General features: G+C 70.9%; 41 protein-coding genes and 2 pseudogenes. 21 read left to right on the plus strand and 22 right to left on the minus strand.

What is annotated here, in order from left to right; translation table 11 throughout:
• Positions 1-110: 110 nt before the first annotated feature.
• A complete protein-coding gene (locus tag ABZT06_RS43220) occupies positions 111-1,169 on the minus strand; it encodes an alpha/beta hydrolase (RefSeq protein ID WP_355753710.1) in 1,059 nt (352 codons plus the stop codon).
• A 627-nt stretch (positions 1,170-1,796) separates the two neighbouring features.
• Here ABZT06_RS43220 and ABZT06_RS43225 point away from each other — a divergent pair.
• A complete protein-coding gene (locus tag ABZT06_RS43225) occupies positions 1,797-6,656 on the plus strand; it encodes a ricin-type beta-trefoil lectin domain protein (RefSeq protein ID WP_355753712.1) in 4,860 nt (1,619 codons plus the stop codon).
• A gap of 188 nt (positions 6,657-6,844) precedes the next feature.
• Complete coding sequence (locus ABZT06_RS43230; protein WP_355753715.1) at positions 6,845-9,985, plus strand: DUF5010 domain-containing protein; 3,141 nt, start codon at positions 6,845-6,847, stop codon at positions 9,983-9,985.
• Between the two features lie 115 nt (positions 9,986-10,100).
• On the opposite strand, the gene ABZT06_RS43235 is transcribed toward ABZT06_RS43230, so the two are convergent.
• Positions 10,101-10,649 carry a helix-turn-helix domain-containing protein gene (locus ABZT06_RS43235; RefSeq protein ID WP_355753717.1) on the minus strand — a complete coding sequence of 183 codons (549 nt, stop codon included), beginning with the start codon at positions 10,647-10,649 and terminating at the stop codon, positions 10,101-10,103.
• Between the two features lie 89 nt (positions 10,650-10,738).
• Between ABZT06_RS43235 and ABZT06_RS43240 the strand changes: the two genes are divergently transcribed.
• The 9 genes from ABZT06_RS43240 (at position 10,739) to secY (ending at position 22,550) form a co-directional block, all read left to right on the plus strand.
• Entirely contained in the window at positions 10,739-12,181 is a 1,443-nt protein-coding gene (locus ABZT06_RS43240) for an aldehyde dehydrogenase (RefSeq protein ID WP_355753719.1), read from the plus strand.
• Positions 12,182-12,425: 244 nt separating this feature from the next.
• Positions 12,426-13,361 (plus strand): SDR family NAD(P)-dependent oxidoreductase, encoded by a 936-nt coding sequence (locus ABZT06_RS43245; protein WP_355753721.1) that lies wholly within the window; start codon positions 12,426-12,428, stop codon positions 13,359-13,361.
• Positions 13,362-13,405: 44 nt separating this feature from the next.
• On the plus strand, positions 13,406-14,110 hold the full coding sequence (locus tag ABZT06_RS43250; protein ID WP_355753724.1) for an alpha/beta hydrolase: 705 nt from the start codon (positions 13,406-13,408) through the stop codon (positions 14,108-14,110).
• Complete coding sequence (locus ABZT06_RS43255; RefSeq protein ID WP_355753726.1) at positions 14,107-14,739, plus strand: TetR/AcrR family transcriptional regulator; 633 nt, start codon at positions 14,107-14,109, stop codon at positions 14,737-14,739. The genes ABZT06_RS43250 and ABZT06_RS43255 overlap by 4 nt, the downstream gene beginning before the upstream one ends.
• 118 nt (positions 14,740-14,857) lie before the next feature.
• Positions 14,858-15,121, plus strand: coding sequence for a WhiB family transcriptional regulator (locus tag ABZT06_RS43260; RefSeq protein ID WP_355753727.1), 264 nt, complete (start codon positions 14,858-14,860; stop codon positions 15,119-15,121).
• A gap of 96 nt (positions 15,122-15,217) precedes the next feature.
• Positions 15,218-16,006, plus strand: coding sequence for a GNAT family N-acetyltransferase (locus tag ABZT06_RS43265; protein WP_355753729.1), 789 nt, complete (start codon positions 15,218-15,220; stop codon positions 16,004-16,006).
• Between the two features lie 44 nt (positions 16,007-16,050).
• The gene (locus ABZT06_RS43270) at positions 16,051-16,830 is read left to right on the plus strand and encodes an SDR family oxidoreductase (protein WP_355753731.1); all 780 of its coding nucleotides are present in this window, start codon (positions 16,051-16,053) and stop codon (positions 16,828-16,830) included.
• Positions 16,831-17,166: 336 nt separating this feature from the next.
• On the plus strand, positions 17,167-20,973 hold the full coding sequence (locus tag ABZT06_RS43275) for a S8 family serine peptidase (RefSeq protein ID WP_355753733.1): 3,807 nt from the start codon (positions 17,167-17,169) through the stop codon (positions 20,971-20,973).
• A 263-nt stretch (positions 20,974-21,236) separates the two neighbouring features.
• Positions 21,237-22,550 carry a preprotein translocase subunit SecY gene (gene secY / locus ABZT06_RS43280; protein ID WP_355753735.1) on the plus strand — a complete coding sequence of 438 codons (1,314 nt, stop codon included), beginning with the start codon at positions 21,237-21,239 and terminating at the stop codon, positions 22,548-22,550.
• Between the two features lie 22 nt (positions 22,551-22,572).
• Here the strand turns inward: secY and ABZT06_RS43285 are convergent, their stop codons facing one another.
• Positions 22,573-23,316: a hypothetical protein gene (locus ABZT06_RS43285; RefSeq protein WP_355753738.1), complete on the minus strand. Its 744-nt coding sequence runs from the start codon at positions 23,314-23,316 to the stop codon at positions 22,573-22,575.
• A gap of 211 nt (positions 23,317-23,527) precedes the next feature.
• Here ABZT06_RS43285 and ABZT06_RS43290 point away from each other — a divergent pair, with 211 nt between their 5' ends.
• Positions 23,528-24,064 carry a DUF4232 domain-containing protein gene (locus tag ABZT06_RS43290; protein ID WP_355753741.1) on the plus strand — a complete coding sequence of 179 codons (537 nt, stop codon included), beginning with the start codon at positions 23,528-23,530 and terminating at the stop codon, positions 24,062-24,064.
• 91 nt (positions 24,065-24,155) lie between these two features.
• Here the strand turns inward: ABZT06_RS43290 and ABZT06_RS43295 are convergent, their stop codons facing one another.
• Positions 24,156-24,515 (minus strand): hypothetical protein, encoded by a 360-nt coding sequence (locus tag ABZT06_RS43295; protein ID WP_355753743.1) that lies wholly within the window; start codon positions 24,513-24,515, stop codon positions 24,156-24,158.
• A 297-nt stretch (positions 24,516-24,812) separates the two neighbouring features.
• Between ABZT06_RS43295 and ABZT06_RS43300 the strand changes: the two genes are divergently transcribed.
• The 4 genes and pseudogenes from ABZT06_RS43300 to ABZT06_RS43315 all read left to right on the plus strand — a co-directional run.
• Entirely contained in the window at positions 24,813-26,480 is a 1,668-nt protein-coding gene (locus tag ABZT06_RS43300; protein WP_355753744.1) for a thiamine pyrophosphate-binding protein, read from the plus strand.
• Positions 26,481-26,547: 67 nt separating this feature from the next.
• The gene (locus ABZT06_RS43305) at positions 26,548-26,790 is read left to right on the plus strand and encodes a hypothetical protein (RefSeq protein ID WP_097275484.1); all 243 of its coding nucleotides are present in this window, start codon (positions 26,548-26,550) and stop codon (positions 26,788-26,790) included.
• Positions 26,790-27,167 (plus strand): fic family toxin-antitoxin system, toxin component, encoded by a 378-nt coding sequence (locus tag ABZT06_RS43310; protein WP_355753746.1) that lies wholly within the window; start codon positions 26,790-26,792, stop codon positions 27,165-27,167. Before ABZT06_RS43305 ends, ABZT06_RS43310 begins: the two co-directional genes overlap by 1 nt.
• 27 nt (positions 27,168-27,194) lie before the next feature.
• A pseudogene (locus tag ABZT06_RS43315) lies at positions 27,195-27,430 on the plus strand (TetR family transcriptional regulator); the annotation flags it as partial.
• Between the two features lie 107 nt (positions 27,431-27,537).
• On the opposite strand, the gene ABZT06_RS43320 reads toward ABZT06_RS43315, so the two are convergent.
• The 11 genes from ABZT06_RS43320 to ABZT06_RS43370 all read right to left on the minus strand — a co-directional run bounded on the left by ABZT06_RS43320 (position 27,538) and on the right by ABZT06_RS43370 (position 38,070).
• Complete coding sequence (locus ABZT06_RS43320; protein WP_355753748.1) at positions 27,538-28,200, minus strand: VTT domain-containing protein; 663 nt, start codon at positions 28,198-28,200, stop codon at positions 27,538-27,540.
• 64 nt (positions 28,201-28,264) lie between these two features.
• Complete coding sequence (locus ABZT06_RS43325; protein ID WP_355753751.1) at positions 28,265-28,684, minus strand: ankyrin repeat domain-containing protein; 420 nt, start codon at positions 28,682-28,684, stop codon at positions 28,265-28,267.
• A gap of 18 nt (positions 28,685-28,702) precedes the next feature.
• Entirely contained in the window at positions 28,703-30,175 is a 1,473-nt protein-coding gene (locus ABZT06_RS43330) for a catalase (protein ID WP_355753754.1), read from the minus strand.
• Between the two features lie 153 nt (positions 30,176-30,328).
• Positions 30,329-31,549, minus strand: coding sequence for an ABC transporter permease (locus ABZT06_RS43335; protein ID WP_355753811.1), 1,221 nt, complete (start codon positions 31,547-31,549; stop codon positions 30,329-30,331).
• A gap of 38 nt (positions 31,550-31,587) precedes the next feature.
• Positions 31,588-32,304, minus strand: a complete 717-nt coding sequence (locus tag ABZT06_RS43340; protein WP_355753756.1) for an ABC transporter ATP-binding protein — start codon at positions 32,302-32,304, stop codon at positions 31,588-31,590.
• Positions 32,301-33,386: a hypothetical protein gene (locus tag ABZT06_RS43345; protein WP_355753759.1), complete on the minus strand. Its 1,086-nt coding sequence runs from the start codon at positions 33,384-33,386 to the stop codon at positions 32,301-32,303. Before ABZT06_RS43345 ends, ABZT06_RS43340 begins: the two co-directional genes overlap by 4 nt.
• Positions 33,370-33,960, minus strand: a complete 591-nt coding sequence (locus ABZT06_RS43350; protein WP_355753761.1) for a hypothetical protein — start codon at positions 33,958-33,960, stop codon at positions 33,370-33,372. Before ABZT06_RS43350 ends, ABZT06_RS43345 begins: the two co-directional genes overlap by 17 nt.
• Before the next feature lie 281 nt (positions 33,961-34,241).
• Complete coding sequence (locus tag ABZT06_RS43355) at positions 34,242-36,086, minus strand: ATP-binding protein (protein WP_355753763.1); 1,845 nt, start codon at positions 36,084-36,086, stop codon at positions 34,242-34,244.
• A complete protein-coding gene (locus ABZT06_RS43360) occupies positions 36,031-36,789 on the minus strand; it encodes a response regulator transcription factor (RefSeq protein WP_355753765.1) in 759 nt (252 codons plus the stop codon). The genes ABZT06_RS43355 and ABZT06_RS43360 overlap by 56 nt, the downstream gene beginning before the upstream one ends.
• Before the next feature lie 200 nt (positions 36,790-36,989).
• Positions 36,990-37,469, minus strand: a complete 480-nt coding sequence (locus tag ABZT06_RS43365; RefSeq protein WP_355753766.1) for an HAD family hydrolase — start codon at positions 37,467-37,469, stop codon at positions 36,990-36,992.
• Between the two features lie 181 nt (positions 37,470-37,650).
• On the minus strand, positions 37,651-38,070 hold the full coding sequence (locus ABZT06_RS43370) for a hypothetical protein (RefSeq protein WP_355753768.1): 420 nt from the start codon (positions 38,068-38,070) through the stop codon (positions 37,651-37,653).
• Positions 38,071-38,287: 217 nt separating this feature from the next.
• Between ABZT06_RS43370 and ABZT06_RS43375 the strand changes: the two genes are divergently transcribed.
• Positions 38,288-41,242, plus strand: coding sequence for an AAA family ATPase (locus ABZT06_RS43375; RefSeq protein WP_355753770.1), 2,955 nt, complete (start codon positions 38,288-38,290; stop codon positions 41,240-41,242).
• 22 nt (positions 41,243-41,264) lie between these two features.
• Here the strand turns inward: ABZT06_RS43375 and ABZT06_RS43380 are convergent, their stop codons facing one another.
• Positions 41,265-44,114 carry an AAA family ATPase gene (locus tag ABZT06_RS43380; protein WP_355753772.1) on the minus strand — a complete coding sequence of 950 codons (2,850 nt, stop codon included), beginning with the start codon at positions 44,112-44,114 and terminating at the stop codon, positions 41,265-41,267.
• Between the two features lie 88 nt (positions 44,115-44,202).
• Positions 44,203-44,646, minus strand: coding sequence for a hypothetical protein (locus ABZT06_RS43385; RefSeq protein ID WP_355753774.1), 444 nt, complete (start codon positions 44,644-44,646; stop codon positions 44,203-44,205).
• Between the two features lie 423 nt (positions 44,647-45,069).
• Between ABZT06_RS43385 and ABZT06_RS43390 the strand changes: the two genes are divergently transcribed.
• Positions 45,070-45,324, plus strand: a complete 255-nt coding sequence (locus ABZT06_RS43390) for a hypothetical protein (RefSeq protein WP_355753776.1) — start codon at positions 45,070-45,072, stop codon at positions 45,322-45,324.
• Between the two features lie 455 nt (positions 45,325-45,779).
• Entirely contained in the window at positions 45,780-48,143 is a 2,364-nt protein-coding gene (locus ABZT06_RS43395) for a M4 family metallopeptidase (protein WP_355753778.1), read from the plus strand.
• 79 nt (positions 48,144-48,222) lie between these two features.
• Here ABZT06_RS43395 and ABZT06_RS43400 read toward each other — a convergent pair whose 3' ends face one another.
• The 3 genes from ABZT06_RS43400 to ABZT06_RS43410 all read right to left on the minus strand — a co-directional run bounded on the left by ABZT06_RS43400 (position 48,223) and on the right by ABZT06_RS43410 (position 53,100).
• Positions 48,223-51,930, minus strand: a complete 3,708-nt coding sequence (locus ABZT06_RS43400) for a S8 family serine peptidase (RefSeq protein ID WP_355753781.1) — start codon at positions 51,928-51,930, stop codon at positions 48,223-48,225.
• A 275-nt stretch (positions 51,931-52,205) separates the two neighbouring features.
• Positions 52,206-52,568, minus strand: coding sequence for a hypothetical protein (locus tag ABZT06_RS43405; protein ID WP_355753784.1), 363 nt, complete (start codon positions 52,566-52,568; stop codon positions 52,206-52,208).
• Positions 52,540-53,100, minus strand: a complete 561-nt coding sequence (locus tag ABZT06_RS43410; protein WP_355753786.1) for a phosphatase PAP2 family protein — start codon at positions 53,098-53,100, stop codon at positions 52,540-52,542. The genes ABZT06_RS43405 and ABZT06_RS43410 overlap by 29 nt, the downstream gene beginning before the upstream one ends.
• A gap of 135 nt (positions 53,101-53,235) precedes the next feature.
• Here ABZT06_RS43410 and ABZT06_RS43415 point away from each other — a divergent pair.
• Positions 53,236-53,808: pseudogene (locus tag ABZT06_RS43415) on the plus strand (ABC transporter substrate-binding protein); the annotation flags it as partial.
• 733 nt (positions 53,809-54,541) lie between these two features.
• The gene (locus ABZT06_RS43420) at positions 54,542-55,132 is read left to right on the plus strand and encodes a flavoprotein (RefSeq protein WP_355753788.1); all 591 of its coding nucleotides are present in this window, start codon (positions 54,542-54,544) and stop codon (positions 55,130-55,132) included.
• A gap of 3 nt (positions 55,133-55,135) precedes the next feature.
• On the opposite strand, the gene ABZT06_RS43425 is transcribed toward ABZT06_RS43420, so the two are convergent.
• Positions 55,136-56,143: a helix-turn-helix domain-containing protein gene (locus ABZT06_RS43425; protein ID WP_355753790.1), complete on the minus strand. Its 1,008-nt coding sequence runs from the start codon at positions 56,141-56,143 to the stop codon at positions 55,136-55,138.
• Between the two features lie 360 nt (positions 56,144-56,503).
• Complete coding sequence (locus tag ABZT06_RS43430; protein ID WP_355753793.1) at positions 56,504-57,283, minus strand: alpha/beta hydrolase; 780 nt, start codon at positions 57,281-57,283, stop codon at positions 56,504-56,506.
• Positions 57,284-57,671: the final 388 nt, after the last annotated feature.

Below are 57,671 nucleotides of genomic sequence, written 5' to 3' on the forward strand. Positions count from 1 at the left end.
CGGTGGCCCCAATGGGCAGCAGTACCACCGCGTCCCGTGCCGCCAGGGCACGCAGCTCGGCGGCGGTCAGCCGGTTCCACAGGACTTCACTCATCAGGGACTCCCCGCGATCAGAGGTGGTCGGCGTCGACCACGGCCTGCGCGAAGACCGTGGGTGCTTCCTGCGGCAGGTTGTGGCCGATGTTCGCGATCGTGCGGTGCTGGTAGGCGCCGGTGAAGTGGCTGCGGTAGCCGGTGCCGTCGCCGGGCGCGGTGAACGGGTCCAGGGCCGGGTCCAGGGTGATCGTGGGCACGCCGATGGACGGCTGCGCCGACAGCAGCTTCTCGTAGCGGTCGTAGTGGTGGTCGCCCTTGATGAGGCCGATGCGCCAGCGGTAGTTGTACAGGACGATGGCGGCGTAGTCGGGGTTGAGGAACGCCTGGGACGTGCGCGCGTACGTGGCGTCGTCGAAGTTCCAGTTCGGGGAGACGAGCGTCCACACATAGCGGCACAGCGCGAGGCGGTCGTCGACGTTCTCCATGGCCGCCTTGCCGCGGTCGGTGGCGAAGTACCACTGGTACCACCAGTTGTGCTCGACGGCCGGGATCGCGGGCGCCAACTGCGCCTTGCGGTCGGTGATGACGTAACCGCTGGTGGAGACAAGGGACTTGACGCGCTCGGGCCACAGGGCGGCGATGATGTCGGCGGTCCGCGACCCCCAGTCGAAGCCGGCCAGGACCGCCTTCTCGATCTTCAGGGCGTCCATGAACGCGATGATGTCCAGCGCGATCGCGGACTGCTCAGCGGTCCGGGGCGTGTGACGGGTCAGGAAACTGGTGCTGCCGTGCCCGCGCAGATAGGGGACGAGGACGCGGTAGCCCTGGTCGGCGAGGAGCGGGGCGACGTCGACGAAGCTGTGGATGTCGTACGGCCAGCCGTGCAGGCAGATGACGACCGGGCCGTGGGCGGGACCGAGCTCGGCGTAGCCGACGTTCAGCAGTCCGGCCTTGACCTGCTTGATCGCGGGGAACTGGGTGTGCGTACCGGGAGTGATGGTGGGCACCGTGGCGGCGCTCGACTGCCGCGCAGCGGTCGCGGCGGATGCGTTGGTCTGCAGGCCGGACAGCGAGACCGCGGCCGCGCCGGTGCCCAGGCCGACGGCCTTGCTGAAGGTACGCCTGTTGATCATGTGAAGCCTTCCGTCATACGTATCCGATGTCGCCCCGCAAACCCGTGAACGGGGGTGCCGGGACACACTCTCGTCCGCAACGAAACCGGACACATCAGTCATATGACGGTCATACCCCGACCGCAGTCAGGAGCACACGACGTCTTAAGCCATTCACGCATCCACTCCGGCAACAAAGCGCAGGTCAGGCAAGTATCGGTACGGATCGTGAGCGTCGATGGCGGCACCTCGCCCCACCTCTCCCCAGCCTTCATGTATATGACAAGCATGCGGTCGCTCGCTTCACACGTGCGGGTCGGCCGGAAGCGGCCAGGGAGGGATTCCCTCGCGCGGCGCCGCCGCTCTCACCCCGTTAACGCGGAAAGAAGCCCTCATGGTTCACACCCCGGGCCCGGCGCAATAGCGACAACGCCATCCGCACCCGGACGATCTCCCGTGCGCCGAGTGAACAGATGGACACATGTGAAGCAGAAGGGCACACCCGATGTGGATCACGTGTGACAAGGTGCACGATGGCGAACCGGCCGCCACCCCAAGGGTGCCGCGGCCGACGTCCTCGCCGGCCGGCTCGTCGGTGTCGACACGACCAGGGCCGGCCATCGCCCGCCTCACTCTGGAGAGAGCAGCATGCAAGGTCCGAGACGCCGACACGGCGGCGCACGAGCGACCACGCTCGCCATAGCCGTCACCGTCGGCCTCACCTTGGCGTCCCCGTACGCCACCGCATCACCCCTGGCCGCCGCGAGCGCGCAGGCGGCAGCGGAATCGACGGCCACCCCCGTCTACAAGGACACCCGGTACTCCTTCGAGGAGCGGGCGGCCGACCTCGTCTCCCGGATGACGCTGGAGCAGAAGGTCCGCCAGCTCATCACCAACGACGCCCCGGCCATCCCCGAGCTGGGCGTCCAGGGCTACACGTACTGGAGCGAGGCCCTGCACGGCATCCAGTCGCTGGGCAACTCCAAGAACGCCGGGGACGACACGGCGTGGCCGATGAAGGCCACCGGCTTCCCCACCAGCCTCGCCACCTCGATGGCCTGGGACCCGACCCTCCAGTACCAGGAGGGCTCGGCGATCTCCGACGAGGCCCGCGGCTTCCTCGACAAGTCGCTGTTCGGCGTCAGCCGCAACAACCTCGGCAACTCCGCGGACAACTACGGCGCGTTGACCTACTTCGCCCCGACCGTCAACAACGACCGCGACCCCCTGTGGGGCCGACACGACGAGTCCTTCGGCGAGGACCCGTACCTCCAGACCCAGATGGGTGTCCAGTTCGTCAACGGCTTCCAGGGACAAAAGCCCGACGGTACCTCGGTCAACGGCTACCTGAAGGCCGCGGCGACGGCGAAGCACTACGCCCTCAACAACGTCGAGGACGCCCGCACCGCCATCAGCTCCGACGTCAACGACTCCCAGATGCGCGACTACTACACCAAGCAGTTTGCCGGCCTCATCGGCCAGGCCCACGTCGCCGGCCTGATGACGTCGTACAACGCCATCAACGGCACCCCGGCGGTCGCCAACACGTACACCAACACCACGCTCGCCAAGCGCACCTACGGCTTCGCCGGCCTCACCACCTCGGACTGCGGCGGCGTCGGCACCACCTACAAGCTGCCCGACGACGGTCACAACTGGGCCCCGGCCCCCTGGTCCACCAACGGGTCCAAGTCCGCCCCGCAGTGGATCAACGGCGAGACCGGTGAGACCGTCGACGCCCGCGCCGCCGGCCAGGCCTTCGCCCTGCGTTCGGGCAACGACCTGAACTGCAGCGGCGAGGAGATGACCACCGCCAACGTGATGGAGGCAGTGCGCGCGGGCCTGCTCAGCGAGGACGTCCTCGACACCTCGCTGGTGCGGGTGTTCACCGTCCGGATGCAGACCGGCGAGTTCGACCCGGCCGGCAGCGTGCCGTACACCTCCATCGACAAGTCGGTCATCCAGAGCGCCGCCCACGTGGACCTGGCCACCAAGGCCGCCGACGCCTCCATGGTGCTGCTGAAGAACAGCAACCTCGCCGCGACCGGCAAGCCCCTGCTGCCGCTGAAGGCGTCCGCCGTGAACAAGGTCGTCGTCCTCGGCGACCTCGGCGACACCGTCAACCTCGGCAGCTACGGCAACGGCCCCGACCAGCAGATCTCGGTGCGGCGGGGCATCACCGACGCCCTCAAGGCCGCCAACCCCAGCGCGACCGTCACCTATGACGCGGTCGGCACCAGCACCACCAACACGGCCGCCGTCTCCCTCAGCTCCACCACCCAGGCCGCCGTGAAGGCCGCCGACGTGGTGGTCGTCGCGGTGGGCACCGACCAGAACACCGCGAGCGAGGGCAAGGACCGCACGAGCCTCGCGCTGCCCGGCAACTACAACTCGCTGATCGACCAGGTCGCCGCTCTCGGCAACCCGAACGTGGTGCTGGACATCCAGGCGATCGGCGCGGTGGACATCTCCGCCCGCCAGTCCAAGGCCGCCTCCATCGTGTTCAGCGCCTACAACGGCCAGAGCCAGGGCACCGCCCTCGCCGACGTGCTGTTCGGAAAGCAGAACCCGCAGGGGCACCTGACCTTCACCTGGTACAAGGACGACTCCCAGCTCGCCGGGAAGAACAACTACGGCCTGACCCCCGCCCAGAGCGACGGCAAGGGCCAGACGTACCAGTACTTCACCGGCACGCCCTCCTACCCCTTCGGGTACGGCCAGAGCTACACGACGTTCTCGTACTCGGCCGCGACGGCCGACAAGAGCAGCATCACCGCCGACGGCACGGTCAACGTCTCCTTCGACGTGACCAACACCGGCAGCGTGCCCGGGGCCACCGTCGCCCAGCTCTACGCGGCGAACTCCTTCACCGTCTCCGGCGTGACCATGCCCAAGCAGCGCCTCGTCGGCTTCAAGAACACCGGCGTCCTGGCGCCCGGTGAGAAGCTGCACGTCACGCTGCCGGTCAAGGCGTCCGACCTGAGCGTGTGGAACCCGTCGACCTCCCGGCAGACCGTCTTCCCCGGCGCCTGGGCGTTGAAGGTGGCCTCCGACTCCGCCACCGTGCAGAGCACCGCCACCGTCACCGTCACCGGCACCCTGACCCCGAAGGTCTCGACGGTCACCGTGCAGCCCGGCAAGCTGGTCTACCACGCCGGCGAGACGCTGGATCTGACCAGGAAGAACCCCTGGATCAAGGACGACACCGACCCGGCCAAGGAGCAGCGGGACACCTCGATCACGGCTGACAACATCGTCGAGGCGGTCAACAACGACCAGTCCTTCGTGGATCTGTCGAAGACGTCCGTGACGTACTCCAGCAGCGATCCGTCCGTGGCCACCGTCAACTCCGCCGGCATCGTCACCGCCGGCGCGGACGGCGTGGCGACCATCAAGGTCACCGTGGGCGGCGTCACCGGTTCCATGGTGATGGTGGTCAAGGACTCCCTCGCGCTGCACACCCCGCAGTTCGTGACGGCGGGCCAGACGGCGACCGTGACCACCACCGTGACCAACGGCACCGGTTCCGCGCTGTCCGACGTGAACGTTACCCTGCCCGCGCCGTCCGGCTGGACCGTCAAGGCCACCACCGCGACCTCCTTCGGGTCCGTCGCGGCCGGTGCCTCGGCCACCACCACCTGGCTGGTCACCTCGCCCACCGGGGTGAGCGCCGGCACGTACCCGCTGACCGCCACCGCCACCCACAGCGGCGGCTCCTACACGACCGACGCCACCCTCCTGGTGCCGTTCGCGTCGATGAAGGCGGCCTACACCAACGTCGGCATCACCGACGACGCCAACCCCGCGCCGGGCAAGTACGACGGCGGCGGGTTCAGCTTCTCCAAGCAGGCGCTCGCCGCCCAGGGCGTGTCGGCCGGAACCCTCAGCACCGGCGGCCTCACCTACCAGTGGCCCGACGCCACGGGTGCGCCCAACGCCATCGACACCAAGGGACAGGCGGTCCTGATCTCCGGGACCGGCGGCTGGCTGGGCTTCGTAGGAAGCGGCACCAGCGGCCCCCACCAGGGCATCGGCACCATCGTCTACACCGACGGCTCCACCCAGAGCTACGGCCTGGGCTTCTCCGACTGGTGGGACAACAACAACGTGTCCCAGGGCAGCAGCCGGCTGGGCACCTACGACTACATCAACAGCCACGACGGCAAGGTGAACCAGAAGGTCAGTCTTTTCACCACCAAGGTGCAACTCGCCGCGGGCAAGACGGTCCAGGCCGTCGTCCTGCCCACCTCGGGCCCGGCCGGCACCCCGCAGGGCCACGTCTTCGCCATGGCGATCGGCGGCACCCCGCAGACCCCGGCCCCCCAGCCGCAGGGCGTCACCGGTCACATCACCGGCCAGGGCGGCAAGTGCGTCGACCTCGCGGCCGGACCGGCGGCGGGCGTCCAGGCGGTCCTGGCCACCTGCGACGACGATGCCTCCCAGCAGTGGACCCTCGGCACCGACAAGACGCTGTGGAACCAGGGCAAGTGCCTGACCACCGCCCAGGGCGGCGCCGACAACGGCACCGACGTGGTCCTCGACTACTGCGACGGTTCCAAGGGTCAGCAGTGGACGGTGGACTCCGAGCACGGCTTCCTGATCAACGCCGGGTCCGGGATGTGTCTGGAGAACTCCAACGGTTCCACGGCTGACGGCAATCCGCTGATCATCTGGACCTGTGGTGTGGGTGACGCGGGCATGGTGTGGAAGGCTCCGTCGAGTGCGCCGTCGGGTCCTTCGGGCCGTGTCGCCGGTTACAACGGCAAGTGTGTCGAGGTGTCGGGCGGTGCGACCGCCGACGGTACGTCGATCCAGTTGAACGCGTGTGGTTCGGGTTCGCAGCAGGTGTGGACGGCTGCTTCGGACGGGACGTTCCGGGCGCTGGGCAAGTGTCTGACGGTGGCGGGTGGTGCGACGGCGGACGGTACCGCGGTGCAGCTCTCCACCTGCACGGGTGCGTCTTCGCAGAAGTGGGCGTCGGATGCGAAGGGCCAGTTGGTCGGTTCGCAGTCGAGCAAGTGCCTGGACGCGACGGGCCCGAGTTCGGCCAACGGCACCAAGCTGCAGATCTGGACCTGTGCCGCGTCGGACAACCAGTTGTGGAGTGTGCCGTCGTCGCGTCCGACGGGTGTGATCAGCGGTTACGGCGGTAAGTGTGCCGAGGTCGCGGGGTCGTTGTCGGCGAACGGTACGGCGATCCAGTTGATCACGTGCGGGACGGGCAGCGGCCAGTCCTGGACGGTCGCGGCCGACAGCACGCTGCGGGTGCTGGGCAAGTGCATGACGGTGGCCGGTGGTGCGACGGCGGACGGCACGGCCGTTCAGCTCTCCACCTGCACGGGAGCGTCTTCGCAGAAGTGGACGCCGGACGCCAAGGGCCAGTTGGTCGGCACGCAGTCCGGCAAGTGCCTGGACGCGACCGGTCCCAGCTCGGCCAACGGCACCAAGCTCCAGATCTGGACCTGCGCGGCCAGCGCCAACCAGCTCTGGAAGCTCCCCGCCGCCTGATCCCCCGGACCCGACCGGGTCCACCCCGACTCCCGTTCCCCCGGCCGTACCGGTCGGGGGGACGGGCGCCGTACGCCCTTCTGAGGGCGTACCTCCCCTTCTCGTACGAGGAAGCAAGGAAGAGCACACAGGTGTTTTCCAGACTCAGACGTGCCCCGCGCACCGGACCCGGCCGGTCCGTGGCCGGCATGTCCGCCCTCACACTGGCCCTCGCGACGCTGACCGCCGTGGCCACGGAGGCCCCCGCCGCCTCGGCCGCGACCGCCGCCGACACCCCGATCGTGGTCGACGGCGGCACCGTCCTGCCCGGTCGTGTCGCAGGCAAGGGCGGCGCGGTCGGCGTCACCTTCGGGTTCTCCACCGAGACCCTGGCCGGCGGCCCCTACGACCAGCCGGTCAACAAGAACTACAACCAGCCGATGTACCGGCCGAAGGCCGACGACCCGGCGTCCTTCTGGGACAACTACGTCGAGGAACTGGTCACCGCCGGCGTCGACTTCGTCGCCGTCGACCTGCGCGGCTTCGACCCGGCCAGGGCGGTGCCGGACGGCGCGGGCGACCCCCGCGCACTCACCCCGCTGCTCGACGCCATCAACCGCCGGGGCGTCGCCGGCCAGCTCAAGATCGCGGCACTGGACGACACCCCGGCCACCCTGACCGACAAGAAGAACCGCGCGGTCCACAACACCGGCGGCTACGAGCCCCCCTTCGACTTCGGCGACGCCGACGGCACCGGGGAGGGCGGCTACAAGTACTTCTGGGACCAGAACCAGCGCGAGTTCTTCCAGCGCATCCCCTCCGACATGCTCTACAAGGTCGACGGCCGCCCGCTGATCTACGAGTGGTCCGCCAACGCGCCCGCCTTCACCAACCAGGGCAACGGCAACCTCTTCAAGCTGCTCCAGTACGCCCGCTCCCACGCGAAGTCGGAGTTCGGCTTCGACCCGTACTACGTGGTCGACAGCAGTTGGCCCGACCGGGACCCGTCCGTCATCTCGCAGATCGACGGCGTCAACAACTGGTTCCAGTTGCCGACCGGCTGGTCCAACGCCACGTACCAGCCGATCATCGACAACGGGCAGCTCACCTTCGGCGACGGCTGGGCCTACCGGACCTCCGACGGCGCGGGCGACTACAAGAACACGTATCAGACCACCTCGCAGTCGGGCGCCTCGGTCACGTACTCGTTCATCGGCACCGGCGTGCAGTACCTCGCGCGCACCGCGAGCGGCCAGGGCAGCGTCGACGTGTCCATCGACGGCGGCACACCCGTCACGGTGCGGCTCGACACCAGCAGCGCCCTCAAGACCCAGCAGAACGTCTTCGAGAAGGCCGGCCTGACCGACGGCACGCACACCATCAAGGTGACCAGCAAGAGCGCCACCGAGGTCAGCGTCGACGGCTTCAAGGTGCTCACCGGCCGCGCGGCCTCGCTGAACGGCCGTACCTTCGGCGTCGCGACGCCGAGCTTCCGGGTCGTCAACGACGACGTCACCATGGTGATGGACGCCGATCACGGCAACCACCTCAACCGCACCCTGGACGCCACGGTCAACGGCGGCGCGGACATCACGCTGCTGGAGGGCTTCACCGACTGGGAAGAGAACGCGATGGTCGCGCGTACGGCCGAGGGCACGTACGCGGAGCGGCTGACCGACTACCCCAACCAGATGCTCGACATCACCCGGCGGTACTCCAGGGACCCGTTCCCGGCGAGCCTCAAGATCGAGGCGGAGACGGCCGACGCGCACACCGGTGCCACCCCGGGCAACAACGGTGTGTACCGCAGCGGTGACGTCGACGTCGAGCCCGCCGGCGACACCGGCGGCGGCTGGGACGTCGGTGACATCGCCGCCGGTCAGACCCTGACCTGGAAGAGCCAGCCGATGCAGGGCACGGTGAGGCTCTCCGCGCGCCTCGCCACGCCCAACGACGGCGCCCAGGTCCGCTTCGTCGTGGACGGCGTGGCCGGTCCGACGGTGGCCGTGCCGAACACCGGTGACTGGCAGAAGTACACGACCGTCGACGCGGGCACCTTCCAGTTCCGGGCGGGTACCCACCACGAGGTCCGGCTGGAGTTCCCGACCGGCTCGCTCAACGCCAATTACTGGACGGCGACCACCGTCAGCCCCCCGGCCACGCCGGCTCCGGCCGGACCCACCGGCCAGATCACCGGCCAGGGCGGCAAGTGCGTCGACCTCGCCGGGGGCAGCGCGGCGAACGGCACCCAGGTGGTGCTGAACACCTGTGCCACCGCGACGACCCAGCAGTGGACGGCTGCCTCCGACCAGTCGCTGCGCGTCCTCGGCAAGTGCCTGACCACCGAGAGCGCGGGCACGACCAACGGTACGAAGGTCCAGATCGGTGCCTGCGACGGTTCCAAGGGTCAGCAGTGGACGGTGGACTCCGAGCACGGCTTCCTGATCAACGCCGGGTCCGGGATGTGTCTGGAGAACTCCAACGGTTCCACGGCTGACGGCAATCCGCTGATCATCTGGACCTGTGGTGTGGGTGACGCGGGCATGGTGTGGAAGGCTCCGTCGAGTGCGCCGTCGGGTCCTTCGGGCCGTGTCGCCGGTTACAACGGCAAGTGTGTCGAGGTGTCGGGCGGTGCGACCGCCGACGGTACGTCGATCCAGTTGAACGCGTGTGGTTCGGGTTCGCAGCAGGTGTGGACGGCTGCTTCGGACGGGACGTTCCGGGCGCTGGGCAAGTGTCTGACGGTGGCGGGTGGTGCGACGGCGGACGGTACCGCGGTGCAGCTCTCCACCTGCACGGGTGCGTCTTCGCAGAAGTGGGCGTCGGATGCGAAGGGCCAGTTGGTCGGTTCGCAGTCGAGCAAGTGCCTGGACGCGACGGGCCCGAGTTCGGCCAACGGCACCAAGCTGCAGATCTGGACCTGTGCCGCGTCGGACAACCAGTTGTGGAGTGTGCCGTCGTCGCGTCCGACGGGTGTGATCAGCGGTTACGGCGGTAAGTGTGCCGAGGTCGCGGGGTCGTTGTCGGCGAACGGTACGGCGATCCAGTTGAACACGTGCGGGACGGGCAGCGGCCAGTCCTGGACGGTCGCGGCCGACAGCACGCTGCGGGTGCTGGGCAAGTGCATGACGGTGGCCGGTGGTGCGACGGCGGACGGCACGGCCGTTCAGCTCTCCACCTGCACGGGAGCGTCTTCGCAGAAGTGGACGCCGGACGCCAAGGGCCAGTTGGTCGGCACGCAGTCCGGCAAGTGCCTGGACGCGACCGGTCCCAGCTCGGCCAACGGCACCAAGCTCCAGATCTGGACCTGCGCGGCCAGCGCCAACCAGCTCTGGAAGCTCCCCGTCTGACCGGCGGACCTCATCGGCACCGGGCCGAGCGGGACACTCTCCCGCTCGGCCCGGTGTTTTTCTGTCGCCGATGACGACGCAAATACGGCGATATAGAGGACAAAACGGGCAAGCGTCAGGTAGCTTGAGGACCCATACCCCGCAGATACATGTCGACCACCACATCCGCGGCCCGTCCCGCACTCAGGTGTGGCAACTGCTGTGCGGCGAGGTTCACCAGTTCCACCAGCAGGGACTGGGCCCACCCCGGTGGAGGGTCCCGGCGCAGCATCCCCTCCTCGGCGGCGCGGCGGAGAAAGGTGTCGACCTCGGCGAGGCAGGCGTCCCTGCGTCGGCGTACCTCGCCGTCGGCGAGCATGCGGGCGAGGTCGACCGGCCAGGTGCGGTTGATGACGATGATGTTCTCGACGTAGCGGTGCAGGGCGACGGCGATGGGGGCCTCGCGCAGGCGCGCGTCCTCGAGGGCCTGCTCGATGGCCGAGAGCCGGGCTTCGTAGATGGCGGCGAGCAGCTCTTCACGGTTGGTGAAGCGGCGGTAGACGGTACGCCGGTCGACACCCGCCTCGGCGGCGATGCCCGCGACGCTCACCCCTGGATCGGCGGCGAGCATACGGGCCCCGGTCGTCAGGACGGCTGCCAGATTGCGCGCTGCGTCGGCTCTCATTCCTTAAGAGTATCTCTAGTGCGCTCTTATTGAAGAGAAGTGCTACATTGAAGTGACAGTTCAAGGGCACGCTGAAAGAGGGACCACAAGTGATCACCTACGACCGACTCTTCATCGGGGGCTCCTGGGTGGAGCCGAGCAACCCGGAGCTGCTGGACATCGCCTCACCGCACGACCAGTCCGTGGTCGGCCGTGCCGCGCAGGCCCAGCCGGCGGACATCGACCGCGCCGTCACCGCGGCCCGCGCGTCCTTCGACGCGGGACAGTGGCGGCTGACCCCGCCCGCGGAGCGCATCGCGGTCCTGCGGCGGTTCAACGCGCTGCGCGAGGAGAACGCGGAGAAGATCGCGTCCCTGATCTCGCTGGAGAACGGCTCGGCCGGCTGGTTCACGCGCGCCGGACAGCCCGGTCTGACCCGGCAGGCCAACGCCTACCTGAAGGCGGCCGAGGAGTTCGCCTGGGAGGAGACGCTCGTCCCCTCCGACCCGGCGGCCCCGGTGCGCAGCGTGGTGCGCCGTGAGGCGATCGGCGTCGTCGCGGCCGTCATCCCGTGGAACTCGCCCTTCTCCTCCGCCACTTCGAAGATCATCCCCTCGCTGCTCGCGGGCAACTCGGTGGTCCTGAAGGTCTCCCCGGAGAACTCGCTGAGCATGGGCTTCCTGGCCGAGCTGCTGGAGCAGGTGGGCCTGCCCGAGGGCGTGATCAGCGTCCTGCCGGCGGACCGGGAGACCAGTGAGTACCTGGTGTCGCACGGCGACGTCGACAAGATCGCCTTCACCGGCTCCACCCGGGCCGGCCGTCGCATCGCCGCGATCGCCGGCGAGCAGCTCAAGCGGGTCAGCCTGGAGCTCGGCGGCAAGTCCGCCGCGATCATCCTGCCCGACGCCGACATCGAGAAGGCCGTCGCGGGCGTGAAGTTCGGCTCCCTGCTCAACAACGGCGAGTCCTGCATCGCCCAGACCCGCATCCTCGCCCCGCGCAGCCGCTACGAGGAGGTCGTGAGCGGGCTCAAGACGCTGGTGGAGTCGCTGAAGGTCGGCGACCCGAACGACCCCGACACCTTCATCGGCCCGATGATCCGCCCCGACCAGCAGGAGCGGGTGCGCAACTACATCCAGCTCGGCATCGAGGAGGGTGCCCGTCTGGTCACCGGCGGCCCGCAGATCCCCGAGGGCCTGGAGAAGGGCAACTACGTCACGCCCACCCTCTTCGCCGACGTCGACAACTCCATGCGCATCGCCCAGGAGGAGATCTTCGGCCCGGTCCTGGTGGTCATCGCCTACGACGACGAGGACGAGGCCGTCCGCATCGCCAACGACTCCGAGTACGGCCTGTCCGGCGGCGTGTGGTCCGCCGACGAGGGCCACGCCCTGGAGGTGGCCCGTCGGGTCCGTACCGGCACCATCACCGTCAACGGTGCCTCCGTCGCCTTCGACGGCCCGTTCGGCGGCTTCAAGGCCAGCGGCATCGGCCGCGAGTACGGCGCGGTCGGGCTCGGCACCTACACCGAGTACAAGACGATCACTGTCTGACCTCTCCGGCAGGGGCTCCCGATGTCCGGGAGCCCCTCCGAGGCGCGGACCTCGCCGCCCTCCAGCACCGCTTCCGCCAGAGCACGCCCAAGTCATGGCACTGCTGATCGCCACACGCGCGGCCGACCTGGAGACACCCAGTCACATGTTTCTTTCACCCGGCAGCGGTGGCATTCGGCATGTATGAACACGTTGTATGGTTGGGCTGCCGAGAAACCCACCCCCTTCCGAAGGCGGCACAGGTATGACCTCGACCACCACCCCGTTCGGACCGCGCGCCACCGCGGCGGAAGTGCTCGACGGAGTCGATCTGAGCGGACGACGCGTGATCGTCACCGGCGGGGCCTCCGGCCTGGGCGTCGAAACGGTCCGCGCACTGGCGGAGGCGGGCGCCCAGGTGACGGTCGCCACCCGCGACCCCGCCGCCGCCGAACCGCTGGCCAAGGAACTGCCCGGCGTACGCACCGCTGCCCTGGACCTCTCCGACCTGGCCTCCGTCCGCGCCTTCTGCGCCGACTGGAGCGGGCCCCTCGACGCCCTCGTCGCCAACGCCGGCGTGATGATGCTCCCGACCCGGCAGGTCAACGCGCAGGGCTGGGAGCTGCAGCTCGCCACCAACTACCTCGGCCACTTCGCCCTCGCCGTCGGGCTGCACCCCGCTCTCCGGGCCGCCGACGCCCCCCGCGTCGCCGTCGTCAGCTCCGGCGCCCAGCTCCGGGCCGGCTTCGACTTCGACGACCCGCAGTTCGAGCACCGCCCCTACGACCCGTTCCTCGCCTACGCCCAGTCCAAGACCGCCGATGTGCTGCTCGCCGTGGGAATCAGCCGTCGCTGGGCCGAGGACGGCATCGCCGCCAACTCCTGCGCGCCCGGCTGGATCCACACCAACCTCACGCGCCACCTCGACCCGGCGACGATGCAGGCCCTCGGCGCCATGGACGCGGACGGCAACCTGATCACCCCGGACTACTACAAGAACCCGGCCCAGGGAGCCGCCACCACGGTGCTGCTGGCCGCGTCACCGCTCCTCGACGGCGTCAGCGGGCGCTACTTCGAGGACAACCAGGAGTCCGAGGTGGTCGACGGAGGCCCTGACGTGATGAGCGGCGTCGCGAAGTGGTCGGTCGACCCGGCCGCCGCCGACCGCCTCTGGGACCTCGCACAGCCCCTGCTCGGCTGACCCCGCACGGCGCCGAACCCGCTCAGGACCTACGAAGGAACAACATGAACGACGACACGCGGGCCCCTCACTTCCTCCTCGTGCACGGGGCATGGCACGGATCGTGGTGCTGGCGCGAGCTCCAGGACCTCCTCACCCAGCGCGGCTGGACCAGCCACACCGTCGACCTGCCGAGCGTCGTCCCCGAGGGAGCGGAGGGCAGGCTCCCCGGCCTGCTCGACGACGCCCGCGTGGTCCGCGAGGCGATCGACGCCCTGGAGGCACCTCTCGTGGTCGTCGGACACTCCTACGGCGGCGCCCCCGTCACCCAGGCGGCCGTCGGCGCGGCCAACGTGGCCCACCTGGTGTACGTGTCCGCCTTCGCCCTCGACGAGGGGGAGAGCCTGATGACGTGCTTCGGCGAACAGCCGGACCTCTCCACGGTGGAGGGCGTCATCCCCGTACGGGAGAACCCGGAGACGACGCTCTACAACGACGTGCCCGACGACAAGAGGGACGCCGCCCTCGCCCGGCTGCTGCCGCAGAGCGCGCTCTCCTTCGCCGAGCCGGTCAACCGCGCCGCGTGGAAGGCCCTCCCCTCCAGCTACGTGCTCTGCGACGACGACCAGAGCCTGCCTCCCTCCTACCAGGAGCCCTTCGCGCAGCGGACCGGCACCACGTACCACCTGCCCAGCGGCCACACCCCGCTGCTCTCCATGCCCGACAAGCTCGCCGATCTCCTCGACGAGATCGCCCAGAGCGTCCGATGAGGCCCGTCACCCGACGCCAGACGGACCACCACGCCGCACGGGCGGCGGCGACCCGGGCGCGGGTGATGCGCACCCTGGAGCGGCTGCTCGACTCCGGCGAGGCCTTCTCCGAGATCAGCGTCCAGCGGATCCTGGAGGAGGCCGGGGTGTCCCGGGCCACGTTCTACGCGCACTTCGAGAGCAAGCCGGACGTCCTGGTCCGGCTCACCGACGAACTGCGGGAATCCCTGCTGGTGTTGGCCCGGCGGTGGGACCCGGGCGCCGAGGAGGACGGGGCCGAGCGGTTCGCCCGGTTCTTCGAAGAGGTGATCACGATCCACCGCGCGCACCAGGGCGTGATCACCGCGGTCCGTGAGGCGGCGGCCTACGACCCGGCGGTGAGCGACTTCTACACCGCCGACCTCGAGGGCTTCGACGAGGCCGTGCGCCGGACCCTGCGCTCGGAACAGGCCGCCGGATCGGCCCCGGCCGACCTCGACGTCACCGCCGCGAGCCGCGTCATCGTGTGGGGCGGCGCCCAGGCGATCGCCCACCACATCGCCGTGGACGACGGCAGCGGCGACGCCGCCCTGGCCCGCGAACTCGCCCGGATCTGGTGGCACGGCGCCTACCGTCGCCCCTCGGACTGACCCTTCTTCAGATACATGTCTGCATAGCCGGAATAGCACGCTATGGACGCACATTGAACACTGGCAATAGCCACATGTGCGGATGCGGCACATCCCAGCAGACCTGGAGGGAGAGACCATGACCTACCGAGAGCTGCGGCCGGGCGCCAACTGGCAGGTACGGAGCGCCTGCAGAGGTGAGGACCCTGAGCTGTTCTTCCCGATCGGCGACACCGGCCCGTCACTGGTGCAGATCGAGGAGGCCAAGGAGGTGTGCCGGTACTGCGTCGTCGTCGAACCCTGCCTTCAGTGGGCCCTGGAATCCCATGAGACGCACGGCATATGGGGCGCGACAACCGAGGCGGAACGCCGCCGACTCCGCCGGCCGGCACCACCGGCGTAGGGGAGCCCCGGTCGCGGCCGCAGCCCGCGGTGAACACACCTACCAGCAAGTGGGTGTGTCGCCTGGCGGCAAGACGACGAGGTTACACTCACACATATGATCAACCGGCGTACTGTCCTGGAGGCGGCCGAGGCCTTTCAGACGGCCACGGAACAGTTGGCCGACAGCCTTCCGAACGGCTTCCACGAGCGCGGCCCCGCCGACGCCCTGCTGGCCGTCACCGGCTCCATGATCCCACTGCTGAACAGCATCATGAGCGTGGCCGACGTACCGGACGCGGCTGAGATCGAGCTGCTGTGCGAGAGAGCCGCGCCGCACGTCCAGCGGTTGCCCTGGACCATCCGCCTGCGCGGTGAGGCCGGCGAGGAGATCACCGGCCTGGCCGCTCGGCACGGCCTCTCCACGCGGGTGCGGCAGCCGTTCATGCTGCTCCTCCTCGCGGACGGGCGTGCGGAGGGCCAGGAGCGGGGAGCGTCCGGGCCGGCCCCCGTGACCGTACGGCTGCTGGCGGACGACGAACACGAGACCTTCGCCGAGATCCTCGGCACGGCCTTCGGCGCCCCGCCGGTGATCATCAGCAGCCTCTACACCCCGCAGGTCCTCGGTCAGCCGTTCGTCAAGGCCTACGTCGCCGAAGAGGAAGGGACACCTGTCGCGGCGGGGCTCGCGATCGTCACCGAACGACATGTCGGCCTCGCCAACATCGGCACCCTGCCCGCACACCGGCGGCGCGGTGCCGGCCGGGCGGTCGTCGAGGCGATTCTCCGGGACGCCCGGGCCGCCGGGGCGCACACGGCATACCTGCACACGAGCGACGAGGCCCTTCCCCTCTTCGAGCAGGCCGGTTTCCGCACCGAGGAATCATGGGTCGTTTTCACCACCTGAGCATGCGAACGTCCGGCACCCCCCCAGCAGATTGGAACGAGGGCATGGATCTTCAACTCAAGCAGCGACGAGCCGTGGTCACCGGCGGAACCCGCGGTATCGGCTTCGCCGTGGCCCGCGCTCTGGCCACGGAAGGCGCGTCCGTCGTCCTGGTCTCCAGGTCCGCCGCGCACGCCGAGGAGCGGGCGGCGGCGCTGCGCGAGGAGACCGGCGCCGACGTCATCGCCGTTGCGGCCGACACCGGGGACGACGCCGCTGTGACGGCCATGGCCAGGACGGTGGAGGAACGGTTCGGCGGCGCGGACATCCTGGTGAACAACGCCGCCGTCACCAACCCCGGCGTCATCTCCGAGGACGATCTCGAAGGCGAGATCAACGTCAAGGTCCGCGGATACCTCAGGTGCGTCCGCGCCTTCGCCCCGGGGATGACCGAGCGAGGCTGGGGCCGGATCATCAACATCAGCGGTCTGGCGGCACGCCAGACCGGATCGGTGACCGGCTCGATCCGCAACGCCGCCGTGGTCGCCATGTCCAAGAACCTCGCGGACGAACTCGGCCCGAGCGGGGTCAACGTCGTGTCGGTGCAGCCCGGCCCCACCCGGACCGACACCTTCCTCGGCAACCTCGACCGACGGGCCCAGGCCCAGGGGCTCAGCCTGGCGGAACTGGAAGGGCAGGTGGCCGAGTCCATCGCGATCGGCCGGATCGTGGAACCGCACGAGGTGGCGTCGGTCGTCGCCTTCCTGGCCAGCCCCCTGAGCGTGGCCCTCAACGGCGACACGATCATCCCCAGCGGCGGCTTCAAGGGCCCGATTCACTACTGACCGCCGGGTCCGCCGTCGGCGGGGGCGGCGTAGACCCGGTGGTGTCCGAGGTCCGGATCTGCGTGCCGAGCATGGTCCAGGCGACTCCGTCGCGCGCCCGGACAGGTCCGTTGCTGCCGGCCGATAGGCGCGTGCCGTTGACTCCCGTCACACGTGTACGGTCGGCCGAACAATCCCCGCGTCACATCGCCCCCCCCCGGGGCCAGTTCAACTTCCTCCTAATTAACAGCAGTTATCCAAGTGCTTTACATGTCCCCCTGATGATGGTCGGATTCGAGCCATCACGATCATGGAGGACATGTGCGCGTCCCATTCTCCCGAATATGCTCAACCTCGGTGGCTGCGCTTCTCGTTGCCGCCCTGGGAGCTCCGACAGCGGCTCACGGCGCCGATCCCCCGACGTCCCCTGGTGTCTCCCCGACCCAGCACAGTGGTCCGCCCACGGCGTCGGCTCTCACAGTCACGCTGATCACCGGTGACAAGGTGACGGTGGCGCGCGGGCCGGGGCGCGCCGTGTCGGTGGAGAACGTCGAACGTCCGCCGGGAGCCGCCGGTTCGGTACGAGTCGCCGTGGAGAGCGGCGACACGTATGTGTACCCGGACGAAGCCATGGCCTACATCGCGACCGGCCGGCTCGACCGGCAGCTCTTCAACGTCACCCGGCTGGTGGCGCAGGGCTACGACGACGCGCACACCAATGCCCTCCCTCTGATCCTGACCCGCTCGCAGGGCACCTCCACCGCCAAGGCCGGCGCCGCCCAGGACGCCGCGCCGACGGACCTCCGACTGCCGGGCGCCAGCACCACGTTGCAGCTCCCCTCGATCCGGGCGCAGGCCGTGCACGCCCGGCGTTCGAAGGCCGCCGCCTTCTGGTCGGCCCTCACCGGGACCAGCGGCCGGGACGCCGCCCGGTCGACGGCGCGGTCCGGTGACGCCGCCGACACCGCACCGGCGTTCACCGCCGGCGTCAGCAAGGTGTGGCTCGACGGCAAGGCACACGCGGACCTCGCCGACACCACGGCGCAGATCGGCGCGCCCCAGGCCTGGGCCGCCGGAGGCACCGGTGCGGGCGTGCGCGTCGCCGTACTGGACTCCGGCGTCGACACGACCCACCCCGACCTCGCCCCGCGCATCGTCGGCACCCGGAGTTTCATCCCGGGTGAGGACGTCATCGACCGCAACGGCCACGGCACCCACACCGCCTCCACCGTCGCCGGGACCGGCGCCGCGTCCGGCGGCAAGGAGCGAGGTGTCGCCCCCGGTGCCGACCTGCTGGTGGGCAAGGTCCTCGACAACACCGGCTCCGGCCCGATGTCGCAGATCATCGCGGGCATGGAGTGGGCGGCACGGACCGAGCACGCCAAGGTGATCAACATGAGCCTGGGCACACCGGTGTGGCACACCCAGGACGACCCCCTGAGCCAGGCGGTCAACCGGCTCAGCGCCGAGACCGGCGCCCTCTTCGTCATCGCCGCGGGCAACTCCGGCAACACCCCCTACAGTGTGAGCTCGCCGGGCACCGCCGACGCCGCCCTCACCGTCGGCGCGGTGGACGGCTCCGACCAGCTCGCCGGCTTCTCCAGCACCGGGCCACGGCTGAACGACGACGGCCTCAAGCCCGACATCACCGCGCCCGGCGTGGACGTACTGGCCGCGCGCTCGCAGTACGCGCAGGGCGGCGAGGGCTATTACCGCTCGGACAGCGGCACCTCCATGGCCGCTCCGCATGTCGCCGGCGCGGCGGTCCTGCTCGCCCAGAAACATCCGCAGTGGACCGGCCAGGACATCAAGAGCGCGCTGATGAGCACCAGCGCGCAGACCCCCGCCTACAGCCCCTACCAGGCTGGCGCCGGACGTCTGGACGTGGCCGCCGCCTATCTCGACGACCAGGTGATCGCGAGCGGCTCGGTGGACGCCGGACTCGTCCGCTGGTCGGCGGACCACCGGCGCGAGCCGGTCGAGCGGCGCCTCACCTACCGCAACACCACGGACCACGCCCTCACGCTCGACCTCTCGGTCGACCCCGGCACCTCGCCCGCCGGAGTGTTCACCCCGGCCGCCTCCCATGTCACCGTGCCGGCCCACGGCACCTCCACGGTCGGTCTCGTCGCGGACCCGAAGGGTCTGGCGCCGGGACAGTACGGGGCACAGATCGTCGCGCGTTCCGCGGCCGGTGCCGTCCACACGGCCGTGGGGATGTCCGTCGAGTCGGAGAAGTACGACCTGACGATCCATCTGAAGGACCGTTCCGGTCAGGGCATCGGCAACGATGTCGAGATCACCGGCGCGGACGGGCGGACCACCTTCATGTGGGTGCCGGACGGGACGCTCACCACCCGCCTGGCGCCCGGCTCGTACACGATCGTCTCCACTTTGGACGTGGCAGGAGACCACGGCCCCCACTCCCTCGGCTACGCGGTGCTGACCACCCCCGAACTGGACCTGACCGGCGACCGGGACGTCGTCCTCGACGCCTCCCGCGTCCGCCGGGTCAAGGTGGACACACCCAAGCCCACGTCCGTCACCACCAGCAGGATCGACCTGTTCCGCTCCTTCACCTCCAGCACGCCGTCCCCCGGCGACCCGCAGGCCCTGCACGAGATCCTCATGCCCTCGGCCGCTTACGACAGCCTGTGGGCGCTGCCCACCAAGAGCCGGGTGAAGAAGGGCAGTTTCGTCTTCACCACCCGCATCCGCGCCAAGCAGACCCCCCTGAAGATCACCTACCGCGGGCGCGGCATCGACGACACCCTGCTGGTGCAGCCGGGCAGCCACCCGTTCCCGGACGGCACCACCCACGTCGACACCGTTGACGCCGGCACCGGCACGGCCGCCGACTACGCGGGCCGGAACGCCCGCGGCAAGGCCGTCGTCGTCCGCCACAGCACAGAGGTGGCCGCCGCGGACCAGGTGGCCGCGGCACGTGCCGCGGGCGCGGCGATGCTCCTGGTCGTCAACGACGGCGACGGCCGCGGCCTCGACTGGTACGGCGAGCCGGACGGCCGGACCGCCGGACAGCTCCCCGTCACCTCGCTCACCCAGGACGACGGCGAAGACCTGATCAAGAGCATCAGGGACACGGGAGGGAGCCGGGTGAGGCTGACGGTCCAGGCGCACCCCTCCCCGCAGTACCTGTACGACCTGGCCGACTACCACCAGGGAGGGGTGCCGGACGACCCGTCCGCGAAGACCGACCCCGGCAGCCTCGCGCGCGTCGAGAACGACTTCGCCCCGCCCGCCGGCAAGCAGGTCATGGAGAGCCGGGAGGACAGCCCGTCGTACGAGTACTGGCCGGCCGCCTACCCCTACGCAGGGTTCGGGATGACGCGCGTGCCGCCGTTCCCGCGCGAGCCGATCGCGCCGGGACACCGCACCGACTGGGTCTCCGCCGGCCCCGGCGTCAAGTGGCAGCAGTACGCGTCCATCGACGGCTGGTCGACCTTCACCGACGTCGTCGGCTACGGCCCGGGCAGCGTGCGGCACGAGCGCTGGTTCGGTCCCGTCATCCGGCCGCGCATGATGAGCTTCGAGGTCCCGCATCGCGTCGGCAACGCGATGGGCGGCACGCTCGCGGGCTTCGGTGACGGAGGTTCCGCGCACAGCGGTGACAGCAACCTGATGACACGGAGCTTCGCGCTCTACCAGGGGGACACCCTCCTGGCACGGAACGGGGCACGACCCGACTTCGGCGTCGGCGACCTGGCACCGGAGAAACTGCCGTACCGGCTCGTCGCCGACACCCGGACGGCCACCGACCTCCTGCCCTACTCCCAGACCACGCACACCGAGTGGACCTTCCGCTCCGGCACCGCGGACGACCAGGCCCTCCCGCTCGTCCAGCTCGACTACGGAACGGACGTGGACCTCACGGGACGCGCCAAGCGAACCTCGGCATTCTCCGTCAAGCCCGTCGTCGTCGGCAGCTCCGCCGCCCAGGACGCCGTCTCCTCGGTCCGCCTCGAGGTGTCCTACGACGACGGGGCCACCTGGCGGCAGCAGGATGTGAAGCGGGGCAAGGACACCTGGCGGGCACTGCTGCACGCCCCGCCCCGGGCCGGCTACGTGTCCTTCCGCGTCACCGCCGAACAGCGCAACGGCGGCGGCGTCACCCAGACCGTCACCCGCGCCTTCGGCCTGCGCTGACCGACGGTACCGACCGGTGCCCCACGCCCCGCACGGCGTGGGGCACCGCCGTCCGCGAGCCGCCCGGTCCCCAGGCGCGGACATGTGCGCGCTGCTCCCGATGTGCGGCGCAAACGGCGTGCACACCTACAGCGCTCGCATCATTTGCTGTACTTTCTACGGAAAGGGCGTATCGGAGACACGTGTGATCTCATGGTGGTGTGTCCGTTGCCGGTCAAGAGCGGTGACCGTCGGTGTCGTGCCGCTTCAATGCAGGAGGCTCTGTGCTATCCGCGTTCATTCAGGCGTTCCGGACGCCTGACCTGCGCAAGAAGCTGCTGTTCACGCTGGGCATCATCGTGGTGTACCGGGTCGGTACGCATGTCCCGATCCCGGGCGTCGACTACCGGTCCGTGCAGGAATGCGTCTCGCAGGCGTCCGGCAACCAGGGACTGTTCGGGCTGGTCAACCTCTTCAGCGGCGGCGCGCTGCTGCAGATCACGATCTTCGCGCTCGGCATCCTGCCGTACATCACGGCGAGCATCATCCTGCAGTTGCTGACCGTGGTCATCCCGCGACTGGAGGCCCTGAAGAAGGAGGGTCAGGCCGGTACGGCGAAGATCACGCAGTACACCCGCTACCTGACCGTGGCGCTCGCCATCCTCCAGGGCACCGGCCTCGTCGCCACCGCCCGCAGCGGCGCCCTGTTCTCCGGCTGCACGGTGGCGTCGTCGATCGTCCCGGACCGGTCGATCTTCACCACGGTCGTCATGGTCGTCACCATGACCGCGGGTACGGCGCTCGTGATGTGGCTCGGTGAGCTCATCACCGACCGCGGCATCGGCAACGGCATGTCGATCCTGATGTTCATCTCGATCGCCGCCACCTTCCCGTCCGCGCTGTGGGCCATCAAGAAGCAGGGCACCCTGGGCGGCGGCTGGATCGAGTTCGGCACCGTCATCCTCGTCGGCCTGGTCATGGTCGGCCTGGTGGTCTTCGTGGAGCAGGCCCAGCGGCGCATCCCCGTGCAGTACGCCAAGCGCATGATCGGCCGCCGCGCCTACGGCGGCACGTCCACCTACATCCCGCTGAAGGTGAACCAGGCGGGCGTGATCCCGGTCATCTTCGCCTCCTCGCTGCTCTACATCCCGGCCCTCGTGGCGCAGTTCTCGAGCGGCAGCCCCGGCTGGAAGACCTGGATCGAGCAGAACCTGACCAAGGGCGACCACCCGATCTACATCGCGGCGTACTTCCTGCTGATCGTGTTCTTCGCGTTCTTCTACGTCTCGATCTCCTTCAACCCGGACGAGGTCGCGGACAACATGAAGCAGTACGGCGGCTTCGTCCCCGGCATCCGGGCGGGCCGGCCGACCGCGCAGTACCTGTCGTACGTGCTCACCCGGATCACCTGGCCGGGCTCCCTGTACCTGGGGTTGATCGCCCTCGTGCCCACCATCGCGCTGATCGGGTTCGGGGCGACGAACAACTTCCCGTTCGGCGGCACCAGCATCCTGATCGTCGTCGGTGTGGGTCTGGAGACCGTCCGACAGATCGAGAGCCAGCTCCAGCAGCGCCACTACGAGGGCTTCCTGCGCTGAACGGGCGGCTCACCGGGCGCGCCTACGCGTGCCGGAAGGTGCTCGTGAGCTTCCGCGCATCGTCGATCATGGCGGGCCAGTAGGTGGACACGTCGGGGAGATCGGGCGGCTCGCCGACGGTGTCCGCGTCGACGTCCCCTTCGTAGTAACTGGTGGTGGCCAGACTCAGGGTCACCACCGCGGCTCCGTCGAGCACCCTGAGCTCGGTGTGGCCGAGGTCCTCGACGAGGACGAACGCCTCGTCGCCGAGATCAGGCACGGCCCGCACCTGGTCGGCCGCCACGACGCCCGCATCCGTCACCCGCCGGTCGGCCTCGAACTCGTCGCGGGGATCGGCCTTCTTGTGCACCGCCACGGAGATGCCGATGGTCGTGGTCACCGCCCAGCGTCCGCCCGGTTCGGCCCGGGAACCGCCCTGGAAGGACAGGGAGCAGTGCACCTGGTCGAGAGCCGGGTGCCTCAGCAGCTCGTTCCGGGCCGTGTCGGGCGCGCTCTTCAGCGCGAGTTCCTCGCGCAGTGACGCCAACCGCGCCGCCCTGCACGATTCCCGGTCCACCCGATAGCCGCGCAGATCAGTGCCCTGGTTGCCCGGGCTCAGAAGATGGAGCCCCGCCGCCCAGAGCGCGGAGGCCGTCAACGCGCCACCAAGAGCCCACAGCCAGGGCCTTCGGTGCGCGGACTGCACGGGAGACCGCTGCACGAGGTCCTCCATGACCTCGCCTGACTCCGACGGATCGATCCCCTCTCCCATCTCCGGCTCGGACATCACTCAGCGCCTCCTCGGAACTGTTCACACATGTGAGTGGCGATGATCGCACGACGAGCAATCGCGGTCCGTGGGTCACGAGACACCCAAGACTGGTTCAACAGTGGCCACCGGGACGCAAAGACCCGGAAGGTGTGCGAACCGACTCTCCCGAGAGCGCCTCATACCTGTCGGAAGGTCTCAAATGAGGCATCTGGAAGGGACACACGCCATGTTCTTCAGCCGGCGCATTCACCGCATCGTCACACCTGCCGCTCTCTCGGCGGTCGCGGCAACGGCGCTGATCGGTATCACCGCGTCTCCCTCGCAGGCCGCGACCCGGCCGGGCTGGGCGGACACGTCCTCGCTGTCCGTCCGCGTGCACGCGCTGGACTCGGGCGCGGGACAGCGCTACGCGACGGTGATTCTCACCAACAAGACCCACAGGACCGTCCGGACCGAGGGATACGTGGGGCTGCAGCTCCTCAACTCCCACAACAAGGACGTCACCACGCACGTGGCCCGCGACCGCGGCCGGGTCGCACTGATCACCCTCAAGCCGGGGCAGAGCGCCTACACCCGGCTGCACTGGGGAGACGTACCGGCCTCGGGTGAGCCCACCAAGGCCGAAAAGAACCCCACCCGCCTGGAGGTCACTCCTCCCGACTCCTACCACCACCTCAACACGGCGTGGAGGCTCGGAGAGGTCCTTCAGAAGGGCCGGATCGACATCACCCCGCTGGTGAAGGGCACCGGTCCGACGTTCTGACGGCCCGTGTCGCCTGGGGGCCCGCCTCGCGGCAGGACCCCAGGCCGAGCGGTCGTCGCCGCCGCTCGGGAGCGGGGCGCGGGTGACACCGTCAGGCGGTGACCACCTGGTAGCTCAACATCGCCCAGGGAAGATTCGTCTGGGTCAGCGAGCTGCTGCGCCACGCGAGGGCTCCGGTGCAGTCGGCGCCGGAGTACAGCTTCAGGGCCGTGGAGCCGGAGACGATCTGAAGCGACCGGGCCGGCGCCGACAGCGTGTGGCAGGTTCCCAGGTCATGGAGGTCGACCTCGGTGACCGTTCCCGTCCCGGTGGGGCCCGAGTAGAGGTATGCGCCCTCGCGCAGTGCGGGCCAGTCGGCGGCGGCCGCCGACTGGGCGCCGACGCCGATCAGAGCGGCGGCGAAGGCTGTGGCGGCGGCCGCGCCGCGCAGTCTCGTCCTGGAGGCCAACATGTGATCCACCCTCTCCTGTTGTGTGATGACGTCACACCTACTCGTTCGCACGTGCCCGCCAGATCCTTGCACGTTCAACCATGCACGGGAGAGAGCAATACCGGCCACTTCACACGTGTCCATAGCAACCGGAAGCGCTCGCACGCGTACGGCCCCTCGCGGGGGCGAAGTCTCTTTACGAGGGCGCCGTGAACTTCCCCACCGTCAGACACGTGTTGGATGCGAAAACGCAGCCGCGCAACTGTCCACCGTCCCGCGTACCGGCGGGAGGCATGCACGCGGCACGGAGGTCGCACGATGACAACTCTCGCCGACGCGGTCGGACAGACCCTCGCCGACGACGGGGTGCGACACGCCTTCGGTGTCGTGGCCAACGGCAACATCCTCGCCGTCGCCGGCCTCACCCGGCACGGCATCTCCTACCTCTCCGCACGCCATGAGGGCGGAGCGGTCATCATGGCGGACGCCTACTACCGGACCACCGACGAGGTCGCGGTATGCACCACCGGCGCCGGTCCGGGGCTGACGAACACCGCCACGGGCCTGACCGACGCGGTCAAGCACCGCAGCGGTGTCCTGCTGCTGTGCGGTGACGTGCCCACCACGGGTCCCCGCCGGATCGACATCGACCAGGAGACCTTCCTCGACTCCCTTGGCGTACCCGTCGTACGGCTGACCGACCTCGCCACCGCCCGCACCGACACCTTGCGCGCCCTGCGACTGGCCCGCACCGAGCAGCGTCCGGTGGCCCTGTGCCTCCCACAGGATCTGGTCACGGCTCAGGTCGCCGAGCGGACACCGGCCGACCGCCTCCCGCAGCGACCGCACCGGATGGCGGCGGACCCTGCCGGGACGGCCGCGGCCCTGGAGGCGCTGTCCGCCGCCCGACGGCCCCTGATCCTGGGTGGCCTGGGCGCCTGGCGCTCCGGGGCCGCCAAAACCCTCACCGAACTCGGGGATCTGCTCGGCGCGCTCCACACGACCAGCGCCATGGCCGCCGGTCTCTTCGCCGGCAACCCCTGGTCGCTGGGCGTGTGCGGTGGATTCGCCGCACCACGCGCCGCCGAGCTGATCTGCCAGGCCGATGTCGTGCTCGCCTTCGGAGCGAGCCTGGACCAGTGGACACTTGCCGACGGCGGGCTCCTCGCCCCCGACACGGTGCTCGTCCAGGTGGACACCCGGCCTGTCCCCACCACCGACCGCGTCGACATCCATGTGACCGGCGACGCCGCCGAGGGGGCCGCGGCTCTTCTGGACGGCGTCCGGGCACGCCCCCTGCCCCGGCACACCTGGCGTGAGGACGTCAATGACCGGATCAGTCATCTCGGCTGGGACCAGGAGCCCTTCGCGGAGGCATCCGCGAGCGACCGGATCGACCCACGCGTCCTGACCCTCCACCTGGCCGATCTGCTGCCCGAGGAACGCACCCTAGTCACCGATGGCGGCCACTTCGTCGGCTGGCCCGCCATGTACTGGACGGTCCCCGACCCGGCCGCCTACGTTTTCACCGGGGCCGCCTTCCAGAGCATCGGCCTCGGCTTCGCGGGCGCGGTCGGCGCCGCCGTCGGCCGGCCCGACCGTACGACCGTGGTCGCCCTCGGAGACGGCGGAGCGCTCATGGGGCTGCCCGAACTCGAGACCCTGATCCGCACCGGGCGCTCCGCCCTCGTGGTGGTCTACGACGACGGCGGCTACGGCATGGAGGTCGTCCTGTTCGGCGATCGCGGCGCCGACCCCGCCGCCATGCTGTTCGGCGACACCGACTTCGCCGGTACGGCCCGCGCGCTCGGCGCCCGGGGCGCCACCGTGCGCTCGACGGACGACCTCGCGGTGGTCCGTGACTGGCAGGCCGAGGGAGCCGAAGGCGTTCTGCTCCTCGACTGCAAGGTCACCCCCGGCGTCGTGGCCGCCTGCTTCGCCGAGCTGACTACGCTCATCACCGGTCGGCCGGGAGACCGTCCGTAGCGACCGAAGCGACCGGCGCCGCCACACAGCACACCGATGGACTGGTAACAACTGTTACCATGCCCGTATGGCAAAGACTCAACTGGGCGCCCGCGTCGACGACGAGGTCGCCGAGCTCGCCAAGGCCCGTGCCAAGGACCGCGGCCTGAGCGTCGGCGACTACATCGCCGCCCTCGTCCGCGAGGACACCGACGGCCTGCGCGCCCGCGGCCTGGACGCCGCCCGCCGCTTCCTCGACGAACACCAGGCCCTCTTCGACGAGGCCGAGGACGCCGACCGCGCCGCCGCCCCGGGAGCCCACGCCGCCTGATGGACCTGCACATCGACGTCCCCTGGATCCTGCAGGTCGCCGAGCTCGCCGGCGCCCGCGACCCCGCCCCCGATGACTACGGCATCCCGGTCGCCGCCGTCGCCGCCCATCGTGCCGAACTCCTCGACCAGCCGGTCTACGACGGCCCCTACGCCCGTGCTGCCGCCCTCGTCCACGTCCTCGGCCGCTGCCGCTGGCTGGAACGCTCCAACATGGCCGTCGCCGCCGCCACCGGCGTCATGTACCTGGAAGCCTCCGGCATCCCCCTCAAGCCCACCCGCGACGACGCCCTCGCCCTGCGCGACCTGCTCCGCGACCCCGCCTGCACCAGCGCGAGGATCGCCGCCCAGTTGCGCGCCTGGCCCACGGCCACCTGAGAGGGCGGAAAGCGTGGCGCACGCAGGCTGACCGCACCCCGCCTCACCGACGTCGGCGCGGACCTGGCCACGAGATCGGCTTCGACTGTCTCGGTGCCCGCCCGCCGCCTCGACGTCAAGGTCGCGAGCCTGTACTCGCAGGTGAAGATCGCCCACGACCTCAGGACCAGGATCGCCCTCCTCGCCCTGGCCGACGCCCCTCGTGACTACGCCCGCGCCACCCCGGCCGCTACGCCGCGGCCCTGATGAGACTCACCCCCGAGGCCCCAGGTCCAGGAGGTCTTCTGGGTCGTAGCCGTGCAGGACCGTCCTCGACACCCTGCTGCGCACCTGGCCGGCCGTGGCACGCCCTGACCAGCCGTCACAAGGCCTACATCGGCGCGGCACTACCCTTGGCCGCTGCCTCCTCCACCCGCGTCCGGCCGGCCCACGGACGGGTGACCAGCAGCGCGAGCCCGGGAAAGGCCATCGCGGCCAGGAACGCCAGCGCGAAGGAGTTCACGGACACCGACCACGCGCCGACGCCCGCGTAGACGACGGCCACACCGAGGTTGGACCACGCGCACACCAGGAGGAACCGGCCGGGCCGTACCCGGGTGGTGCCCGCCAGCACCACGCTCGCCTCCGCCAGGACCGGCACGGGACGGCACAGCGCGAGCGCGACCAGCCCGTGCCGTCGGGCGCGGTCGGCGGCACGGGCCAGGCCCGCCTCGCCCACCAGCCGTCGCGTCAGGGACGCCGAGCGCGCCCCGACGACATAGCCCAGCGCGCACGAGACGGTCATCCCGGCCCAGATGACGGTCGTACCCCACCAGAACCCCAGGAGCACACCCGCGGCGGCCGAGACCACACTCGAGGGCACGGGGAGAAACACATCCAGGGCGAGCAGACCGGCGATCACCGTCACGGCCAGGGGAGTGGAAAGCCGGTGTTCCGCGGCGAGTGAGGCAAGGGCGTCGAAATAGTCTCCGAAGAGGAAGAAGGGGACGAGAATCGCGGCGAAGAGCCCGAACACGAGCCAGAACCAACGCATGGCGGCAGGGTATCGATCAAGATCCACGGGTGGGACGCCGGCAGGGACCGAAGGGACTCACATCTCACATTCCCGTCGGCCCGGCGTCGGAGGGTCGGTCCTCGAGGAGGTGGGCGCGGCCGAACAGAACCGCGGCGGCCCTGGCCGTGGGCGTACCGGAGTCCAGATCCGCACCGGCCTGCCGCAGGACCGCCACCACGTCGTCCGCGCCCTTGAACAGGGCGCCCGCGACGGGTGACTGGTCCCGCGCGTTGCGCAGGTCCGGGTCGGCGCCCAGCCGCAGCAGGGCCCGCACGGTGTCGGCGTGCCCGTGATAGGCGGCCAGCATCAGCAGGGTGTTGCCGGCCGCGTCGCACACGTCCACCGGGAGCCCGTGCGCGACGAACTCCCGCAGTTCCTCGGCACGGCCCTCCCGGGCCAGGTCCAGGGCGACGGCCACGACACGCTGTGTCTGCTCAGCGCTCAGACCGCCGCCGCTGGTCATGTGTGTACCCGCTTCTGATCAGTTGCCCGCCGGCGTGGCGGCCGCCAGCGCCTCGATCGCCTTGCGGACGCCTTCGCCGTAGGCCGGGTCGGCCTGGGTGCAGTTGGCGATGTGCCGTGCGACGGTCTGCGGCGAGGCGCCGTTGATCGCGCGTGCCGTGTTCTCGAAGAGGACCTGGCGCTGTTCCGGGCTCATCAGGCGGAACAGGTTGCCGGGCTGCTCGAAGTAGTTGTCGTCGTCCGCACGGAAGTCGAAGCGGTCGGCGACGGCGCCCACGGCCTGGCGCGGTTCACGGTAGGCGGGCTGCTGCTGCCAGCGGCCGTAGGAGTTGGGCTCGATGCCCGGGGTGGCTCCCTGGTTGCCGTCGACCCGCATGGCGCCGTCGCGGTGGTAGGAGTTCACCGGGTTGCGCGGCGCGTTGACGGGGATCTGGTGGTGGTTCACGCCGAGGCGGTAGCGCTGGGCGTCGCCGTAGGAGAAGAGCCGGCCCTGGAGCATGCGGTCGGGGGAGAAGCCGATGCCCGGCACCACGTTCGCGGGGCTGAACGCGGCCTGCTCGACGTCCGCGAAGTAGTTGTCGGGGTTGCGGTTGAGCTCCCACTCGCCGACCTCGATCAGCGGGTAGTCCTTCTTCGACCAGACCTTGGTGAGGTCGAAGGGGTGGAAGCGGTAGCTCTCCGCGTCGGCCTCCGGCATGACCTGGATGAACAGCTTCCACTTCGGGAAGTCGCCGTTCTCGATCGCGTCGAAGAGGTCGCGCTGGTGGGACTCGCGGTCCTTGCCGATGAGCGCCTCGGCCTCGGCGTCGGTGAGGTTCTTGATCCCCTGCTGGGTACGGTGGTGGAACTTGACCCAGAACCGCTCGCCCTCGGCGTTGACCAGGCTGTAGGTGTGCGAGCCGAAGCCGTGCATGTGCCGGTACGAGGCCGGGATGCCGCGGTCGGACATCACGATGGTGATCTGGTGCAGGGCCTCGGGGAGGTTGGTCCAGAAGTCCCAGTTGTTCTCGGCGTCGCGCAGGTTGGTGCGCGGGTCGCGCTTCACGGCGTGGTTGAGGTCGGGGAACTTCAGCGGGTCGCGGAAGAAGAACACCGGGGTGTTGTTCCCGACCAGGTCCCAGTTGCCCTCGTCCGTGTAGAACTTCAGGGCGAAGCCGCGGATGTCACGCTCGGCGTCGGCGGCGCCGCGCTCACCGGCGACGGTGGAGAAGCGGACGAACAGGTCGGTCTGCTTGCCGACCTCGGAGAAGATCTTCGCGCTGGTGTACCGGGTGATGTCCTGGGTCACCGTGAAGGTCCCGAACGCGCCGGAGCCCTTGGCGTGCATCCGGCGTTCCGGGATCACCTCACGGTCGAAGTGGGCGAGCTTCTCCAGGAACCACACGTCCTGAAGGAGCATCGGGCCTCGCGCACCGGCCGTCAGCGAGTTCTGGTTGTCGGGAACCGGTGCGCCGGCAACCGTCGTCAACGGCTTCTGGTTGTCCTCGGGCAAGGCTGGCTCCTCGAAATGTGTTCACGGCTCGTACCGAAACACATCCTATGGGGGAACATATCTCCGTCAAGGTGCGATCCGGGACACACGTGTGCATTGCCCGAGGGTTTCAACGCATGTGGGCTCGGCCAGGGCTCAGATCGACACAAGGCCTCAGACCGCGGCCAGCGCCTCGGTCGGCGGCAGTCCGGACGCGCGGACGGCGGGGTACACCCCGGCCGCCATGCCCACGACGACGGCCCCCAGCACCCCCGCGACCAGCGCGGACGGCGGGAACACCACGGGCCAGGACTGGGACACGGCGTACCCGGCCGTCCCCACCACCCCCAGCACGGTCCCGGCCCCGCCGCCCAACGCGGACAGCGCCACCGACTCCGCCAGGAACTGCCCCCTGATCTGGCCCCGGCTGGCGCCCAGCGCCCGGCGCAGGCCGATCTCGCGCCGCCGCTCCAGCACCGAGACGACCATGGTGTTGGCCACGCCCACGCCGCCCACGAGCAGGGCGATGCCGGCGAGCCCCAACAGCAGCACCGACAGCGTCTGTTCGGTGGCGCGCTTCGCGGCGAGGGCGTCCGAGGGGCGACTGACCTGGACCAGGCCCGGCAGTTGCGGATGGACGGTGGCCGGCAGCACGGCACGTACCGCCTCGATCTGCGCCTCGCGGGCCGTGACGTAGACGACCGTGGGATGGCCGTCGAAGCCGAGCGCGTCCTGCGCCGCCTTCCAGCCGACCAGGACGGCACTGTCGAGGTCGGGGGCGAGCGGCAGCGGGTCGAGGATGCCGGTCACGGTGAACCAGTGCCCGCCGATGTAGACCTGCCCGGCCTCCTGCCCGGGGCGCACCCGGTCGAAGCCGAGCCGGGAAGCGGTCCGGAAGCCCAGCACCACGGTCGGGAAACGGGCCGTCGTCGGCGTCAGGAACCTTCCGGAGCGGATCGTGCCGTGCACTGCCCCGAGCAGGTTCGTGCGAGCTGCCAGGACGCTGATGCCGGACGCGTCCGCCGGGTCGGCGCGGTCCGAACGCAGCACGGTCGTATGGGTGTTGGCCACCGCGCTCGCGCCGGTCACCGGCCCGACGCGGGCGGCCATGGCGTCCGCGTCGGCGGGCAGGACCACCGGGGGATCGCTGTCCGCCTGCGGCGCCACCCGCAGCATGTTCGTGCCGAGCGCGGACAGTTGGTTCATCAGCGCCCGCTGGCTGGAGGCGGGCACCGCGGTCACGACGACGAGCGTCGCGATGCCGATGGAGATGCCGAGCGCGGACAGCGCGGCCCGCGGCCCGCGGGTCCTGATGCCCAGCAGACCGAGCCGGAGGATGTCGGAGAACGCCAGCCGGACCGGGCGCGGCGCGTACCCCGTCGCCGTACGCGTCATCCGGTCCGGGCGCGCCCCGCGCCCTGTCGCCCTGCGTGTCATACGGCACTCACCTCGTACACGTCGGCGGTGACACGGCCGTCCCGCAGCTCCACCCTGCGGGGGAGCCGGGCGGCGATGTCACGGTCGTGGGTGATGACGGCGATGGTCGTGCCCTGCGCGTTCAGCTCGACGAGCAGATCCAGTACGGCCTCCCCGTTGGCCGCGTCCAACGCCCCGGTCGGCTCGTCCGCCAGCACCAGCGCGGGACGGTTGACCAGGGCCCGCGCGATGGCGACCCGCTGGCGCTCGCCCCCGGACAACTGCTGCGGCAGGTGCGTGTGGCGGTGCGCCAGCCCCACCCGGTCCAGCGCCTCCCGCGCCAGCGGTCGGCGCCTGCGGCGCGGGACACCGGCGTACAGCAGGCCCGTGGCGACGTTCTCCGCGGCGTCCAGCCCGTCGGTGAGGTGGAAGTGCTGGAAGACGAACCCCAGCGACCGCGCCCGCAGCGCGGAGAGATGACGATCGCTCAGTGTGTGGACGTCGTGCCCGCCGACGCGGACGATGCCGTTGGTCGGCCGGTCCAGGGTGCCCATGATGTGCAGCAGCGTCGACTTGCCGGACCCGGACGGGCCGACGACGGCGAGGAGTTCGCCCGCGTCGACCCGCAGCGACACCCGGTCCAGCGCGGTGACACCGCCGGGGTGGCACTTGGTGACGTCGTCGACGACGAGAACGGGCTCCAGGGGAGGGGCGATGGGGATGTGGGCGCTCATGAGGCCGTCACCACCCTGCTGCCCTCGGTCAGGCCCTTGCCGCTGACCTCGACGAGGCCGCCGGCGAACATGCCCGTCTTCACCGCGACCAGCGTGCCGTCGGGGCGTTGCAGGGCGTAGCCGCCCTCGCGCAGGGCGAGCAGCGCGCTCACCGGGACGGCGAGCACTCCCTCGCGGGTGGTCGTGTCGAACCTGACCTGCACCGCCGCCGCGTCCAGGGCGCGCACATCCGCCGCCCGGTCCGGGACGACGCTCACCTCGACGGTGGCCGGCCCGGTCTGCGCCGCCGAGTCCTGGGCACCGCCGCCCTGCACGGTGCGGCCGAGCGCCGAGACCGTCCCGCGGACCGTCCTGCCGTCGGGCAGCGTGATCTGCGCTTTGTTCCCGGCCTTGAGCGTGCCCACGTCGGTGGCCTCCACCGGCACGGTGACGGACCTGGCGGCCGAGGTGTAGGTCAGCAGGGGGGTGTCGGCAGGGTCGCCGGGCTGCGCCTGGACGGCGTCGACCCGCACCTCGCCGGGCAGCACGACGGCGCGGCCGGGGACGAGCGTGCCGGTGGCGTCCTGCCCGGTGTCGTGCTGCCACCGCTTGAGCGCCGCGGCGAGCGCGGGGGTGAACTCCTCGCCCGCGCCGCTGTACCGGGACGTGCCGACGGGCCCGGTGTCGTACCCCAGGGCCCGCAGGTTGTCACCGAGCACGCTCACGTCGTGCCCGCGCACCCCCGTCTTGGTCAGGGGACGGAAGAACGGGGTGGTGCCGAAGAAGACGACCACCGGCCGGTCGTCGACCCGGTACAGGGCCTGGCCCCGCACCGCACGGGCGCCCGGCTTCGGCAGCGCGGTGACCACCCCCGGTCCGGTGCCCTTCAACACATGTGATCTGCCGAAGCCGAGAGTGCCCGGCAGTGTGCGGCTGTCGGAGAGGTCGGTCCTGGTCACCGTGACCGTCCGCACGCGCAGCGGGGCCGCGGCCTCGGTGTCCCGGCCCGTGTGGGCGCCGCTCCACACCATCGCCCCGGCACCCGAGACAGCCACGACCAGCAGGGCGCTCAGCGCGGCCACGGTCTTACCGCGTCTTGCCACCGAACGCCTCCATGGTGCAGCTCTTGTCGACCTCGGCCTGGCGGGCCTGGCTCATGGTGGTGTCGCCGTCGTACGTCCAGCCCGAGTTGTCGGGCAGCGCGGTGACCTTGAGCCCCTTACGGTTCAGGCACTTCACGTAGGTTCGGTAGTCGTCGTCGTAGTGCGGGTTCGTCGAGCGTTCCAACTCGGGCGGCTGCAAAGGAAGTTTGTCGGCGCAGGTCTTGGCGGCCGCCTTGGCCGTGGGGCTCTGGTCGGTGTCGTCGACGGAGTCCGGGCCGCGTTGCGGAAGCATCTTGTGCCCGTGGTCCTTCAGGCAGGTGGCGTAGATGTGCCAGTAGTGGTCGCGCTCCGCGTCCGAGCTGTCCAGGCGCAACTGGGGGCGGTCGGCGTCGGTGTCCGGTGCGGCGCTCGCCTTGCCGGTGGGGGCGTCGCTCCGCAGGGAGGCCACGTCCTGCCGCCCGGGCTTGGGGGTGTCGTCGGTCGAACCGTCGCAGGCGGTGAGGAGGAGGGCGCAGGACAGCAGGCAGGCCGCGCCGAGCACGCGGCCCGGCCGGACAAGGGTGGGGTGGGTCATGGCCGTTATGCTCCGCGCCGTGTGTCGGGAAGCCGTCAGGATCCCTTGCCGGTCCGTTCGGACTTCGCGCCCGCCGACCGTCGCCAAGACCCGGACCCGCGGCCGCCGCCTCGTCGGCCCGCGGTTCACCTCCGGGGGTGGCCCGTGGTCCGCCTCTGTCCCGCACGGTGACCGTGTACGTGCACCGCGACAGCCCGGCGACGACGAGCGCCGGGTTCAGCCGGGCGGCCGCAGCGATTCCTGTCAGTGCGTGCATGCTCGACACCCGTGCGGTGCCGGGTTCAGCCGGGCAGTCGCAGCGAGAAGACCGACCCCTCTCCGACCACGCTCGACACCTGCGCGCTGCCGCCGTGCGCCTCGGCGAGTTTGCGGACGATGGACAGCCCCAGCCCGCTGCCCCCGTTCTGCCGGCTGCGCGACTTCTCCGCCCGCCAGAACCGGTCGAAGACCCTCGGCAGATCCTCACCGCTGATCCCGGACCCGGTGTCCGCGACACGGAACACCACGTCCTCGCCGTCCCGTTCCGCGGACAGGGTGACCGTGCCACCGGACGGTGTGTGCCGTACGGCGTTCGACACGAGGTTCCCCACCGCCTGCCGCAGCCGCATCGGATCGGCGGACAGCACGAGGCCGTTCCCGGCCCGTACCCGCAGCTCCACCCCCGCCGATCCGGCGCCGCCCTGATGGGCGCGGGCGACCTGGCCGAGCAGCGCGGCCGCGTCGACGTCCTCCGGGTGCAGTCTCAGCGCCCCGGCGTCGGCCGCCGAGAGGTCGCGCAGGTCGTCGATGATGTGCTGAAGGAGCATCGCCTCCTCCAACAGCGAGGAGACCAGGCTCGCGTCCGCGGGTACGACACCGTCCTCGACGGCCTCCAGCCAGCCCCGGACATTGCTGACCGGAGCCCGCAGCTCGTGCGCGACGTCGCTCACCAACGCCCGCCGCAGTTGCTCCAGTTCCTGCCGTCTGCTCGCCATCAGGTTGAACGCCTCGGCGAGCCTGCCGAACTCGTCGTCACCCGTCACCTCGACCCGCGCGCTCTGGTCGCCGTCCGCCATGCGCTGCGCCGCACCGGTCAGATCCCGCAGCGGACGGACCATCCGGGTGCCCGCGACGAACGTGACCGTCACCGTGGTCAGGAGCACCGCGACGGTCACACCGGCGATCCGCGTACGGTTGGCGCCGGACAGGTCGAAGAACGTGGCGATCTCCCGGTCGGGAGCGGTGGCGAAGAGCAGGGCGGGCGGCGCCACATAGGGGTCGAGCTGTTCGCGCCGGGCGGTGGACAGACACGTCGTCACGGCTCGGGTGTCGGGAGCGCCGCGCACGCCGGCGGGGACCCAGGTCAGATCGTCGGCCAGCCGCACCGGCGGGGCATGACGGCCGCGGAGGCAGTCGTTGACGAGCCCGTTCAGTTGGGCGAGCGCCCGGCTCTCGGACCGGGTGGGCCGCAGCAGTTCGTCGACCTCGCAACGGTCCCCGGTGTCGAGGGCGCGGCCGGCGATCTCGACCTCCGGCCGGCCGTTCGGTGCGCGGGTCACTCGGACGTCCTGCGACGGGTCGTCCCGCAGGCACTCCGCGACCCGGGACGCCCCCGCCTCCAGGTCGCTCCTTTCCCGGCCGCTCAACCGGAAGGGGCCCACCGCGCGCGGGTCGATCCGGTCGGCGGACGGGTCGGCAGAGGAGCCGACGGTGCGGCGGGCGAGCGTGGTGTCCACCGCCAGCGCGTCGACCGTCGCCGACGCCCTCGACGGCAGCGTTCCCGCCGTGCCCCCGCCCCCGGAGTCCGCCAACAGACGGCGGTCCGTGTCGGTCAGCGTGATCCGTCGGCCGGTCCGTTGCGACAGGGCGCGCACCGTGGGCCCGACGCCGCCCCAGTCCGGGTGCGTGGCCGCGAACCCGACGAGCGTGTCGTAGATCCGCGCGTCGTCGGCCAGCACCTGCCCCCGCTCGCGTCCGATGGCCACGGCGGTGAGGCTGACGACCAGCCAGGCCGTCGCGACGATCGAGCACAGCGAGACCAGCGCGGACAGCCAGAGCAACCGCGACCGCAGACTTCTGCGCAACGGCAGGTCACCGCGCACGCGAACCGCCCGCGCCCTGGGCGGGATCCTCCGCCGGACCGACATCGGCGATCTTGTAGCCCACCCCGTACACCGTGAGCAGCAACACGGGCCGGGAGGGATCACGCTCGATCTTGCGGCGCAGATTCATGACATGTCCGTCGACCGTACGGGTCGTCACATACCGGTCGATGCCGTGCAGATGCTCCAGGATCTGCTTCCTCGTGAACACCCGCCCAGGCGCCGACGCCAACACCTCCAGCACCCGGAACTCGCCGGGGGTGCACTCGGTCGGCCGCCCGTCCATCCGCACCTCGAAACGGGCGGGATCGACCACCAGCGGCCCCACCACGAACACGGGCTCGCCCCCGCCGCCGCCGTTCCCGGCGTCGGCCGCGGCCCTGAGACCGGCGCGCCGCAGCAGGGTGCGGACGCGGGCGACCAACTCGCGCGGGCTGAAGGGCTTGGTCATGTAGTCGTCCGCGCCGAGATCGAGCGCGAGCAGCAGGTCGTCCTCCTCGACACGCGCGGTGAGCATCAACACCGGCACGTCGGACTCCCCGCGCAGCACCCGGCACACATCGAGCCCGTCCACGCGCGGCATCATCCAGTCCAGCACCACGAGGTCGGGCATCTGCCGCCGGATCTCGTCCAGGGCGGCCCGCCCGTCGTGGACGACCCCGACCACGTGACCCTCCCGCTCCAGATAGCGGCGGATGAGATCGGCCTGCTTGGGATCGTCGTCGGCGAGCACCACGTACGCACACATGTGGTCATCGTAGGAACGGCGACGCCTCCTGCCTCCCTTCCGCCACGGAACCCGGCCGGAGAGCACCGGAGGGAGACAGGAACCCGACAGGTTCCCGACATTCCGCCACCCAGGGGTCGCGTGCACACATGTCTCAGCGCGCCAGGCGCGACTACAGCGTGGAATGCCCCAGGGGGTAGTCGGTGGCTTCGACCACGTCGTCAGCCGGGTGGTGCGGAATCCCGGAACCCTCGGGCCGGGCACGCCCGCGCACCCGGATCGTGCGCAACCTGCCGCCGCACCGCCGGTGATGTCGGACTCCGGGTTGTCCCGGTCATCCAGCCACCCGGAGTCGACTGGGTGCCGTACCGGGCGGCGGCGAGCTCGAAGAGCCGGACGTCCTGGCTGCGTACGTCGATGTCACCGCACGCGGCGATCCCGTCGATCAGCTCGTTGAGACCGGTGGCCCGGGCCTTGGCGTGCCGGATGTCACTGGCACCGTCGGTAGCGACCCCGATGCTCCAGCCGGCCTCCTTCAGCCGCGTCAGACTGTCGAGTACGGCGGGTCGGCAGTGCACGGCGGCCGCCATGTGGTCGAGGTACGCCCTCCACAGATGCCCGGCTGACCCCTTGCCCTGGAACGTGGCAAGCAGATGCTCGAAGTCGGCGCAGTCCGCACTCTCGGCCAGCTCGTTACGCAACCAGCCGGCGATCTCCGGTCGTGGGCCTGTTCGGCTATGGCATCCGAGAACGCGGCACGACGGTCGCGCAGGGTGCCGAATGGATCGAACACAGCAAGATGCATGCCGCCGACCCTGAACCGGCCGATCGTCACGGGACCCGGCCGTCGGACACGAAGCCGACCGGGCCCGTCAGCATGTGTCAGACCCCGGCGTCACAGGGCCACTTCTGGATGGACCGGATCCGGTTGTCCCACGAGCCGAGGCCGCTGTACCAGCCCCACGCCTGGATCTTGAAGGCGTTGCCGGCTCCGTAGTTGTACTCGGCGCCGCAGAACGCCGTGCCGGTCTTGTTGATGACGGACGAGATGTTGCTGCCCAAAAAGCCGTAGTACTGGCTGATGTTGTTGAGCTTCCAGACGTCGGCCCAGGGAACGCCGATCCCACTGCCCTGGTAGTTGCCCTGATCCCAGATGCACAGGGCGTACTGGCTGCCGCACTTGTCGGACCCGGAACCGATCCAGGCGTCCGCCGACGCCGAACCGGCGGTGCCGAGTGTGATGGCCGCGGCGGCCGCCCCCGCCACCGCCAGGGTGGCGAGCCGTGTCCCGAGGTTTGCCATGTCCAACCGTCCTTCCCTGTCTCCACTCCCGCTGCTCGAAAGTGGATCAACGTCGCACAGGGAACACGGTGCGACGGCGCAGGAAGGTTCACTCCGCGTCCCGGCGGCGGAAACGGACCGCCCTTGTCGTTCGTCGTTGTCGCCGACGGGATGGGAGCATGCACGAGAGCGCTCCCGGCGACGGAGGGGAGCGTGCGCACCACAGCAGGGGGAACCGATGAACGGGCACGGCAGGTTCTCCACCCTCGCGGCGGACGAGGACAGGCGGCCCACCCCCTCGCTCGTCCCCTCCCCGTACCGGGAAGGGGACGGCGACCCAGGCTTCGTGGGCCGCGCTGCCGAACTGCGGGCACTGCGGGAAGTCCTCCTCGCGGCGACCGCAACGAAGGCGCCCGACCAGGGAGCGGCCCTGGTGGTGTCCGGGCAGCCCGGGACGGGCAAGTCGGCGCTGCTGGAGGCCGCGGTCCGGTCTGCGAGGGCCGACGGCATGCGCGTTCTACGGTGCGCCGGCATTCGTGGCAGCAACCCGCCCAACCTGTCCGGCCTGCTCCAGACCGTCTGGCCGGCCCTGTCGAACGCGTTGCCCCCGGCAGGTTCGCTCGACCTGCCCCACTCACCGCCTGCCCTCCCACCAGTCGCCGGCACCCCGCCCCACTCGCCGCACATCGACACGCTGGTCAGCGTGCTGGTCGACGGCGCCCCCGCACCCGGCACCGGGCAGTCCTGGCTCGCCTTCGCCGTCCTTGAGGCCCTGGCGTCCATCAGCCGCGCCGGACAGCCCCTCCTGGTCGCCGTTGACGACTGGGACGCCCTGGACGCACCCAGCAGGGAGGTGCTGATGTTCGTCGCCCGCCGGGCCCAGGGCCATCCGCTCGCCCTGCTGATGACCTCCCGCCCGCCCCGCGCCCTGCCGGACCCTCTGACCGGAGTCCCCACGCTGTCCCTCGGACCGCTCTCTCCGGCCGAGTCCGCTCAGATGCTGGCCGCACGGCGGCCCGGCCTGGACGCGCAGACCGGCCGCGAACTCCTCGCGACCGCGGCCGGCAACCCCCTGGCGCTGCTGGAACTCTCCGTCCCCTCCGAGGACTCCCTGCCCAGCCTGCCTGTCTCCTCCGACCGCCTTGCTTTCGCCATGGCCCCCGAGGCCCCGCGTCTGCCCACCGGAACCCGGGACCTGCTGCTGGTCGCGGCGCTGAACCCGGAGGCAGATCTCCCGTTGCTGCTGTCGGCCGCGTCCCGCCTCGGCGGCACCGCCTTGGACTTCGCGGCACTGGAGCCCGCAGAACGCGCGGGTCTCCTGTCGTTCGACGGCATGTGCCCGCGCTTCGGCCACCCCGCGATGGCGGGGGCGGCCGTCCACGGCACCGCCCCCGACCGCTGCCGCGCCGCACACGCGGCCCTGGCGGCTGTCCTTTCGCCCGGATCGGTACGGATGCTGTGGCACCGTTCCCAGGCGGTGGAGGGACCCGACCCGGAGCTGGCCGCCCGCCTGGAAGCGGTGCACGGCGACGCGCTGGAACAGTGCGCCCCGACGATGGCCGTGCGACTGCTGCGGCGCGCCGCCGACCTCCACCCGAACCCCGCCGACCAGGGCCGCTGCGCGCTACGTGCCGCTCAACTGGCCCAGTTCTACGGTCTGGACCGCATGACCCGCACGCTGGCGCACCGGGCCCTGCGCCACCCGCTGGGCCCCCTGGGCACGCTGTGCGCCAAGGCCTTGACGCACACCGGTACCTCCAGCACCCCGCCACCGACGTACAGCACCGGCCCCGCCCCGCATCCCGCTCCCGACCGCGGCGCAGGTCCCACCGATTCCTTCGCTTCCTGCCCCACCGACCTGTCCTCCTGGCCCACCCCCATCGGCACCGCCGAGCAGGAGAACGCTTTGGAGCTGGCCCGGATCACAGCGCCCATGGTCGCGGGCGACGACCGGCGGTCCGAGGCGCTACTGGCCTTCCTTGACGCGATCCCGGACCGTGCGCACGACCCGCGGCTCCTGCACGCGATGGCCACGGTCCGCCCCCTGAGCCGGGCCGCCACCGTCCTCGCGGGTGTCTCCGCCGACCGGTCCCTGAACGATCTGCCGGGACGCGACATCGAACGCCTTGGAGAAGCCGCACTGCTCTCCGGTGACCCGTTGCGGGCCCTGGACCTGTTCCGGCACGCGGAGCGTCGCCGCCGCTTCCACGCCCTGCCCGACCGGTTGCCCTGGGTGCTGTTGCGGCAAGGACTGGCGCACCTGGCCATGGGCAACTGGGGCCAGGCCGAGCACGCGTTCCGTCAGTGCGCGGAACTGGCCGACGGAGCGTACGGTCAGGAGCACCACACGGCGGCCGCCGGCCTTCTGGGACATCTCGTACGGGCCCTGCGCACCGGTGCCCGGGCGGACCCGGCCGACCCCCATGACCTGGTGGCGGCCCGACGCTCAGTGCCTGCGATCGACGCGATCCTCGCGGTCGGCACGGCCTGGGTCCTGGTGGAGTCCGGTCAGACCGCGTCCGCCCTGCCCACGTTGTCGGCGCTCCTGACAGATCCGCGCACGCGCGCGGCTGCCCTGTTCGTCGTGGTGACCTTCGCCGAGGCCGCAAAGGCGGAACAGGCCTCTCAGGAGGCGCGCGCGGTGCTCGATCGGCTTGAGGCCGGGCTGGGCCCCGAGTGCCCCCGGGTGGTGGCTCTCCGCTTCATGGTGGCGCGGGCCGTGCTCGCGGACGACGAGGAGGCCCAGGCGATGTACGAACGGGCTTTCGGTGAGGACCTGTCCCGCTGGCCCTACCTGGAGGCGCCGCTGCGGTTGGCGGAGGGCAGGTGGCTGCGCCTGCGGCGGCGGTTCGCCGACGCCCGGGCCACCCTGCGCCAAGCGGCGGCCGGCTTCACCATGTTGGGCGCCGAGGCACGCGCCCCGCGGATCGCCGCGGAACTGAGGGCCTCGGGGGAGCGGGCGGACGGCCCCGGCCGCGCACCTCGGCCGACCGCGGCGCGTGATCTGCTCACCGCCAGGGAACTGCGGATCGCCGAGCTGACCGCCCGCGGCCTGTCCAACCGAGAGATCGGCGAACGGCTCGGTCTCGCGCCGCGCACCATTGGGGCGTATCTCTACCGCATCTTCCCTCAGCTCGGCGTGACCTCCCGCGCACAGCTTGCCGAGGTGCTGAGGGATTCGGACACGCCCTGAGCGCCCCGCGTCATCCGGTGCGTCACTCGGCCGCGAACCGCGCGGCGAGCTGCGCACGGGAGGAGACACCCAGCTTGGGGAAGATCTGGTACAGGTGCGAGGCGACCGTACGAGGTGACAGGCGCAGATGTTCCCCGATGGCCCGGTTGCTCAGGCCGCGCGCGGCCAGGCGAGCGATGGTGAGCTGTTGCGGCGACAGCACGCGGGCGATGTCGGCCAGGTCGTCCTCGGCCGGCCGCTCGTCCGCCGCCCAGCCCGTCGCCCGCAGTTCCGAGGCGGCCTGCTCGGCACGCGAGGCGGCCCCAAGCGCCCGGAAGACCGACTCGGCCGTGGACAAGGGTGCGCGGGACTCGGTGACGCGCCGCCGACGCCTGAGCCAGGCCCCGTACCCGAACTGGGTCATGCCGTGCAGCAGTGGCCACACCTCGATCCCGGGCCCCAACGCGCGGCGGTAGCGCCCCTCCACCTCGCCGTCCGGCGCGAGCACGGCATCGGCATAGGCCATGATCCGCATCAGCAAAGGGGAACACCCCGACCGCGTCAGCGACCTGACATGGGCGACCACCTTTCGGACGTCGGTCTGCTCCCCGGCGGGCAGCGCCGCCTCCGCCAGGAAGGCGAGCCCCCAGAACTGCTCGAAGGCGTACGGAGTCGTCGGGTCGGCGAACAGGGAACGCAGCCGCACGTAAGCCTCGGCGTACCGGCCCGTTCCTGATGCGGCGAGCGCGCGGGCCAGCACGGCCAGGCTCAACTGCCGGTCCTGGCCGAGGCGCAGGGAGGACTCCTCGACCTCCGCTGCACACTCCAGCGCCCTGTCGTACTCGCCGTGCAGCGCCGCGACGATGGCCAGCATCCCCGTGGCCCGCGCCGCCCAGTCGGGCTGCGCCATCCGTTCGGCGATCATCCGGCTCTCCTCGGCCAGCGCCAGGGCCGTCTGCCATTCGGTGCCGAGCCAGATCTGGCACATCGTTCGCGGTACGAGCATCAGCGGTAGCTGCCCGTACCGGCCGTCGGCGCGGAAGGCGGCCTCCACCTCTGCGAGGAGCGGCGCCGCCTGCTCGAAGTCGTTGGTGAGGGTGGTCACCTGGCTGAACAGGCTGCGGCCCTCGACCTCGCCGGTGCGGGGAGCGGGCTCCGGGACCGGCGGCCGGGGTACGCGCAGGGGGTCGGTCAGCGACAGCACGACGAGGTACCAACCGTCCCGGGGCCCAGCCCGCAGCGCCTCCGCCGTCCGCAGGACCAGGTCGCGTTCCCCTGGACCGACCTGTTGCCACCGGCATCTGCGGGCCGCCGCGAGCATCAGCTTCTGGGTGAGCGCGGGATCCCGCGAGGCGACCGCGCGCGCCGCCTCGCACAGCTCGACGATCCGCTCCCGGCCGGCCGCGCTGCTGCCCGGCAGCAGGTCGTGTACCCGCAGCAGCAGCGCGCGCCCGAACGTTCCCAGCTCGGTCGGATCGATCTGGCGCACATTCCGGAGAGCCTGATCCACCAGCCCGTGGTCACAGGCGAGCTCGGCCGCGCGCAGCAGCCGTACCGCCCGGCGCTCGGGGTCCGCGGACAGCCGAGCCGCGGCCTCCAGAGCGGTGAGCGCCGCCAGAACCCCGGTGACCGAACGCGCACCAGCCGCCGCAGACTCCAGCCGGTACGCCAGTTCCTCGTCGGGACCTGCCACGCACTGGGCCGTGTGCCAGGCGGCCTGGGTGGGGACGGTCAGGCTCCGCCCGAGCGCGGCGTGCGCGGCCATACGCCGGGCCGCCGGCGCCAGCCGCACCACGGCGGGACGCATCAGCGGCTCGCGGAAGCGCACCCGAGCACCATCGCCCTGGACGCCCTCCGCGACGCTTTCGTCGGCCTCGACCCCGGCGACCGCGTCCACGACCAGTCCGAGAGCGATGATCTCCGTGAGGCCGGCCCGTGCCGCGTCGGCGTCACCGAGCAGGGAGGTGCTCGCGCGCAGGATGGCCCGCCTGCCCGGCGAGGTGCTCAGCGCCGCGGTCAGCAGCACGTCGCGGGCCGGCGCCGACAGCATCTCCCAGTCATACGCGTACGCCTCCGCCATCCGTGGTGTCGCGGCCAGCATGCCGAAACCGGCCGCGTCCCCGAGCCGGCCACCGCCTACGGTCAGCTCGATGAGGGCGAGCGGATTGCCTCCCGCCACGGCGAGGACGAGCTGCTCCTCGCCGTATGCGCTGATCTGTCCGGCGCGGGCGGCGAGGGCACGGGCGGGCGCTTCGGGGAGCGGGCCGAGCGTCACCGTGTTCCCGTGCGGAAGCGACCACGTTCCGTCGCCGAAGGCGCGCTCAGTCACGATCATGCCCAGCGGTTTCACCGGTCCCGCCGACGTGGAACTGCTGGGCATGATCGTGGCCAAGGCACGCAAGGTGTCGCGGCTGGCGACGTCGAGCTTGTCAAGGTCGTCCACGCACAGCAAGGCAGGTTCCGACAGTGCGGTCAGCAACCGAAGCGCGGCCGCGGCCAGCTCAGTCGGTGCCGGGCCGGCGCCGGCGCCGGTGAATGCGGCGTGCAGTGCGGCGCGTTCCCGGTCAGGCAGGTCGCCGGCCCATGGCAGGGCCGGGCGGAGAAGGTCATGCAGCGCAGCATGGGGCAGCCCCCGTTCGCCGGGTGCCCAGGCTGTTGACAGCACGCTTACGCCCTGCCGCTCGGCCTTCGCCGCGGCGAAGCGCAAAAGGGCGGACTTCCCGATACCGGGCGCGCCGCTCAAGTGGAGCACCCGGCCGCCGGTCCGGGAGAGGTCCGTCAGCAGCGCGCTCACCAACTCGCGTTCCCGCGTCCGGCCGACCAGGTCGGCGCCGTCCAGGCCCGCTTCTCCCGTCAGGTCGGCTGCCTCCGTGCCCACGTGCGCGCTGATCACGTGCCCTCCCGCTCTCCGCGCCTCTCCTGGGCCGGCCCTCGTGCCGGTCATCTCCATCGTTCCAGGCACGGAGGTCTGCGGCACACGCTCACCCGTGCGCCCCCTCTTCCGCGAACCCGCTGTCCGCGCCGCCGGCCACTGCCGCCGCGTACAGGGCACGGATGCTGAAAGCGGCCCCGGACTCCAGACGGTTGAAAACCCAGTCGATGGGACGGCACTCCCGTGCGTCCGGCAATACCACGACGAACGCGGCGGCCGTGAGGTGGGCGGCCGGGGTGTGCCGCCAGGCCCCGCCGATGTGGCGCGTCACGATCTCGCCGAGGTAGCAGCCGAAGCCGACGAGGGACTCGGCCATCTCCTCACGGCTCACACCCTCCGCCCGGAAGCCGTCGACGATGTCCTCCACGACATCGATGCTCTCCGGGCTGTAGTCCAGCTCCGCATCACTGATGTCGGCTGCCGCCGCGACGATGGCGGCGGCGAGCTGGGGCGCACTACCGGGTTCGAGCGGGGGGTTCAGGTGCACCTGCATGTTGGTCCTCGGGCTGTTGCCGTCAATGAGTCAAAACTAGCTGCAGAACACCCGTCTAGACATGTGCCTGCCCGGTTCAGGGCGGAATGCGACCGTCCGGGGGTGTCAACGAGACACCTTCGGATGGCACGTGTGCATCGACCCCGCCCCTCCGAGCGGCCGGATCTCACATGTCCCCGCGGTCGGCGCGGTCGGTGCCGCACGGAATTCAAGTGAACCCGCGACCCGGTGTCGCACGTTTATAAACGGTTAGTCCTGCCCTTTTTCCCGGGTTAACGCCGAATTAATTCCCGACATCCTGTCGTCGGTATTCATGTGCACTTCGCCTCGGTACACGTTCATCTGTCGATCATTGACCGTGACGGGAAAAGGCGCGGAAACTGAATTCGGAAATTCTGCCGACGCAAAATCACGGGAGTACGCATGCTCAAGAAGCAGATCGCAGCGGTGGCCCTGCTCGCCGGAGCCGCGGTCGCCGCGGTGACGACAGGCGCGCAGGCCGCCACCCAGGGAAACACCCTGATCACGGACCACGGCACCCACATTTCCTGGTCCGACTGCCAGTTCTGGGCCGGCGTCGAGAACTCCTGGGCCGGAGAGCAGCAAGGGGTCACGGGCTCGTACTACTACTGCGCCTCCGCCGGTGACGGCACGGCCAACCTGTGGCACAGGAACTGATCCAGGTCATAGGGAAAGGCGCCTTCCTGCACTGGTGAGCAGGAAGGCGCCTGCCGTATATCGCGAGACTTATTACGGGGCACCGACCGCAGCGCGGATCCCGCGGAGAGACCCGCCGGACACCAGGTGTGTGGCGCAGCCGCGCGCACGGCACCCATGCGCCGCCGCCGCGTGCACGTACACACGCACCGTCGGGAAACAGCCAAAGTTCAGAAGTGGCCGAATGTTGCCGCAGCGTAAAAGTGCCCGTCGGAGGCCCGATCGGGCCCGGCGTGACAGGGCGAGCAGGTGGCCGGATTTCGAACAGTGATCACCGGAGTGCTGACAGCACGCCCGTTACCTGCAACGATCCCGTCGCTTCCGCTGCTGCGCACAGGTGTCGCAGCGGCCTCAGCTCCACAGGCGCCCCGTCGTCGCGGTGTCTGTGTCACCTGCCCCTTTGAGCCAGGAGAGCCATGCCCCGCTTCAAGCCCGCCGCACGTGTGCCGCGCGCGGACCGGCCGACGTCACGCCTCAGACCCGTGGGCCCCCTCGCGGTCTCCCTCGCCGTGACCCTGGGCGCCCTCGCCCTGGCCACCCCACCCGCCACCGCCGCCCCGGCCCCCACGGGCACCGCCCGCGACGCCGCGCGCACCCCGGCGCCCCCGCTTCTCACCGCCCACGCCAGGGCGGGCGCCGAGGCCGTGCCCCTCGGCTCCGCCGAGCGCACGCCCCTGCTCGACCGGGCCGACGACGACCGCGCCGACGTCAGAAAGGCCCTGCACGCCGGCAGCCACGAGAACCTGGTGGTCAAGGACGTGCTGAAGGATGCCGACGGTACGGTCCACACCCGCTACACGCGGACCTACCAGGGGCTGCCCGTCGAGGGCGGCGGCGACCTGATCGTGCACGACGGCCCGCACGGCCGCCGTATCGACGACTCCCTGCACACCCCGCTGTCCGTGCCCGCCGTCAAGGACGGTGTGACGGCGGGCCAGGCGAGGAGCGGGGCGCTGGCCGAGGCCGGGAAGCAGCACCTCGCGCACGCCGCCGTCGACGGACCGGCGCGCCGCGTCGTCTGGGCCGGTTCCGGTACCCCGCGGCTGGCTCTCGACAACGTTGTCGGCGGGGAGCGGGCGGACGGTACGCCCAGCCGTCTGCACGTCGTCCTCGACGCCGCCACCGGCAGTTGGCTCGCCGCCTACGACGAGGTGACCGCGGGCGTCGGCAACAGCCAGTACAGCGGCACCGTCCAGCTCGACACCCAACGGGTGGGGGACACCTACCAGTTGGTCGATCCCCAGCGCGGCGGCAACAGCGTCCGCGACATCACGAACGGCGGCCTCGGTGTCCTGTACACCGACGCCGACGACGTCTGGGGCGACGGCACCCCCGACGACCGGGCGACCGCGGCCGTCGACGCCGCCTACGGGTCCCGTACGACCTGGAACTTCTACCACGACGTCTTCGGCCGCAACGGCATAGCCGACGACGGCGTGGGAGCCGTCTCCAACGTGCACGTCGCGGGCCTGGCCAACGCCTACTGGCTGGATAGCTGCTTCTGCATGACCTACGGCGACGGCCTGGACGACCGGCACCCGCTCACCGAACTCGACATCGCCGCCCACGAGATGACGCACGGCATCACCGCCGCCACCGCGGGCCTGCTGGAGAGCGGCGAGTCCGGCGCCCTCAACGAGGCCACCAGCGACATCCTGGGCACCGCCGTCGAGTTCTTCGCCGACAACCCCAAGGACGTCCCCGACTACACCATCGGCGAGCTCGCCGACGTCCGCGGCACCGGTAAGCCCCTGCGCTACATGGACCAGCCCTCCAAGGACGCCTCGGAGAAGGGCACGTCACAGGACTACTGGACCCCCGGCACCCACCTGCTCGACCCGCACTTCGGCGCCGGAGTCGCCAACCACTTCTTCTACCTGATCTCCCAGGGCAGCGGCCACAAGACCATCAACGGCGTCCACTACGACAGCCCCACCTACGACGGTCTTCCGGTCTCCGGCATCGGCCTGCGCAACGCCACCAACGTCTGGTACCGCGCCCTGACCCACTACATGACCAGCACCACCGACTACGCCGGCGCCCGCACCGCCACCCTCCAGGCCGCCGCCGACCTGTTCGGCACCACCAGCGACGCTTACGAGTCCGTCGCCAACGCCTGGGCCGCTGTCAACGTCGGCCCCCGCTACGTCAAGCACATCGCCATCACGTCCCTGAACGCCCGGGACGCCGCCGTCGGCCAGCCGGTCACCCGCACCGTCTCCGCCGTCTCCACCCGGCCCGGCCCCGTCACCTACGCGGCCACCGGCCTGCCCACGGGGCTGTCCCTCGACGCCGTGTCCGGCCTGATCTCCGGCACCCCCACCACGGCGGGCACCTTCCGGACCACCTTCACCTTCACCGACTCGGCAGCCGAGAAGCGCCGGTACATCTTCGACTGGACGGTGATCGCCTCCGGCGGTGACTTCTTCGTCGACCCCGACCGCCACGACTACGCCGCATGGAAGAGCGTCGAGACCCCCCTGACGGTCACCGGCCGCACCGGCAACGCACCGGCCGGCCTCAAGGTCTCCGTGGACATCGTCCACACCTTCATCGGCGCCCAGGTCGTCCAACTGGTCGGCCCGGACGGCACGGTGCTGCTGGTCAAGGACTTCCGGTGGGACACCGGAACCGAACTGCACGACACCTTCACCGTCGACGCCTCCGCCCTGCCCGCCAACGGCGTCTGGAAGCTCCGCGTCACCGACTACACCCCGGCCGCGCCCGGCATCGCCCCGAGCGAGGGCGGCTACCTCGACCGCTGGAGCCTGACCTTCTGACCCGCCGGGCCCGGCAACGAACGCGTGCCCGCACCGGAGACCTCCGGTGCGGGCACGCGCATCACAAGGGCCGCGCAGGCTACTTGAGCCCGAACGCCCGCTCCACCGTCTGGGTCACCGCGCTGCCCGCGGCGTCCCGCGCGGACGCCCGCAGCGTCACGAACCGGGCCGTCGCGGGGGCGTCGAGGCGGAAGCGCGCCCCGTCACCGGACCCGTGCGCCGGGCGCGTACGGTGCCAGGTCGCGCCGTCGTCGTACGACACGTCGAGCGTGACGGAACGGAACGGGCTCCCGGTGACACCGGCCAGGTGCGCGGGCGTGACGGTCACGTCGGTGTGCCGTCCCGCCTTCCCGGACAGGTCCGTCGCCACCGCGTAGTCCAGTTGCACGAGCGGCAGCGCCTCCAGGGCCGTGTCGCTCGCGTGTCCCGAGCGGAACGCCCACTCGGTGTGCGTCCGGGGCGAGTACGGACGGCCGGGCAGGTCACGGGTGGTGTCCTGCACCAGACGGTAGGCCAGCGTGTCCGGCTCGACCTCGGCCGAGATCCAGTCGTCGCCCTCGGCGAGCAGGGTGTCGCCCTGGTAGAGGGCGGCCCGCACGGTCGCCCCGGACTCGAAGACGCTGCCCGCGTGGCCGTCGGAGTCCCCGTAGCCGGGCAGACCGAACAGCGAGATGAGGTCGCCCGCCCGGGACGGCGGCAGGGTCAGAACGCTGTCCCCCAGCAGCCGGGGGTGCTGCACCGGCGCGAACCAGGTCGTCGCGGTGGTGCTGCGCGGCCGGTAGGAACGGGCCCGTCCGGTCTCGGTCAGATCGGGCACGGACACCGCGTCGAGCCACACGGCGTCCGGCCCCGCGGTGACCCAGGTCGTGTACGACCCCTGTGCGCGCACCGGCGTGAGCGGCGAACCGACCGCCCACGTCGCGTCCGGCGACAGGTCGTTGCGCCAGTCGGCTGCCACGCCCTGCCGGGTGTCCCGGGCGGTCACGTCGATCCGCGCCAGCTCACCGGGGCCGGGCCGGTAGGTGAGGTCGCGCGGCACCGAACCGTCGTGGCGCAGCAGCAGGTCGTACAGATAGCCGGGATACGGGTGGGAGGTCACCCGCAACGTCGGGGTGCCGCCGTGCCGGAAGCGGGCGAGCAGGTTGCGGCCCTCGTCGGTGCCGACGGACGCCACCGGCAGCGGCGCGCCCTCGGCGCGGTCGACCCAGGCGTCGAGGGGGCCGGTGCGGTCGTTGACGATCAACAGCAGGCGGGCGCCCGCGGCGGCGGCGCCCGCGGCCTGGTCGACCGGGGTCACCGTGTCGCTGCGCCGGACGACCGCGACCCGGTCGCGCGCCGACACCCGGGCGAAGTCGGCGGCCGAGCCCTCACCGGCGTCCACGGCCCGGTAACCGCCGCTGCCCTCCGGCAGGTCGGGCGACATGCTCTGCGGCAGCAGGCTGCCGTAGGTGTGCGAGCCCGCCGCGACGGTGAGCGGCGGCTGCACCTGACGCCAGCGCGTGGTGAAGGTGTAGGAGCCCTGGGTCACCTTGGGCGTCGGCGTGGCCCAGAGGCTGTCGTACGCCCAGGGCTGGAGCTGGTAGCCCTCGTTAAAGGGCACGAGGTCGCCGTAGGAGCGGTACTGGTCGAGGCGGACGTAGGTGCCGGCCGTCGGTTTCGGGGTGACGGCCTTGAGGCGGCGCAGCCCGGCGGCGTCGAGGACGAGGTCCCGGTCGCCGTCGACGACGACCTCGGGTGCGGTCAGCACGGCCCGGGACAGCGAGTGCGCGCTGTCCAGCCCGGGTATGTCGGCGTACAGCCACGCCGTGTAGGTGCCGGGCCGCAGCCTCACGTCCAGTCGGCCGGAGTCGTCGATGTCGTAGACCTGGGGTGGGCTGTTGCGGGTGATGTCCTTGAGCACCAACTCGCCGGGCAGGCCCGCGCCGTGCCGGTTCTTCGTCCTGATGGACAGGTCGCCGCGCCGGCTCTCCTTCAGGGCGCCGATGGTGGTGCGGACGTGTGCGGTGCCGTCCGTGGCGGCGGCGGTGAGGAACCCGCTGTAGGAGACGTCGTCGGCCGCCGCGTCGAGGCGGGTGAGCACGCCTACGTCGGCGGTGCCGTGGGCGGGCACGGTCACGTGGGAGTCGGTCAGGGTGAACAGCCCCGCCGGGGCGCCCGGAGCGCCGACCGTCAGGTCCAGGGTCACCGGCGTGGCACCGGTGTTGGTGTACGTGACGTTCCTGCGGAGCGTGTCGCCCTCCTGGTGCGGCCAGGGCGCGAAGGCGAAGGCGGAACCCGTGGCGAACACCGTGTCGTGCACCGCGGCGGCGGCGTCGAGCCGGCCGCTTCCGGCGGCGTAGGGGCTGTACCTGGGGGTCGCCGCCGTGGTGCTGACGAGGGCGTCCTTGAGCTGCCGTCCCGTCCAGTCGGGATGGACGCGGGCCAGCAGGGCCGCGGCACCGGCGACATGGGGCGTCGCCATCGAGGTGCCGCTGAGCGTCATGTAGGGGCCCTCGCCCTCGGGGCTGTTGTGGGCGCGGGCGGCCAGGATGTCGACGCCCGGCGCGGTCAGGTCGGGCTTGAGGCCGCCGTTGTCCTTGCGCGGGCCGCGGCTGGAGAAGGACGCCAGTTGGTCGGAGCCGTTGACCGCGCCGACCGTCAGGGCGGCGTCGGCGGTGCCGGGGGTGCTCACGGACGACGGGCCGGGTCCCGAGTTGCCCGCGGCGATCACGAACAGCGCGCCCGTCTCGGCGCTGAGCCGGTCCACGGCCTGGCTCAAGGGGTCCGAGCCGTCCGAGGGGCCGCTGCCCAGGCTCATGCTGACGACCTTGGCGTGCTGGTCCTCGGCGGCCCACTCCATGCCCGCGATGATCCAGGAGTCGAGGCCGCGACCGTCGTCGCCGAGCACCTTGCCGATGTGCAGCGAGGCCCCGGGGGCGACGCCCCGCTCCTTGCCGCACGACGCGGCACCGGTGCCCGCGACGGTCGACGCGACGTGGGTGCCGTGGCCGTTGCCGTCCTCGACGCTTTCACCGGGGACGAAGCTGGTGGACGCGGCGATCCGGCCGGCGAGGTCGGGGTGCCCGTTGTCGACGCCGGTGTCGAGGACGGCCACATCCACGCCCTGCCCGGTGTTCGCGTCCCGCCACACCTCGGGGGCGCCGATCTGCGCGGTGCTGTCGGCGAGTTGGGTCGTGGCCTTGCCGTCCAGCCACACCTTGGCGATGCCGCCGGCGAGGGTGCCGGGCGCCGAGCCACCGGTCAGGGAGGCCCAGAAGGCGGGGGCCGAGGCGTGGTCGGCGGACAGGGCGGCACCCCGGACGCTGTCCAGGGCGAGCGTCCTGCGGGCCCCCTTCGGCACCGCGGTGGTACGGGAGCGGAACGCGGCGTCGGTGTACGACACGATCAGCGGCAGGCGGTCGCTGTGGGCGTCGTCGTAGCCGTCCGCCAGCAGCTTCCGCACGTCGAACAGGTCGGGGTCGAGCGCTCCGGACGCCACGTAGGGCAGCGCCGCGTCGGGATAGACCCAGATGGCCTTGCCCTGAGTCATGACATGGGCGTCGGAGGGCTGCCCGTCCGGGCCGTTCACGGTGGCCGTGGTGTGCCCGTCCGCGGTGGTGGTCACGTTGACCTTGTCACCGGTGACGAGTGTGACGGTGCGCGGGGCACCGAGGACCCGGGACGGGGTGCCCTGGGCCGGCGGAAACGCCGGGGTGGCGTCCGCCGCCGCTGGACATGTCGTCACCAGGGCCGCCAGGACGGCCCCGAGTGCTGTGAGCCCGCGTCTGCGGGACTTGGGCAGGGTCAAGTGAGCTCCTTGCAAGGGGGTGTTCAGTGCCGTGCGACCCCCGGATCGGGTGCTGCACGGTCGCCCGAAAGTGGTAACACGTGTCGATGGCACCGTTGGTGATCAACGAGTTAAAACCCGCGCACAGGCGATGCACAAGGTGTCTGCACCGGAAGGCGGGTGAACGCGTCGGGCGTCAGGACTCGTTGAGGGAGCAGAGCGCATGGGCGGGGGCGGGCCTGAGGCCCTTGGAGGCGACAACCGGGCGGGGCCGCCGGCACGTGCGGCACGGCCGGTCAGTGTGTGCCCACGATGCGGTGGCGCATCAGCCCGAGCCACACCAACGAGGTGGCGGCGCCGGCCCCCGCCGCCAGTGCGTGGCCCGTCGCATAGGCGACAGCCGGCATGGACCACGCCGGCACCGCCCCGGAGACGGCTCCCACGAGCAGGACCCCGCCGGTACCCAGCCCGGCAACGGCGACGGCCGCCAAGGGACCGGTCACCAGCAACGTCCCGACGGTCCTGGCACGACGGCGGCCCCCCGGCGCGGCGCGCACCCCGCCGCCGCGGGCGGCGACCGCCACGCAGCCGCAGGCGACGGTGAGGACCAGCAGGTCGGCGCCGATGACCTCACTGGGGCGGTGCCATCCGGCGGCCACGGTGTAGGCGCCGACGAAGGCCGCCCACGCCGACGACGGCGGCCCGCAGCCGGTAGGGCACGACCAGGGCCAGCCCGAAGACCACGCTCATCGCGATCGCCGTGTGCCCGCTGGGGAAGCTGTTGCCCAGCAGCCGGACCGGTGCCCTGACCAGGTCCGGCCGTCGCAGCACCAGGAGCTTGAGCACCTCGCTCAGGACGAGCGACCCGCCCACGACCGCCACCGCGACCGCCGTCGCCGCGTGACACCGTCGCACCGCGCCGATCAGCACGAGCACGGCCACGGCGCCGCCCAGGGACATCAGCGTGATGTGGTCCAGCACCCGGTCGGCCCGGTGCAGCGCGGCCAGTGACTCGTCCTGGGCGCGCCCGTCCCACACGGCGTCCTCCCAGCGCTGGCCCGCGGCCGTACGGACGAACGCCACGCACACCAGCAGGCATGTCAGGGCGGCCGCGGCCGCGGCGGCACCGAACCGCACGGAAGTCCGCACCGCGAAGCGCCGATCGTCGTCACCCTCTGCGTTCCACGACACACCTGTGAAGGTAGGTGTCGACCGATTCGGAACATATCGCATGGACATGTGATGTCGGACATCCGCTGCCATACATACGTTTGCCCACCCGAGGACCAGTTCAAGGTCGTGGGCCAGCCCTCAAGGAGAGACCCCATGCGAGCACACACGTACGCCATCTGGCCCGCCCTGACCACGGCCGTGGCCCTCGCCCTCACCGGTTGCAGCGGTGGCGGCGGGAACGACGGCGGCAGTGGCGGCGCGGACGTGCTCAGCGCGGTCTGGGGCGACCCGCAGAACCCGCTGGAGCCGGCCAACACCAACGAGGTGGAGGGCGGCAAGGTCCTCGACATGATCTTCCGTGGGCTCAAGCAGTACGACCCGAAGACCGGCAAGGCCGAGAACGCGGTCGCCCAGAGCGTCACCACCGCGGACTCCCGCACCTTCACCGTCACGCTCAAGAAGGGCTGGAAGTTCAGCAACGGCGAGCCCATCACCGCGCACTCCTTCGTGGACGCCTGGAACTACGGGGCCAGCCTGAAGAACAACCAGAAAAACGCCTACTTCTTCGGCTACATCGAGGGCTACGACAAGGTCCACCCGGACACCGGCAAGCAGACCGCCGACACCCTGTCCGGCCTGAAGGTCATCGACGACCGGACCTTCACCATCCGGCTCACCCAGAAGTTCTCCACGTTCCCCGACACCCTCGGCTACGTCGCGTTCGCGCGGCGATCTGGTTGACGCCGCGCGGTACTTCGACGGGCAGGTAGACGAAATCGGCGGCGCCGGTCTGAAGGTGGCCGGTGATCGTGCGCGTCACTTCGGTGCCGTCCTCGGGCACACCCGTCGCGGTGTTCTCGTCGGCCTCGGCGAATCTGACGGGCGCGAGAGTCAGCGCACCGGCGGCGCCGATCACCCCGGCGGCCATCAGCAGGGACCGACGGCCTGTGCCTGACTCGGTTCCGGATCCGGACTCACACATACGGCCCCTCCTGGGTGTTTCGCGTGTTTCGTGTGTGACGTCGAAACATTTGTCGGCCCAGATGAAACCTCTCACACATTGCGGAGAACCCCGCGTCACGGCCGACTGAAGCGAGGGCGACGCAGTGCCACAACGGTGTGATGCTCCCCACTCGGTCGCCTCCGCATTCGTCAAGAGGCCAGTGGACCTCGGCTCAGCGCCGACGACATCGCCCACCTCGGCGCCCTGTTCGACCCCGCGAGGGTCAGGGGCGGCCAGTACGGAGAGCTCCACGTCGTGCCCAGGAGTCAGACCCCGGACAGGTGACCCCCGACATCTGCTCCTCGACCTCCGTCGTCCGCACCGCCCTGCACGGCAGCAGACGCATCATCATGAGCAGGACCTGACTGATCACCGGGCAGGCGGACGGCACGAATGGTCAGCTCGCGTGGCACACCTGGTCACACCCCGCCCCGTACCCCGGACCATGGTGGAGGCATGACCAGCGACACCCCGTCCACCTTCGGTGGACGTCTGCTCATCGGCGCGACCGGCTCGGCCGCCGTCGCCATGCTCCCGACCTACCTCAGCACGCTGCGCGCCACGTTCACCGGGACCGTCACCGTCCTGATGACCCACACGGCCGGTACGTTCCTCCCGCCGCACACCGTCGGCCTGTTCGCGGACCGCGTGGTGACGGGCACGACGCCGGCGGCCTGGGCCCGGGAGAACCAGGCGACCCTGGCGGCCGAGCACGACCTCATGGCCGTCCTGCCGGCCACCGCCCACACCCTCTCCGCCGTCGCCACGGGCGCTGCTCCCAACCTGCTCACCGCGACCGTCGCCGCCGCCGAATTCCCCGTGCTCTTCTTCCCGGTGATGACCGGCGCCATGTGGACCAAGCCCGCCGTGCAGCGCAACGTGGACCAGCTCCGCCACGACGGCTACCACGTCGTGGAACCGGCGTGGGGGCAGCGTTACGACGTCGGCCTCGGCGAGTTCGTCAAGGCACCGATGCCACCGGCCCCGCCCGCGTTCGTCGGGATGATCAGGGAGCTCCTGCCCCGGAACGGACCCACGGCCGCCTGATCGTCACCTCGAACGATAGGCACCGGGCGTCATGCCCGTGACCGCCCGGAACGCCCGGTACAACTGGGCCTCGCCGCCGAAACCGCACTCGCGGGCCACGGCGGCGAGCGGCCGTTCGGGATGCGCCCGGACCAGCCGCTGCGCGTGAGACACCCGCACCCGGCGGATCAGTCCTGTCAGTGTGTCGCCGTCCTCGGCCAGCGTCCGGTACAGCGTGCGCCGGGAGACACCGCAGCCCGTCGCCACGGTGGCGGCGTCCAGGTGATCGTCCACGGCGTGCCGGCGCACGAACTGATGGATCCGCTCGCGGGTCACTGCCGTCGCCGACGTCACGGGCGCGGCGCCGTCCGCCGCCCAGCCCAGGGCCGAGTCCAGCAGCTCGACGGCATGCGGCAGCAAGGCGGTCGCCGCCGCGGGGTCGTGGTCCCGCAGCCGACCGAGCCCGACGAGGAAGTCGGCGACCACCCGGCCGGGCCCCGAGTCACTCAGTGCGACGGCGGTCGCCCTGCTCAGGGAGCGGTGCGGCAGACGGGTGCTGGGCACCTTGACGACCAGTTGCGAGAAGTCGTCGGCGAAGTCCAGGTCGTAGGGGACGGTGCTGTCGACGAAGGCCATCGTCCCGGGGGTGAGCACGGCCACGCGTCCGCTCTGCTCCAGCCTGGCCCGACCCCGCAACTGGATGTTCGCCAGGACGACTTCCTCGGGGTCGCGTGCGATCAGTGAACCCGTCCGCACCACGTGCTGCGGACTCGCGGCCAGGTTGGCGAAGCCCACCCCGTCCAGGACGGACGTCTCTATGTGTCCCTCGAAGGGCTCACCCCGGCTGGGGCGCACGGCCACCCCGACGAAGGCCTCGCACACCACGTCGGCCCAGTAGGTGAACGCCTCGGACGCTGCGAGACCGTTGCTGGACCAGCGGGCGCAGGCACGCTCCGCCGGGGCCTCTTCGGGGACCGGGGCCACCGGGGCGGCTTCTGCGGCGGCGTGGCGGCCGCGCTGATGTGTGCTCACGGGCTCTCCGTCGTAGGGGTACGGCGACTCACGCCGAGGCTCCTGAAGAAACGGGATCCGCTCACTCCAAGGTTCCCGCTCCACCCTTACAGCCGTTGTGGGCGGTCCGCACTGCCCCCGTGGAGTCAGCCGCCTCCGACATGCTGCAGGTGGCTTCTCCGTTGGTCTGGTACGTGACCTGCGTGGTGGCTGACCGGCCGTCTGCCCGGAGCCCTGTCTCCTCCGGTCGGCGCACGGTCCGTCTCCGATGTGTGCCTGTACTCATTCGGCGGCTGGAGGCCGAGGTGCGCCTGGCCGCGGACGGCGGGGTCTCGGTTCCGGGACCCCTGGTCGTCGCTGCCCGTGCGGGCGCCACAACTGTTAGGGCACGAGATCCGCCAGCTCCCTGGGGTGCGAGAGATGGGGGAAGTGACTGGTCGACGGGATGACGCTGAAGAGGGCGTCCGGCAGGCAGGCGTGAACCCACGCGCGATAGGGCCCGGCCAGTTCGCTCGTGCTCACATGCCGGTAGGAGACGCCCCGTTCACGCAAGGCGGTCAGGTCCCGCTCACGACGCGCGCGGATCTCATCCGCTGACTTGGACAGCAGATCGTGCCAGTAGCCGAGGAACAGGTCCTGCCGGGGAGTGGTGGCGGTGTGGATCAAGTCCTGAGCGGCCGGCGGGAGGCTGTCGATCCCCATGCCGGCGGTCAGACGCTCCCACAGCCGCAGATACTCCGGGCCGCGCAGCAGCTCTTCGTTCTGCCGCAGCAGTTCGCCGAACGGCCCGGGCAGCAGCGGCTGGTCTATGTTGACGACGCCACGCGCGGGGTGCCCCGCTGCGTACACGGTGGCCAGCAGGCCGCCGATCGAGTGCCCGACCACCACTGGGGTGTCGAGGCGTGCGGCGGTGACGGCCCGGTGCACCGCCGTGGCCACGTCGTCCGGGGTGTACGAGGTGCTCTCGGGCGAGGCGCCGTGGCCGGGCAGGTCGAGGGCCAGGACCCGGCGCCCCGCGGACAGATGGGCGAGAAAGGGCCCCCAGTGCCGCCGGTCGAACGTCAGCCCGTGCAGCAGGAGCAGAGGCGGCCGTACGTCGTCGGGGGGCCCGTAAAGATCACCGGCCAGATCACCGAACACGCCTGTGTCGATGTGCGTCATATCTATCCCTTATCGCTGAAGTGTTGGATGCCGTCGAAATCATTCGAGGATGTCGTGCGGTTGGCTCTGAGGTGTGCGACGAGGCGCATCCTGCCGACCTCCGTCACGGCAGTGGCTCAGACGGCGGGTCAATAGCGGCACAGCGCGGCTGAGAAGGGACCACGGTGTCCCGCCGGGGTGTAACGGGCTGCCCGCTCCCCTTCGGTGTCGCGGCGGACGATTTCGCAGCTACCGGACGGGAGGTCGGCCCTGTCAGGAACATGTTGTCGCCCGTCGTGCGCGAGGGCATCTCCGCGGCGACTGCCGACGGCTGACGCGCCCGCCGATGCGGGGCCACCTCTCGCGGACCGGTGAGGACTGAGCTATGCCGGCCATGAGAGACCTTTCA

The sequence above is a fragment of the Streptomyces sp. NPDC005483 genome (genome assembly GCF_040606035.1).
GTDB lineage: Bacteria > Actinomycetota > Actinomycetes > Streptomycetales > Streptomycetaceae > Streptomyces.

Coding starts and splice junctions, on each gene's coding strand:
- ABZT06_RS43360 (WP_355753765.1), bottom strand. CDS start 36,789: ATGTGTGCGTACGTGGTGCTCGCCGACGACGATCCCAAGCAGGCCGAT.
- ABZT06_RS43285 (WP_355753738.1), bottom strand. CDS start 23,316: ATGTCCGAGCCGGAGATGGGAGAGGGGATCGATCCGTCGGAGTCAGGC.
- ABZT06_RS43300 (WP_355753744.1), top strand. CDS start 24,813: ATGACAACTCTCGCCGACGCGGTCGGACAGACCCTCGCCGACGACGGG.
- ABZT06_RS43430 (WP_355753793.1), bottom strand. CDS start 57,283: ATGACGCACATCGACACAGGCGTGTTCGGTGATCTGGCCGGTGATCTT.
- ABZT06_RS43335 (WP_355753811.1), bottom strand. CDS start 31,549: ATGACGCGTACGGCGACGGGGTACGCGCCGCGCCCGGTCCGGCTGGCG.
- ABZT06_RS43395 (WP_355753778.1), top strand. CDS start 45,780: ATGCCCCGCTTCAAGCCCGCCGCACGTGTGCCGCGCGCGGACCGGCCG.
- ABZT06_RS43230 (WP_355753715.1), top strand. CDS start 6,845: ATGTCCGCCCTCACACTGGCCCTCGCGACGCTGACCGCCGTGGCCACG.
- ABZT06_RS43295 (WP_355753743.1), bottom strand. CDS start 24,515: ATGTTGGCCTCCAGGACGAGACTGCGCGGCGCGGCCGCCGCCACAGCC.
- ABZT06_RS43265 (WP_355753729.1), top strand. CDS start 15,218: ATGATCAACCGGCGTACTGTCCTGGAGGCGGCCGAGGCCTTTCAGACG.
- ABZT06_RS43255 (WP_355753726.1), top strand. CDS start 14,107: ATGAGGCCCGTCACCCGACGCCAGACGGACCACCACGCCGCACGGGCG.
- ABZT06_RS43340 (WP_355753756.1), bottom strand. CDS start 32,304: ATGAGCGCCCACATCCCCATCGCCCCTCCCCTGGAGCCCGTTCTCGTC.
- ABZT06_RS43235 (WP_355753717.1), bottom strand. CDS start 10,649: ATGAGAGCCGACGCAGCGCGCAATCTGGCAGCCGTCCTGACGACCGGG.
- ABZT06_RS43325 (WP_355753751.1), bottom strand. CDS start 28,684: ATGACCAGCGGCGGCGGTCTGAGCGCTGAGCAGACACAGCGTGTCGTG.
- ABZT06_RS43305 (WP_097275484.1), top strand. CDS start 26,548: ATGGCAAAGACTCAACTGGGCGCCCGCGTCGACGACGAGGTCGCCGAG.
- ABZT06_RS43260 (WP_355753727.1), top strand. CDS start 14,858: ATGACCTACCGAGAGCTGCGGCCGGGCGCCAACTGGCAGGTACGGAGC.
- ABZT06_RS43375 (WP_355753770.1), top strand. CDS start 38,288: ATGAACGGGCACGGCAGGTTCTCCACCCTCGCGGCGGACGAGGACAGG.
- ABZT06_RS43420 (WP_355753788.1), top strand. CDS start 54,542: ATGACCAGCGACACCCCGTCCACCTTCGGTGGACGTCTGCTCATCGGC.
- ABZT06_RS43350 (WP_355753761.1), bottom strand. CDS start 33,960: ATGACCCACCCCACCCTTGTCCGGCCGGGCCGCGTGCTCGGCGCGGCC.
- ABZT06_RS43225 (WP_355753712.1), top strand. CDS start 1,797: ATGCAAGGTCCGAGACGCCGACACGGCGGCGCACGAGCGACCACGCTC.
- ABZT06_RS43385 (WP_355753774.1), bottom strand. CDS start 44,646: ATGCAGGTGCACCTGAACCCCCCGCTCGAACCCGGTAGTGCGCCCCAG.
- ABZT06_RS43370 (WP_355753768.1), bottom strand. CDS start 38,070: ATGGCAAACCTCGGGACACGGCTCGCCACCCTGGCGGTGGCGGGGGCG.
- ABZT06_RS43250 (WP_355753724.1), top strand. CDS start 13,406: ATGAACGACGACACGCGGGCCCCTCACTTCCTCCTCGTGCACGGGGCA.
- ABZT06_RS43220 (WP_355753710.1), bottom strand. CDS start 1,169: ATGATCAACAGGCGTACCTTCAGCAAGGCCGTCGGCCTGGGCACCGGC.
- ABZT06_RS43270 (WP_355753731.1), top strand. CDS start 16,051: ATGGATCTTCAACTCAAGCAGCGACGAGCCGTGGTCACCGGCGGAACC.
- ABZT06_RS43245 (WP_355753721.1), top strand. CDS start 12,426: ATGACCTCGACCACCACCCCGTTCGGACCGCGCGCCACCGCGGCGGAA.
- ABZT06_RS43310 (WP_355753746.1), top strand. CDS start 26,790: ATGGACCTGCACATCGACGTCCCCTGGATCCTGCAGGTCGCCGAGCTC.
- ABZT06_RS43320 (WP_355753748.1), bottom strand. CDS start 28,200: ATGCGTTGGTTCTGGCTCGTGTTCGGGCTCTTCGCCGCGATTCTCGTC.
- ABZT06_RS43290 (WP_355753741.1), top strand. CDS start 23,528: ATGTTCTTCAGCCGGCGCATTCACCGCATCGTCACACCTGCCGCTCTC.
- ABZT06_RS43390 (WP_355753776.1), top strand. CDS start 45,070: ATGCTCAAGAAGCAGATCGCAGCGGTGGCCCTGCTCGCCGGAGCCGCG.
- ABZT06_RS43355 (WP_355753763.1), bottom strand. CDS start 36,086: ATGTCGGTCCGGCGGAGGATCCCGCCCAGGGCGCGGGCGGTTCGCGTG.